The 55,328-nt window shown below is 59.5% G+C and carries 60 protein-coding genes and 3 pseudogenes (1 of these 63 running past the window's edge); 37 read left to right on the top strand and 26 right to left on the bottom strand.

The genetic code is table 11. The annotated features are described in order from the left end of the window. Positions 1 to 21 carry the beginning of a cation-translocating P-type ATPase gene (locus XI09_RS19150; protein ID WP_271568219.1) on the bottom strand. Its footprint begins 2,607 nt before the window's first position, so 21 of the gene's 2,628 nt are visible here — the first part of the coding sequence; its start codon is at positions 19 to 21; the stop codon falls past the left edge of the window. Between the two features lie 370 nt (positions 22 to 391). Here XI09_RS19150 and XI09_RS19145 point away from each other — a divergent pair, with 370 nt between their 5' ends. Beyond that, positions 392 to 760, top strand: coding sequence for a hypothetical protein (locus XI09_RS19145; protein WP_271568215.1), 369 nt, complete (start codon positions 392 to 394; stop codon positions 758 to 760). Positions 761 to 797: 37 nt separating this feature from the next. On the opposite strand, the gene XI09_RS19140 is transcribed toward XI09_RS19145, so the two are convergent. Together XI09_RS19140 and XI09_RS19135 are read right to left on the bottom strand one after the other, a co-directional pair. Then, on the bottom strand, positions 798 to 3,092 hold the full coding sequence (locus XI09_RS19140; protein WP_271568214.1) for a heavy metal translocating P-type ATPase: 2,295 nt from the start codon (positions 3,090 to 3,092) through the stop codon (positions 798 to 800). A 497-nt stretch (positions 3,093 to 3,589) separates the two neighbouring features. Then, positions 3,590 to 3,877 carry a hypothetical protein gene (locus XI09_RS19135; protein WP_271568213.1) on the bottom strand — a complete coding sequence of 96 codons (288 nt, stop codon included), beginning with the start codon at positions 3,875 to 3,877 and terminating at the stop codon, positions 3,590 to 3,592. A gap of 55 nt (positions 3,878 to 3,932) precedes the next feature. Here XI09_RS19135 and XI09_RS19130 point away from each other — a divergent pair, with 55 nt between their 5' ends. After that, entirely contained in the window at positions 3,933 to 4,100 is a 168-nt protein-coding gene (locus tag XI09_RS19130) for a hypothetical protein (protein WP_271568218.1), read from the top strand. Positions 4,101 to 4,224: 124 nt separating this feature from the next. After that, positions 4,225 to 4,530 carry a DUF4010 domain-containing protein gene (locus XI09_RS19125; RefSeq protein ID WP_271568212.1) on the top strand — a complete coding sequence of 102 codons (306 nt, stop codon included), beginning with the start codon at positions 4,225 to 4,227 and terminating at the stop codon, positions 4,528 to 4,530. 41 nt (positions 4,531 to 4,571) lie between these two features. Here XI09_RS19125 and XI09_RS46225 read toward each other — a convergent pair whose 3' ends face one another. Both XI09_RS46225 and XI09_RS19115 read right to left on the bottom strand, forming a co-directional pair. Next, positions 4,572 to 4,826, bottom strand: a complete 255-nt coding sequence (locus XI09_RS46225) for an EF-hand domain-containing protein (protein ID WP_442869607.1) — start codon at positions 4,824 to 4,826, stop codon at positions 4,572 to 4,574. Positions 4,827 to 5,306: 480 nt separating this feature from the next. Next, entirely contained in the window at positions 5,307 to 5,798 is a 492-nt protein-coding gene (locus XI09_RS19115) for an ATP-dependent metallopeptidase FtsH/Yme1/Tma family protein (protein ID WP_271568210.1), read from the bottom strand. A gap of 188 nt (positions 5,799 to 5,986) precedes the next feature. On the opposite strand from XI09_RS19115, the gene groL (XI09_RS19110) reads away from it, so the two are divergent. From groL (XI09_RS19110) to XI09_RS19090, 5 genes are all read left to right on the top strand, one after another. Continuing rightward, on the top strand, positions 5,987 to 7,609 hold the full coding sequence (gene groL / locus XI09_RS19110) for a chaperonin GroEL (RefSeq protein WP_271568209.1): 1,623 nt from the start codon (positions 5,987 to 5,989) through the stop codon (positions 7,607 to 7,609). An 89-nt stretch (positions 7,610 to 7,698) separates the two neighbouring features. Then, the gene (locus tag XI09_RS19105) at positions 7,699 to 7,920 is read left to right on the top strand and encodes a ChaB family protein (protein WP_271568208.1); all 222 of its coding nucleotides are present in this window, start codon (positions 7,699 to 7,701) and stop codon (positions 7,918 to 7,920) included. 252 nt (positions 7,921 to 8,172) lie between these two features. Continuing rightward, positions 8,173 to 8,694, top strand: coding sequence for an Hsp20/alpha crystallin family protein (locus XI09_RS19100; protein ID WP_271568207.1), 522 nt, complete (start codon positions 8,173 to 8,175; stop codon positions 8,692 to 8,694). A gap of 76 nt (positions 8,695 to 8,770) precedes the next feature. After that, the gene (locus XI09_RS19095) at positions 8,771 to 9,493 is read left to right on the top strand and encodes a CBS domain-containing protein (protein ID WP_271568206.1); all 723 of its coding nucleotides are present in this window, start codon (positions 8,771 to 8,773) and stop codon (positions 9,491 to 9,493) included. Positions 9,494 to 9,516: 23 nt separating this feature from the next. Further along, positions 9,517 to 9,696, top strand: coding sequence for a hypothetical protein (locus XI09_RS19090; RefSeq protein WP_271568205.1), 180 nt, complete (start codon positions 9,517 to 9,519; stop codon positions 9,694 to 9,696). A 90-nt stretch (positions 9,697 to 9,786) separates the two neighbouring features. Here XI09_RS19090 and XI09_RS19085 read toward each other — a convergent pair whose 3' ends face one another. After that, positions 9,787 to 10,533, bottom strand: coding sequence for a S1C family serine protease (locus XI09_RS19085; protein WP_271568204.1), 747 nt, complete (start codon positions 10,531 to 10,533; stop codon positions 9,787 to 9,789). 213 nt (positions 10,534 to 10,746) lie between these two features. On the opposite strand from XI09_RS19085, the gene XI09_RS19080 reads away from it, so the two are divergent. After that, a complete protein-coding gene (locus XI09_RS19080; RefSeq protein WP_271568203.1) occupies positions 10,747 to 10,962 on the top strand; it encodes a hypothetical protein in 216 nt (71 codons plus the stop codon). Between the two features lie 424 nt (positions 10,963 to 11,386). Here the strand turns inward: XI09_RS19080 and XI09_RS19075 are convergent, their stop codons facing one another. Further along, entirely contained in the window at positions 11,387 to 12,067 is a 681-nt protein-coding gene (locus tag XI09_RS19075; protein WP_271568202.1) for a CBS domain-containing protein, read from the bottom strand. Positions 12,068 to 12,246: 179 nt separating this feature from the next. On the opposite strand from XI09_RS19075, the gene XI09_RS19070 reads away from it, so the two are divergent. After that, the gene (locus XI09_RS19070) at positions 12,247 to 12,954 is read left to right on the top strand and encodes a c-type cytochrome (RefSeq protein ID WP_271568201.1); all 708 of its coding nucleotides are present in this window, start codon (positions 12,247 to 12,249) and stop codon (positions 12,952 to 12,954) included. A 152-nt stretch (positions 12,955 to 13,106) separates the two neighbouring features. Here XI09_RS19070 and XI09_RS19065 read toward each other — a convergent pair whose 3' ends face one another. The 3 genes from XI09_RS19065 to XI09_RS19055 form a co-directional block, all read right to left on the bottom strand. Next, positions 13,107 to 13,556, bottom strand: a complete 450-nt coding sequence (locus XI09_RS19065) for a CBS domain-containing protein (protein WP_271568200.1) — start codon at positions 13,554 to 13,556, stop codon at positions 13,107 to 13,109. Positions 13,557 to 13,604: 48 nt separating this feature from the next. Further along, on the bottom strand, positions 13,605 to 14,426 hold the full coding sequence (locus XI09_RS19060) for a universal stress protein (protein ID WP_161535417.1): 822 nt from the start codon (positions 14,424 to 14,426) through the stop codon (positions 13,605 to 13,607). Positions 14,427 to 14,564: 138 nt separating this feature from the next. Further along, complete coding sequence (locus tag XI09_RS19055) at positions 14,565 to 15,014, bottom strand: host attachment family protein (RefSeq protein WP_271568199.1); 450 nt, start codon at positions 15,012 to 15,014, stop codon at positions 14,565 to 14,567. Positions 15,015 to 15,144: 130 nt separating this feature from the next. On the opposite strand from XI09_RS19055, the gene XI09_RS19050 reads away from it, so the two are divergent. Both XI09_RS19050 and XI09_RS19045 read left to right on the top strand, forming a co-directional pair. Continuing rightward, positions 15,145 to 15,831 (top strand): CBS domain-containing protein, encoded by a 687-nt coding sequence (locus XI09_RS19050; RefSeq protein ID WP_271568217.1) that lies wholly within the window; start codon positions 15,145 to 15,147, stop codon positions 15,829 to 15,831. 38 nt (positions 15,832 to 15,869) lie between these two features. Then, positions 15,870 to 16,082, top strand: coding sequence for a hypothetical protein (locus XI09_RS19045; protein ID WP_271568198.1), 213 nt, complete (start codon positions 15,870 to 15,872; stop codon positions 16,080 to 16,082). 244 nt (positions 16,083 to 16,326) lie between these two features. Here XI09_RS19045 and XI09_RS19040 read toward each other — a convergent pair whose 3' ends face one another. Together XI09_RS19040 and ppk2 are read right to left on the bottom strand one after the other, a co-directional pair. Beyond that, positions 16,327 to 17,022, bottom strand: coding sequence for a VIT1/CCC1 transporter family protein (locus XI09_RS19040; RefSeq protein WP_271568197.1), 696 nt, complete (start codon positions 17,020 to 17,022; stop codon positions 16,327 to 16,329). A 285-nt stretch (positions 17,023 to 17,307) separates the two neighbouring features. Continuing rightward, a complete protein-coding gene (gene ppk2, locus XI09_RS19035) occupies positions 17,308 to 18,096 on the bottom strand; it encodes a polyphosphate kinase 2 (protein ID WP_271568196.1) in 789 nt (262 codons plus the stop codon). 135 nt (positions 18,097 to 18,231) lie between these two features. Here ppk2 and XI09_RS19030 point away from each other — a divergent pair, with 135 nt between their 5' ends. Beyond that, entirely contained in the window at positions 18,232 to 19,095 is an 864-nt protein-coding gene (locus XI09_RS19030; RefSeq protein ID WP_271568195.1) for a transglutaminase family protein, read from the top strand. 302 nt (positions 19,096 to 19,397) lie between these two features. Here the strand turns inward: XI09_RS19030 and XI09_RS19025 are convergent, their stop codons facing one another. Further along, positions 19,398 to 19,604 carry a hypothetical protein gene (locus tag XI09_RS19025; RefSeq protein ID WP_271568194.1) on the bottom strand — a complete coding sequence of 69 codons (207 nt, stop codon included), beginning with the start codon at positions 19,602 to 19,604 and terminating at the stop codon, positions 19,398 to 19,400. An 86-nt stretch (positions 19,605 to 19,690) separates the two neighbouring features. Here XI09_RS19025 and XI09_RS19020 point away from each other — a divergent pair, with 86 nt between their 5' ends. The 6 genes from XI09_RS19020 to XI09_RS18995 all read left to right on the top strand — a co-directional run bounded on the left by XI09_RS19020 (position 19,691) and on the right by XI09_RS18995 (position 24,144). Further along, on the top strand, positions 19,691 to 21,541 hold the full coding sequence (locus XI09_RS19020; protein WP_271568193.1) for an ABC transporter ATP-binding protein/permease: 1,851 nt from the start codon (positions 19,691 to 19,693) through the stop codon (positions 21,539 to 21,541). A 162-nt stretch (positions 21,542 to 21,703) separates the two neighbouring features. Next, positions 21,704 to 21,868 (top strand): DUF3309 family protein, encoded by a 165-nt coding sequence (locus XI09_RS19015; protein ID WP_065752791.1) that lies wholly within the window; start codon positions 21,704 to 21,706, stop codon positions 21,866 to 21,868. Positions 21,869 to 21,928: 60 nt separating this feature from the next. Next, entirely contained in the window at positions 21,929 to 22,654 is a 726-nt protein-coding gene (locus XI09_RS19010) for an exopolysaccharide biosynthesis protein (RefSeq protein WP_271568192.1), read from the top strand. Between the two features lie 230 nt (positions 22,655 to 22,884). Then, a complete protein-coding gene (locus tag XI09_RS19005) occupies positions 22,885 to 23,403 on the top strand; it encodes an Hsp20/alpha crystallin family protein (protein ID WP_271568191.1) in 519 nt (172 codons plus the stop codon). Positions 23,404 to 23,580: 177 nt separating this feature from the next. Then, positions 23,581 to 23,820 carry a hypothetical protein gene (locus XI09_RS19000; protein WP_271568190.1) on the top strand — a complete coding sequence of 80 codons (240 nt, stop codon included), beginning with the start codon at positions 23,581 to 23,583 and terminating at the stop codon, positions 23,818 to 23,820. A 30-nt stretch (positions 23,821 to 23,850) separates the two neighbouring features. After that, positions 23,851 to 24,144, top strand: a complete 294-nt coding sequence (locus XI09_RS18995; RefSeq protein ID WP_271568189.1) for a hypothetical protein — start codon at positions 23,851 to 23,853, stop codon at positions 24,142 to 24,144. Positions 24,145 to 24,234: 90 nt separating this feature from the next. Here the strand turns inward: XI09_RS18995 and XI09_RS18990 are convergent, their stop codons facing one another. Beyond that, positions 24,235 to 24,459, bottom strand: coding sequence for a hypothetical protein (locus tag XI09_RS18990; protein ID WP_271568188.1), 225 nt, complete (start codon positions 24,457 to 24,459; stop codon positions 24,235 to 24,237). Positions 24,460 to 24,817: 358 nt separating this feature from the next. Here XI09_RS18990 and XI09_RS18985 point away from each other — a divergent pair, with 358 nt between their 5' ends. Further along, positions 24,818 to 24,964: a hypothetical protein gene (locus XI09_RS18985; RefSeq protein ID WP_028154147.1), complete on the top strand. Its 147-nt coding sequence runs from the start codon at positions 24,818 to 24,820 to the stop codon at positions 24,962 to 24,964. 112 nt (positions 24,965 to 25,076) lie between these two features. Next, positions 25,077 to 25,243: pseudogene (locus tag XI09_RS18980) on the top strand (DUF3309 family protein). A 174-nt stretch (positions 25,244 to 25,417) separates the two neighbouring features. On the opposite strand, the gene groL (XI09_RS18975) reads toward XI09_RS18980, so the two are convergent. Both groL (XI09_RS18975) and XI09_RS18970 read right to left on the bottom strand, forming a co-directional pair. Beyond that, on the bottom strand, positions 25,418 to 27,058 hold the full coding sequence (gene groL, locus XI09_RS18975) for a chaperonin GroEL (protein WP_271568216.1): 1,641 nt from the start codon (positions 27,056 to 27,058) through the stop codon (positions 25,418 to 25,420). A 142-nt stretch (positions 27,059 to 27,200) separates the two neighbouring features. Next, positions 27,201 to 27,518, bottom strand: coding sequence for a co-chaperone GroES (locus tag XI09_RS18970; RefSeq protein WP_271568187.1), 318 nt, complete (start codon positions 27,516 to 27,518; stop codon positions 27,201 to 27,203). On the opposite strand from XI09_RS18970, the gene XI09_RS18965 reads away from it, so the two are divergent. Further along, the gene (locus XI09_RS18965; protein WP_271568186.1) at positions 27,517 to 27,744 is read left to right on the top strand and encodes a hypothetical protein; all 228 of its coding nucleotides are present in this window, start codon (positions 27,517 to 27,519) and stop codon (positions 27,742 to 27,744) included. The genes XI09_RS18970 and XI09_RS18965 overlap by 2 nt on opposite strands. A 295-nt stretch (positions 27,745 to 28,039) precedes the next feature. Beyond that, positions 28,040 to 28,468, top strand: a pseudogene (locus XI09_RS18960) (IS701 family transposase); the annotation flags it as partial. 22 nt (positions 28,469 to 28,490) lie between these two features. On the opposite strand, the gene XI09_RS18955 reads toward XI09_RS18960, so the two are convergent. Next, entirely contained in the window at positions 28,491 to 28,808 is a 318-nt protein-coding gene (locus tag XI09_RS18955) for a hypothetical protein (protein WP_271568220.1), read from the bottom strand. A 421-nt stretch (positions 28,809 to 29,229) separates the two neighbouring features. Between XI09_RS18955 and XI09_RS18950 the strand changes: the two genes are divergently transcribed. The 3 genes from XI09_RS18950 (at position 29,230) to XI09_RS18940 (ending at position 32,737) form a co-directional block, all read left to right on the top strand. After that, positions 29,230 to 30,594, top strand: coding sequence for an alpha,alpha-trehalose-phosphate synthase (UDP-forming) (locus XI09_RS18950; protein ID WP_271568185.1), 1,365 nt, complete (start codon positions 29,230 to 29,232; stop codon positions 30,592 to 30,594). A gap of 677 nt (positions 30,595 to 31,271) precedes the next feature. Further along, positions 31,272 to 31,802 (top strand): DUF1003 domain-containing protein, encoded by a 531-nt coding sequence (locus tag XI09_RS18945; protein ID WP_271568184.1) that lies wholly within the window; start codon positions 31,272 to 31,274, stop codon positions 31,800 to 31,802. Between the two features lie 488 nt (positions 31,803 to 32,290). After that, entirely contained in the window at positions 32,291 to 32,737 is a 447-nt protein-coding gene (locus XI09_RS18940) for an Hsp20/alpha crystallin family protein (RefSeq protein ID WP_271568183.1), read from the top strand. An 838-nt stretch (positions 32,738 to 33,575) separates the two neighbouring features. On the opposite strand, the gene XI09_RS18935 is transcribed toward XI09_RS18940, so the two are convergent. The 3 genes from XI09_RS18935 to pstS all read right to left on the bottom strand — a co-directional run bounded on the left by XI09_RS18935 (position 33,576) and on the right by pstS (position 36,133). Beyond that, positions 33,576 to 33,812, bottom strand: a complete 237-nt coding sequence (locus tag XI09_RS18935; RefSeq protein WP_271568182.1) for a hypothetical protein — start codon at positions 33,810 to 33,812, stop codon at positions 33,576 to 33,578. 719 nt (positions 33,813 to 34,531) lie between these two features. Further along, positions 34,532 to 34,741, bottom strand: a complete 210-nt coding sequence (locus tag XI09_RS18930; protein ID WP_271568181.1) for a cold-shock protein — start codon at positions 34,739 to 34,741, stop codon at positions 34,532 to 34,534. Positions 34,742 to 35,122: 381 nt separating this feature from the next. Beyond that, positions 35,123 to 36,133, bottom strand: coding sequence for a phosphate ABC transporter substrate-binding protein PstS (gene pstS / locus XI09_RS18925; RefSeq protein WP_271568180.1), 1,011 nt, complete (start codon positions 36,131 to 36,133; stop codon positions 35,123 to 35,125). A 536-nt stretch (positions 36,134 to 36,669) separates the two neighbouring features. Here pstS and XI09_RS18920 point away from each other — a divergent pair. Next, positions 36,670 to 37,131, top strand: a pseudogene (locus tag XI09_RS18920) (sigma-70 family RNA polymerase sigma factor); the annotation flags it as partial. A gap of 65 nt (positions 37,132 to 37,196) precedes the next feature. Here the strand turns inward: XI09_RS18920 and XI09_RS18915 are convergent. From XI09_RS18915 to XI09_RS18900, 4 genes are all read right to left on the bottom strand, one after another. Next, complete coding sequence (locus XI09_RS18915; RefSeq protein ID WP_271568179.1) at positions 37,197 to 38,267, bottom strand: sensor histidine kinase; 1,071 nt, start codon at positions 38,265 to 38,267, stop codon at positions 37,197 to 37,199. Positions 38,268 to 38,334: 67 nt separating this feature from the next. Beyond that, entirely contained in the window at positions 38,335 to 38,529 is a 195-nt protein-coding gene (locus tag XI09_RS18910; RefSeq protein ID WP_271568178.1) for a hypothetical protein, read from the bottom strand. 164 nt (positions 38,530 to 38,693) lie between these two features. Continuing rightward, positions 38,694 to 39,503, bottom strand: a complete 810-nt coding sequence (locus XI09_RS18905) for a transglutaminase-like domain-containing protein (RefSeq protein ID WP_271568177.1) — start codon at positions 39,501 to 39,503, stop codon at positions 38,694 to 38,696. 351 nt (positions 39,504 to 39,854) lie between these two features. After that, positions 39,855 to 41,894, bottom strand: coding sequence for a protein-L-isoaspartate(D-aspartate) O-methyltransferase (locus tag XI09_RS18900; RefSeq protein WP_271568176.1), 2,040 nt, complete (start codon positions 41,892 to 41,894; stop codon positions 39,855 to 39,857). Positions 41,895 to 42,024: 130 nt separating this feature from the next. On the opposite strand from XI09_RS18900, the gene XI09_RS18895 reads away from it, so the two are divergent. From XI09_RS18895 to ppsA, 6 genes are all read left to right on the top strand, one after another. After that, a complete protein-coding gene (locus XI09_RS18895) occupies positions 42,025 to 42,582 on the top strand; it encodes a nitroreductase (protein ID WP_271568175.1) in 558 nt (185 codons plus the stop codon). A 19-nt stretch (positions 42,583 to 42,601) separates the two neighbouring features. Then, positions 42,602 to 43,519 carry a J domain-containing protein gene (locus XI09_RS18890; protein WP_271568174.1) on the top strand — a complete coding sequence of 306 codons (918 nt, stop codon included), beginning with the start codon at positions 42,602 to 42,604 and terminating at the stop codon, positions 43,517 to 43,519. Beyond that, on the top strand, positions 43,516 to 43,860 hold the full coding sequence (locus XI09_RS18885) for a chaperone modulator CbpM (RefSeq protein ID WP_271568173.1): 345 nt from the start codon (positions 43,516 to 43,518) through the stop codon (positions 43,858 to 43,860). The genes XI09_RS18890 and XI09_RS18885 overlap by 4 nt, the downstream gene beginning before the upstream one ends. Positions 43,861 to 44,193: 333 nt before the next feature. Further along, a complete protein-coding gene (locus XI09_RS18880; protein ID WP_271568172.1) occupies positions 44,194 to 44,706 on the top strand; it encodes a Spy/CpxP family protein refolding chaperone in 513 nt (170 codons plus the stop codon). 86 nt (positions 44,707 to 44,792) lie between these two features. Continuing rightward, a complete protein-coding gene (locus XI09_RS18875) occupies positions 44,793 to 45,179 on the top strand; it encodes a DUF302 domain-containing protein (RefSeq protein ID WP_271568171.1) in 387 nt (128 codons plus the stop codon). A gap of 72 nt (positions 45,180 to 45,251) precedes the next feature. Further along, positions 45,252 to 47,663, top strand: coding sequence for a phosphoenolpyruvate synthase (ppsA, locus tag XI09_RS18870; protein ID WP_271568170.1), 2,412 nt, complete (start codon positions 45,252 to 45,254; stop codon positions 47,661 to 47,663). Positions 47,664 to 47,684: 21 nt separating this feature from the next. On the opposite strand, the gene XI09_RS18865 is transcribed toward ppsA, so the two are convergent. After that, the gene (locus tag XI09_RS18865) at positions 47,685 to 49,025 is read right to left on the bottom strand and encodes an agarase (RefSeq protein ID WP_271568169.1); all 1,341 of its coding nucleotides are present in this window, start codon (positions 49,023 to 49,025) and stop codon (positions 47,685 to 47,687) included. Between the two features lie 185 nt (positions 49,026 to 49,210). Between XI09_RS18865 and XI09_RS18860 the strand changes: the two genes are divergently transcribed. The 4 genes from XI09_RS18860 to XI09_RS18845 are packed head-to-tail and all read left to right on the top strand — an operon-like array spanning position 49,211 to position 53,040. Next, a complete protein-coding gene (locus tag XI09_RS18860) occupies positions 49,211 to 50,545 on the top strand; it encodes a GH1 family beta-glucosidase (RefSeq protein ID WP_271568168.1) in 1,335 nt (444 codons plus the stop codon). Further along, the gene (glk, locus tag XI09_RS18855; protein ID WP_271568167.1) at positions 50,542 to 51,519 is read left to right on the top strand and encodes a glucokinase; all 978 of its coding nucleotides are present in this window, start codon (positions 50,542 to 50,544) and stop codon (positions 51,517 to 51,519) included. The genes XI09_RS18860 and glk overlap by 4 nt, the downstream gene beginning before the upstream one ends. After that, on the top strand, positions 51,512 to 52,474 hold the full coding sequence (locus XI09_RS18850; protein WP_271568166.1) for a 1-phosphofructokinase family hexose kinase: 963 nt from the start codon (positions 51,512 to 51,514) through the stop codon (positions 52,472 to 52,474). The genes glk and XI09_RS18850 overlap by 8 nt, the downstream gene beginning before the upstream one ends. Beyond that, entirely contained in the window at positions 52,405 to 53,040 is a 636-nt protein-coding gene (locus XI09_RS18845; protein WP_333939119.1) for a DUF6647 family protein, read from the top strand. The genes XI09_RS18850 and XI09_RS18845 overlap by 70 nt, the downstream gene beginning before the upstream one ends. Before the next feature lie 474 nt (positions 53,041 to 53,514). Here XI09_RS18845 and XI09_RS18840 read toward each other — a convergent pair whose 3' ends face one another. Beyond that, the gene (locus XI09_RS18840) at positions 53,515 to 54,924 is read right to left on the bottom strand and encodes an alkaline phosphatase family protein (protein ID WP_271568164.1); all 1,410 of its coding nucleotides are present in this window, start codon (positions 54,922 to 54,924) and stop codon (positions 53,515 to 53,517) included. Positions 54,925 to 55,328 lie beyond the last annotated feature (404 nt).

The following is a 55,328-nucleotide window of genomic DNA, read 5'->3' as shown; positions in this document are numbered from 1 at the left end:
AAGCAGCTCAGCAGCAGGCAGAACATGCGGATTTTCCGGCAGCGTTATCTGTTTAGCGACTGCGTGCCTTTCGATGGAGGGCCTCCTTTACGCCGGAAGACAGACCCTTAAGATAGACGAGCCTCGATGACCGATATTGACTTGGAGCAAGCGATGGTCATGAAACTCTGGAGCAATGAAAGCTGATGATTGCCCAAACATCCGAAGAGACAATTGAGCTTCGGATCGACGACAGCTCTTTCATACGCTCGACCCTTTCCCGTTTCGCGAGCGTGACCTCGACAAAGAGGCTGAATAATACATTGTCGGCTGGGCGCGAGAACTCTCGGCCCGGCAAGCGATCCGGAGTCGGATTCATCATCCGAAGTCTGATGCGCAAGCGAAAGCGGCAATGGAGCTTCGCGACGCCTTTGGTCACCATTTTGCGGATCGAGCGAACGCAACTCAAAGAGATATCAACGAGCTGTTCAGAATAGGTCGCTGGTCGCTGGCCATCGGACTCGCCATTCTGATCACGTGTCTGCTCTTTGCGCACGTCGTTGTTGGCGCGCTATTCGTCAACCCCTTGCGGCGTCTCCTGGAGGAGAGTCTCTTGATCCTGGGGTGGGTCGCAAACTGGCGCCCGCTGGAGATCTTTCTATATGACTGGTGGCCACTCGTTCGCCGGCGCGATCTGTACCGACGGATTTCAAAGGCCGCTATCGAAACTCGGGCCGTTGTTCAGAGCGAATCCGGTGCAGCAGCTTGCCAGGACGGATAGTGCCGTTACAAAGGTAAATGGCGCGCGGATCGTCAAGCTAAGCCGCCTGGGCCGCTACGGCTTCGTAAATATCCTCCTCCTGGGCTGTGTGCATGCGCACCAGTGTTTCGATCGCCTCGATCACCCGCTGGGCGTCTCGGACAAGGTAGCGGTCGACCTTCTCTGACGGCAGATCCTCCACGATCCGAGCCAGCAGGCGAGCAAGGTGCAGTATCTCCCGATGGGCACGGCTCATCGCAGAGAGGCCGTGGCGGTCGCGCAGCACCTCCGCAAGCTTCGGGTAGACGCTGTCCTCATCCTTGCGCTCGTGCATCACCACGCTACTCTGAACGATGCGCTGAGCTGCCCTGATCAACACCGCGGCGGACTCGGGCGTCGCATCGTCCAACGCATCGACGATCTTACGCAAGCGGTCGAGGTCCTTGAACAGGGTCTGATGATCGTGATGCAAGATCAGCCCCTGCTCTGCGGTGATGTGCGGGCCAGCCCAGCCGAGGGCCGGGGTGAGCGCGCGCAGCGCGTTCAGGATGACGGCGACATCGATCACCTCCTGCACGATCGCCGCCGGCACGGGATCGAGCCAGCCAACGGTGGCGGCTACCATTGCCGCCAACGACAATCCCATACCGACGAAGATGCTTTGCAGGGCGATACGCCGCGCCCGCTGCGCAATTATGATCGCCTCGCCAACGCGGTCGAGCCGGTCGGCCAGAATCACCACATCCGCGGCCTCGGACGATGCGCTCGCACCGCGCGCTCCGAGCGCGACCCCGATATCGGCAGCGGCCAGTGCCGGGGCGTCGTTGATGCCATCGCCGACCATGATCGTCGGATGCAACCGCTTCTCGGTACGCACCGCCTCGACCTTGTCGGAAGGTACGCGGTCGGCCAGCACGGCATCGAGGTCGAGGGCTGCACCGATGGCCTGTGCCGCTGCGGCGCGATCGCCTGTGACCATCACGATTCGCGCGATGCCAGCATCACGCAGTAGCCGGATCGCTCGCGGCGTATCGGCCCGCAGTTCGTCTGCCAGCAGCAGCGCACCAATCGGACGCCCGTTCACAGCAACAAAGACGATCAGCGCCGAGCGCCACGAAGCGCGGCGGATCGCCCGCAGCTCCCACGGCGACAACTCGGCATGTGAGAGAAGCATCTCTCGCGAGCCCGCGGTGACCTGGCGTCCGTCAATTAGGCCGCTGAGGCCAGAACCCATGGCCTCTTTGACATGTTTCGGCGGTTTCAGCTTGAGGCCGCGATCGACGGCCGCGGCAACGACTGCCTTCGCAAGGACGTGATGCGAAGCCTGCTCAAGCGAGGCCCCAAGCGTGAGGACCTCGTCCGGGTCCTCCCCCGGCGCGACCTCAACCGAAAGCAACCGCGCCCCTCCCACCGTCAGGGTGCCGGTCTTGTCAAACAGCACTGTGTGCGCGCGAGCCAGCGCCTCCAGTGCTCCACCGCCTTTTGCCAAGATGCCGCGGCGGGCCGCTTGCGCCACGCCAGCGATGAAAGCGACGGGCGCGGCCAGAATCAGGGGACAAGGCGTCGCCGCAACCAACACTGCGAGGCTACGGGTCAAATCACCGGAGATCCGCCACGCCACGAAGGCGAGGACGAGCGTGACCGGCAGAAGGATCAGCGCAAAGCGATCGGCCAGCCGTACGAAGGGAGCCTTCGCTGTTTGTGCCGCGGTCACCATCCGCACGATGCCGGCATAGGTGCTCTCGCCAGCCGGCGCGGTCACGGTCAACTCGAAGGTCTCACCGGCATTCAGCGAGCCGGAAAGAACGGCGCTGCCGCGTGTCTTCTCGACTGGAATGGGTTCGCCGGTCACTGCGGACTCGTCAATGGTGGCCGAGGCCGAACCAACGATACCATCGACCGGAACGATCTCGCCGGCCCTGACCAGGAGTTCCTCGCCGACCGAGACTGCCTCGACGGGAACTTCCTCAATCTGCTCGCCAGTCTTGCGATGGGCCTGCCGCGGCGCCCGATCAACCAGGGATCGCAAGTCGCGCTCCGCCCGGGCGATCGCGATCTCCTCCAGCACGTTGCCGCCGGAATACATCAGCGCGACCACGGCGCCGGCCAACGGCTGGCCCAGTGCCAGCGCCGCGCTCATCGACAGCAGCGCAATCGCGTCCACTCCCAGGCGGCCGCCCAAAAAATCCCTGACGATCGAGACCGCCAGTCCTCCGATCACGGGCGCCGTGCCGAGCTCCCATGCGAGATCGGCCAGATCAGACCGGTTTGCCGCTCGCGCCAAAATGCCCGCAGTCAATCCGGCGATCGCAATCACGACCAGGGCCCATCGCAGGATCCGCTCAAACGGCATGATTCGGTTCCACACCTAAACGAACGTCACTATCCTCCGAAACCAGCTTTGTTGTTTGAGAAAAATCAACGCCGACATGATGAACACCAAAGGGTTCCTTCACAGCCAGCCATGACCTGAATCAACGCCTCTCGGAGTCTTAGGCAGATACTTGTTTTAAGGAGGCTATCATGCGTGCTCTAGCTCAACCCCCAGCGGTGATTGTTCTGCTGTCATCTGGCGTGCCATGCTTCGCCAAGGAGATGGGGAAGACCGAACGTTCCTCGTCAGCTCCGACCACGCGGTCGCAGGAGCCTGGCGAGAGTCAGCTAAAGCCGACGAACCAAAGGCTAAAGGATACTCACCGCCTGGACCAAATGATGGACCAGCGAGACTGGGATCACTGCAAAGCAGGCCACGACTGGCGGATGCGAGGCAACAGCGAGAATCTAGGTCAGTGAAGGACCGCAACGCTGAATTTCATTGGCATAGCGCAATGAACGAAACATCGTGCGGTCTCAACGCGATCGTTGTGCGACGCGTACCCCCGGTGCAACTCGGTCGCTGGGATAGACAATCACCTCTTCCCCGGGAGCGAGGCCGGAAGTGATGGCTGCAAGGCGGCCGGACCGGCGTAGGAGCTCGATCTGGCGCAATTCGGCGCGTCCGTTTTTCGCGACATAAACGTTCCAGGCCTCTCCGCGGCGAAACAGCGCCCCGGACGGGACGATCGTCGCATCGTTGCGTGCGAAGACCGTAATCTGCACGTCCGCCAGGCGGGCGCTGAATGGCTTGCCCAACTGCATTTGCGTCGCCGGTACAAGGGGCGGGCTCGCTGTCTCTGGTTTCGCCTCGGCATTTGTGTCCAGTACAGCCACTATCGGCGCGATGGGAGCGCGGGCTTGCAGGACGCCGGAGCTGCTCGGAGTCGCTACCGCCGGCGCAACGCTGTCAATCGTATCGCAACTATCGTTCAGATCTTCGCCGTGCTCGAAGCAACGAGCCTGTCTACGATGCAAAGTCTGCTAGTTCCGCTACTCTGCGCCGGTGGCGCGGCGACGATCTATAGCGCGACCTTCACGATCAAGGGCATGCGGGAAACGGCGGCAGTCGATCTGCAACTCGGACGGGCTTTAACCTGCCCGCGGCTTTGTTGCTGGCGTTGACGCTCTCCGGAGTTCTCGTGCTCTCAGCCGGTTTGCGGGAGGCGTTTGGAGAAATCGGGCTGGTGGTCAGCGCGTCTGCAGCCGGCCTCGCTGATACGCATTCGCCCGCCGTAGCCGCTGCCACGCTCGTCGCCTCAGGCAAGATCAACTCTGCCGACGCCATCGCTCCGGTGCTTGCGGCGCTGTCGACAAATACTCTCAGCAAGATCATCGTTGGCTGGGTCAGCGGCGGCCGTTCCTTCGGTCTGCGGCTGATTCCCGACCTGCAACGGGCGATCCGCTCGCGCCGTTAGTCCTCGGCGCCTGCTCATGAGGACGCAGGGCCTTCAGTCCGCTATTGCTGCGGGACCGGGTTCGTTGTCCCACGCATGAACGCCAGCATCTCCTCCGGAGTGAGCTTCCCATCCTTGTTGCTGTCCATTGCCTTGAAGATTCGTTCGTGCGCAACTTGAAACTCCGGCAATGAGACGGTCCCGTCGCCATCAGCATCCATCAGCGCGAAAATCATGCGGGCCATGATTGGTGGCCCCATCCCGTCCCCGCCCATCATGCCATGCCCTTTCATGCCGCGCCCCATCATTCCCATCATGTCTCCGCCTCGCATCGTACTCTGCCGCTCTGCGGATTGTCCTGCGGGAGAGTCCGTCTGCGTGGACGACGGAACCTGGTCCGGTCCCGGGTGGTGGGCGTTGTGATCAGTCGGCGATTGAGCGAGCGCTGGATAGCTCAGGGTGGCAAACAGAAGCGCTGCGGCAATGGTTCGGCGTGGCATGGGCCTTCTCCGGTGTTGGTGTCGCGTAACAACCGTGTCGTAATTCACCGAAGTCTTATTGAGCCAAGTCAACACGACGAGAGGGAGACGCATGAGCACCTTCAGCGTATCGTAGGCGAAGAAGCTCACGGACTCGCGACTGTTCGGGTCGACGCTCGTCGTTGTGATCACCCATTGAGCGAATGAAATGAGCTGACTATAGACGATCCCCAGGTGAGGAACGCAGCGATTGCCCTCCAACCCGTTTCGCGGTCGATGGACGCGCACCGGGTACATGCTTGGAGATAAAATTGAGATTCATTCGGCGTGCCTTTCCCGGTTTCCGGCAGCAGAAGCGGCCAACCGACAAGCGCGACGTACGACGGCCTCCCGGGAAAGACTTGGCCCGGACCCATCGCGCATCATAAGGACGACGATCGGGAAGATCCAGGACAGCAAGCTTTGCAGCGCTCCGCTCGCCGGAACGCCTCTGACACTCACGCCCTTCTGCGCAAGCTTATCGGCCAGAGCCATATCAACCCGCGCAGTGACGAACGCCGAATTTCCGCTCGGGAGTTGTTCCTTTAGCTTTCCCTGGATCTTATCCGGACCGACGGAAACCTCGGCGATCTTTTCCTGGGCGAGCAGCTGCTCAAACTGACTGTAAGGAACGGTCTCAATCGAACATAAGTGGTGTAGAGGAATTGCAGGACGGCGAGCAGCATGCCGCCCGCGAAGATGATGGCCATCACTATGGTCTGCTTTCGCGAGACTTGATCTGGCTCGACCTGTTTCTCCCATCGACATCATCCGAAATCGAAATGGCAATGGGAGGCGACTGCCTCGGCTTGATTCAGGTCAACAACGTCACCACCCCGCCGCAGAGATCGCGACCTTCGGCGTCGGCGGTACATTGACCAAGATCAATTTACGCGAAGCGCAGTCGTACAGACTGGCTAGAGGAATATCGGCAATGGCCGTACACCCGAGGCATTCCAATGGCACACAAACAAGTCCTGTTCCATTCAGCAGCCCGCGAGAAGATTTTGCGCGGCGCGTCTCTCCTTGCAGACGCGGTGCGCGTGACGCTCGGCCCGAAGTCGAAATCCGTCCTGATCCAGAAGGCATGGGGAACGCCAATCGTCTGCAATGACGGCGTAACCATCGCCAAGGAATTTGACCTGAAGGATGCCGAAGAGAACCTCGGCGCTCAGGTGTTGCGCCAGGCCGCCGAAAAGACTGGCGACGTCGTCGGCGACGGCACCAGTACGTCTACCATCCTTGCACATGCCATCCTGTCGGACGGAGTTCGCAACGTTGTAGCTGGCGCGAGCGCGATCGACCTCAAACGTGGCCTGGATCGCGGGACGCAGGCCGCCATCGCTGCACTGCGCGCCATGGCAAAGCCTGTAAAAGCCAGAGCGGAGAAGGCGCAAGTCGCCGCGATTTCGGCCCACAACGATGCGTCGATCGGCGAACTCGTAGCGGATGCGATCGAAAAGGTCGGCGGCGACGGCGTGATATCGGTCGAGGAGTCCAAGACGACCGAAACCTTTCTGGACGTCGTCGAGGGGATGAAATTCGACCGGGGCTTTCTTTCACCCTATTTCGTCACCGATGCCGACCGGATGGAATCGGTGTTGCAGGATCCCTACGTCCTGCTCTGCGATCACAAGATTGGCGCATTGCGCGATCTGGTTCCCCTTCTCGAGCAGGTCGCCAAAAGCGGCCGGTCCCTTCTGATCATCGCCGAGGACATCGAGGGCGAAGCGCTGGCCACTCTCATCGTCAACCAATTGCGAGGCGTGCTCAAAGCCTGCGCCGTCAAGGCCCCCGGGTTTGGCGACCGGCGCAAAGCCATGCTCGAGGATATCGCGATACTGACAGGTGCTCAGGTGATCTCGGAAGAGATCGGGCTGAAACTGGAGAACACCACCCTGCAACAACTGGGCCGTGCCGCGCGCGTAGTCGCCGACAAGGAGAATACGACGTTGATCGGCAGCGGTGGCAATCGCACCCGCATTGATGCGCGCCTGGCCCAGATCCGGGTCGAAATCGAAAAAACGACCAGTGATTACGATCGCGAGAAGCTCGAAGAGCGCCTCGCCAAGCTGTCGGGCGGCGTCGCGGTGATCCGGGTGGGAGCGCCGACCGAGACTGAAATGAAGGCGAAGAAGGAAGCTTTGGACGATGCGATCAGTTCGACGAAAGCGGCGGTCGCGGAAGGTATTGTGCCCGGTGGTGGGCTGGCCCTTCTCCGCGCAGTCGCGGCCGTCTCCAAGGAGGAAGCAGCGTGTGAGGGCGACGAGCGGACCGGCGTACAGATCCTGAGGCGCGCGCTCGAAGCTCCCGCGCGTCAGATTGCCGAGAATTCCGCGACCGACGGTGGCGTCGTGGTTGCGCGGATGCTCGAAAGTGAAGGCAGCTTTGGCTTCGATGCCGCCCGCAAGGTCTATGTAGATCTCGTCGAGGCCGGCATCGTAGATCCGGTAAAGGTGGTACGGACCGCTCTCGAAAATGCGGTCTCCGTCGCGAGCGTGCTCCTTTTGACCGAAGCGACGATGACGGAGATCCCGGAGCCGAAACGCGAGAGGCTGCCCGAGCCGGACATGGCGATGTAGTAGCGGTCTTTATCACGCCAGAGAGTACCAGCATCCGGCCGCCGCCGATCGATTCAATCGAGGACAGCGCTTGGCCGGGGACACGAACGATGCCCTATCGATCAAACGATGATCTTCCCGCGAGATTGCGACGTCACCTGCCGTCTCACGCCCTCGACATCTACAGGGAGGCGTTCAACCACTCCTTTGCCTCGCATGCCGGAGACATTCGCCAGGAAGAGATAGCACATCGAACGGCTTGGTCCGCCGTCAAGCGCTCATACATGAAACTCGCGGACCGCTGGGTGCCGAAATCGGCGCATAGCGATTGAGCGTCGCGGGGTTCGGAAATTGAAGTACGTCTGCCTCCTTGCCGCATTTTCGCACGGACAAATGCAGGGCAACGAGCTCGCCGCACGCCTTTGTTGGAACTCTGACAGCGCTCCTGGAGAACGGTCGCAGTCTGTCGATTCAAAGAAATTCGTCAGTTCAATTCCGGCTTGAGCAAAATCAAATTTCAGACCGACGCCCGTGGCTAATCTCCTCCGCGACCGAGATGGTCAGACCTCAAAGGAGAAATCATCATGGCAACCGAAACCAAGCTGCCCGTCACGAAATCCCCCACTGCCCCCGCTGTCGCCGGAGAGACTTGGCGGCCCTTTCAGGCCTTGAGAAACGAAATCGACCAGATCTTCGACGATTTCGGTAACGGCTTCTGGAACCGACCGTTCCGTTCGCTCGCGCGGCTCGATCGCGATTTCTCGAAGTCGATCTCTGCGCCGGCCGTGGACGTCGCCGAGAGCGACAAGGCATATGAGATTACGGCCGAGCTTCCGGGTCTCGACGAAAAGAACATCGACGTCAAGGTCGCCAACGGCGGTCTCACGATCAAGGGCGAGAAGCGCGAGGAGACCGAGGAAAAGAAGAAGGACTACTACGTCTCCGAGCGCCGCTACGGCACCTTCGAGCGCTATTTCACCCTGCCGGAGAGCGTCAACGCCGACAAGATCGAGGCTACCTTCAAGAACGGCGTGCTGAAGGTCGTGCTTCCGAAAACCGAAGAGGCGCAGAAGCCGGCCAAGACGATCAACGTGAAGGCGGCTTGACGGCCTGCCAGGGCGAGGCTGCATCGGAGCGTAGCCTCGCCTCAATTTGTAACACTATCGATATTGAGGGCGCACCATGCACGCACTTCATGTGATGACCAGAGACGTTGTTGCCGTAACGCCTCATACGACGATCGAAGAAGCCGCCAAGATCATGCTCCGGATGCACATTAGCGGCCTGCCCGTCATCGACGATGCCGGCAATCTCGTTGGCATCGTCTCGGAAAGCGACTTCCTCCGTCGCAGCGAAATCGGCACCGGTCGCAAGCACGCGGCCTGGCTCAAATTCTTCATGGGACCTCGACGGGCAGCGGCCGAGTTTGTTCACGAAAGCGGCCGAAAGGTGGAAGATGTCATGACGCGGCAGGTTGTCTCAGCTCGGGAAGAGACATCACTGGCCGACTTGGTCGACCTGATGGAAAAGCACGACATCAAACGCGTCCCGGTGATGCGGGACAACGCGACGATCGGGATCGTTACGAGAAGTAATCTGCTGCAGGCGATGGCAAGCCTCGCACACGAGATTCCGGACCCGACAGCCGATGACGAGCATATTCGCGAGCGTATCACGCGTGCCGTCAACACCGCCGACTGGCGTCCGATCGGTTTCAGGGTGGATGCCCGCAAGGGCGTCGTCCATCTGCACGGCCTGATTACGACCGACGAGGCACGGCGGGCGACGATTATCGCTGCCGAAAACACTAGCGGCGTCAAGGAAGTCCATGACCACCTTTGCTTGGTTGATTCATACTCCGGCTATTATGTGGAATCGCCAGAAGACTTGAAGGCCGCGGGCTGAACGCCGGCGACTTGGGAGCGATCATGCTTGGATGGATCGTCCGGATTCTCTTTGCGATAGCAGCGCCGATCACGGCGCTGTTCGTGTCGCGAGACACGTTGAACTTCGGCCTCATTCAAACCGTTGTAACGATGCTCCTCGTCACAGCTATTGTCGGCTTGGTCGCCGCCTACTCCGGGCGCGACCGAGGCATCCCCCACTAAGCAGATACGTCCCGAGGGCTGGCAAAGCCGGGCGATTTTTCGGGCGCTCGCGGTTTCGTTGTTGATGCGCTGATCCCTCGCAGGGGGATCCTACTGGGCAGCCACAAAAAGCTTCCTGACCGCGTCTGCTGGCACTGCAAAAGCAAAGCCACTCCTTCGCGCAACGACGACGCCGACTAGCTTACCTTTCAGATTCACCAGCGCCCCGCCCGAACTCCCTTGGCTGACGAGGACATCCGATTGGATCAGATCGCTGTTCGCAATGCCTGGGCAGGAACGATGCAAAGCTGACACGATGCCAAATGTCACGCTTAGTCCCCAATCTTGTGGATTTCCGATCGCCATCACTGGCTCGCCCACGTCGGGCGTACCTATGTTCTCCAGAGTCAATGCTTGAAGGTTGCCGGGTTCAACACGGAGTAGCGCAACGTCATCTCGCTTGGATCTTACCAGCACGACGGCGTCAAGCGCTCGCCCGTCCTGGGGGAGTGCCTTTACGACCGTCGCGCTTGCAACCAAGTGATTTGCAGTGACGATCAAGCCTGCCAGGGCGTCTACGACGACGCCCGCTCCCTGCCACTCTCGAAGCGTAGGAGGGTCTGGAAAGCCGGCTTCGGGATCGAATATTCGCGGCTCTGATGCCACGCCCCAGCCTCGTATTCCGACCACAGCAGGCGAGATGCGCTTCACAAGAGCGGCAAAGTCCGTCGTCGGGAACAACTCTCCTGGATCTTTATAGTCCTTGGCCCAACAGCCAGTGACACCGAAGACCAGCGCCAGCGCCAGACTGCATACGACGACGCCGATCCGATTTCGGCGCAAAATATTGCGTAGCATGGCCACCTCTCAGGCGATCCAAGTGAAGTTGCCTAAACAGCCTAGTGATTTGGAGCAGGCGCGATTTGAGGATTCGCAAACTCTGCCTCGCCCTTCTCGCGAAACCGGGCCTACGGATACCTACTTAGGTGACGCACCCGAATTTAGGTCTGTCGCCTGATACGGTAGGAAGGGGTCTCCAGCACGGCGTCCGGCTTACCAATGGAGCCCGCAATGAATCACTCGATTTACACCGCGGATAGGGCAACCCACCTGAAGGTGGTGGTCTCTGTGCTGCTCGTCAGCATTGCAATCATGGCGGCAGCGATGACCGTCCGGCTGACTCATCCAGCAACAAGTGTGCAGGTTACAGCGACGCATACCGTCTACAAACCCCACCGAAGCCATGCCCTCACCGAAATGGCACAAATTGGGAAGGACCCGATCTAGCTCGATGGGCCGAGGACATCAAAATGAGCAGCGAACTAATCAAGGTCTTGACGCTATTCACCCTCTATGCGGCATTCGAAGTCGCGCTCTATTCCTCATCCATCGGGAGACTGGTGTCTCGCGCTGTCCGCTCGCCGATACGAAGGGCCAGCCGCAAGTTTGTCGGGCGAACCCAAAGCGAACAGGACGCTCGGTCGGCCGAATAGCATCTGCGCTTAGCTTAGCCCTTGCGTCTCCCGGCTTACGCCATTGGAGCAGCATCGGTCCTCACCGGCGCAAGGCGACTGATACCATAGGGGTAAGGTAACTCCGACTTGCGTGTCGGAGCAGAAGCAGTTGACCGTCATCGAACAATACGTTGGAAATCTACGAGACTGCGAGCTCAACTGACGCCGCCCGCTCTCATAAGCGCTACAGTGGTTCGTCATCGAGCGTGGACGGCTCCATCGGAAGCGAAACGAAATCGCCTCCACCGTAATCGCGGGTCCGGATGGGGGGACTGGACACATAGGCGGTCATCTACTCGACGAACACCAGGAACGTTCTCGCAAGCTACGATAACAGCGCGGTGTGCGCTCTCGCCCCTGATAACACCACGTAGCGAGACCGCGCCGTCCTTTACCCTGACGTTCAGGCCGATCGGCTGCAACGGTGTTTTGGCCAGCGCGGCGAGAACCGCCCGACGGAGCTGATTGTCGCTCCCGGAATAGCCCGAAGCGCCTGTGAGTGGTCCAGCAACAGCGGACAGGAAGTCGGAACGTGTGATGATGCCGACGATACGATCATCGCGCATGACCGGAATGTGATTCAGGTGCCGACGCTCCATCATGTCCGCCACCTCATCGAGAGGTGCCTGCTCGTTGGTGGTCACAGGCTGACGGGTCATCACCTGCTCGACCTTGCGACCGTGTTCCTTCGCGAACTCGCTGGCGACTCGCTCAGCCCCGAGCAAGAGCGAAAGCAATCGATTACGCTCATGCTCGGTTCCGATCTCGCTCCGCCTGAGAAAATCGCTCTCGCATATAATGCCGACGAGATTATCGGCCGAATCCACGACAGGCAGCCCGCTGATATGATGCGCAAGCATCACTTTGATCGCGTCCATGATCGGAGCCTCGGGCCGTATCGACACCACCTGCCGTGACATTATCTGATGCGCACGCATGTCCTTCACTCCGGAACGGGCCAAGAGGTATTTGCTGCATCAATTGACGTCTTGATCGAGATCAACGCCTCGACGGGCGGAGATGGCAACTTGACGACCAATACCGGAAGCCTTCGATCATGCGCCTGAAAACGCTTCTGTCGGTCGTGATTCTTGTAACGCTGTCGGCGTCCAGCGCCGGGACGCCGGTCGACCCGTCTGCAACACTGTCCGATCTCATGACCAGACTTCAGCTTCAGCACGCAAAGCTATGGTTTGCGGGCAAGCTGAGCAATTGGGGCCTGGCCGACTACGAGCTTCAACAAATCGACGCCAATCTTGAAGCCACGGGCAAGTTGCAGGCTGACCCGTCGCAAGCCAATCGTGCCAAGCGACAACTTGATACAGTACGCCAGGCAATCCATTCGAGGGACTTACCCAGGTTCATGACGTCGTATGCCGCCATGACAAACGAATGCAACTCCTGTCACCGGGGTAGCGGGTATGCCTCGATCGCGATCCAGATTCCGCTCACCTTGCCGGTGCCCAACCAATTGTTCGTCGACCAGGTGACTGAGGGGCGATCCCTAGCCCATTCATCTTGCGGGACATGCCATGTCGTCGCCGGCGTTGTAAGGGAAGCGCCTGCACTCCGCCCATCGCCACCTGGCTTCCTGGAGATAGTCAACCGGCCGTCGTTCTCCGCTGACGAACTCCGACGATTTTTGGCATCAAGCCATCGTCGTCTTGGACCAGATCAGTCAATGCCAAATCCGAGGCTCTCGGAATACCAGATTGAGGCCATCGTGGCCTACCTCGAGACGTTGAGAGCGGGCCAATCTCGCTGAGACGAGCCACCGGGCAGGCGGTCACCGCCGCACTTTTGATTTATAAAATCTGCGCTGAACCGGGAGCAGTGACAAGGAGCGTCGCTAAGCGTCCATCTTGGGCAAAAACGGGCTCCTCGCCGAGCTCGACTTCGCGCCTGTTCTAAATGTCCCTATTTTCTCAGGCGCGGCTCGAGCGCCACGAGCATCTCCGTGCGCCCCACTATACCCGCAAGCTTTTTGTCCCGGAGGACTAGCACCTGGGAGATCTGACAAATGTCCATCTGCTTGACGACCTCCTCGATTGGGGCGCTTTCATCGACGCAGACGGGATGTCGGCTCATGACGGCATCCACGCGCAAGCCACTGGTTCTCTCACGAGCGAGCTGCCCCTCGTCTTTACCTAGCAGCCACTCGAGCCAAAACCCTTCGGGATAGTCTACGCCTAATTCGCGCCTGTGAAGAAAATCACCTTCCGAAATGATGCCGACCAGCACCCCTTCACCGTCAACGACCGGGAGGCCGCGCTGATTGGTCTCGAGCAGCAGATGGATGGCATCGAGCAGCGAAGCACTCGGCTTCACCGTTGCAAACCAGGTTCGCATGATATCTGCTGCCTTCATTGCTGCCTCCATCGAACCTGCCCTGCCAGCAATGCGCTCTGCTCTGCGCTAGTGAGACATCAGCACGCACACTTTGGCCTCCTGCAGGAGGCTGCGTGTCATGCCGCCGAAGATCCATTCTCCCAACCGGCTATGTCCATAACCGCCAGTGACGATGAGGTCCGCGCCGAGCTCGGACGCCAGCCGAATAAGGTAGCCTCCGTCCGGCTCCGATGTATGGACACGTATCTCGTGCTGGCACTGCACCCCATGCCGCTGAAGATAGCCGGCCACGTCGCGAACCCGCTTGCGAGCCGCATCCTGTTCGCTCGACGCGCAGATTTCCGCGATTGTGACCTGCGACGCCCTGGTCAGAAACGGCATTGCATCCCGAACGGCGAGGCGCGCCTCCCTTGTGTCCTTCCAACCGACCACGATGCGGTCACCGGACAACTCCGTCACGCGCTCCGGCACAGATAGCGTGGGGCGCCCCATCCGCAGCATGGCTCCGGCCGGATCGAGGAAGTGGGAGTGGCTGGCCGCCTGCGACCTGCGCTTGACGATCACAAGGTCTGCCGCGCGGGCCTGCTCGACCAGAAAGTCGGTCGGATCATCGAGGGCCCAGCGCCATTCGACCGTCTCGCTTGGCAGGCCGACCACCCTCTTGAACCAAGCCTCTTTCGCCGAAAGCGTTGCCTTTATGCGCTTGATGTCTTCCTCGGTGGTCTGCTCGATGATGACACCTTCGGCGACAAAGGGAGGCTCCACCGCCACCGCAGAAACACCCAGGATGGCCGCCCCGAACGTCCTCGCGACGCCTTCCGCAACGGCAACTTGCCCTGCTTCCTGCTGCTCGGAATCGACGTAGACCATGACGCTTGCGACAGACATGATGACGCTCCGAAATAGTGTGCGATGGCTCTTTATCGGCTTAAGATCAGCGAGACGCTTGACCGAAATCAAACGAGCCGGCCTTGCCTGCCGATGGGACAGGTGACGGGGACTGGTGCCCCGCAGGCGATCCTCTCCTCATCCCGCGTCGAGCAGATGTTTTTCGATGTCGCTGACGGGGTGCTTGGTGAGGTCCTTGTCGAGTTCGCCAACGATCCGACGCCTCACGTCGTCATGAAAGACCGAGCGAAGCTCCGCCAGCGTACGGGGCGGCGCGACGACAATGAGAGAGGTCGCATGTTCGCTGCGAAGGAGGCGTTCCGCGGCAGCTGCGACCTGTCTCGCAAACCGCCCCTCCTCGAGCTCATGCCAATCGGTCATCGCTACTGCACTTCGCTGCCCCGAATGCGAGCCCTTGCTGACCCGACCGGGTCGATCGCTACCTTGGGAATGGGCAGGCGGATTCTCTTCCTCGAACACCGCCTCGATCTTCAGATTGGGGGACCTCTCGTTGCCCTCGTTGCGAAGGAACAGCGCCTTCCGTCCGTCGCCGACGAACACGATTGCACGATGTGGTATCCTGATCATTTTCGGCCTCCTCGCTGCACACGTTCAATTCCTATCGCCGAGAAGTCTGCGCTGCTTGATCCCGATCAAACCGGGCAACTCACGATCGGGCAGGATTGTCCGAAATCGAAAGGCGATATGGAGGTTTGCCATGCAAGCACGAGACGTGATGGTGTCACCGGTGGTTACGGTCGGACCGACCGCAACCGTCCGCCAAGTCGCGCAAATGCTGCTGGAGCATCGGATCAGCGCTGTACCGGTCGTCGATGCCGACAACAAGGTTCTCGGAATCGTGAGCGAAGGCGATCTGCTGCACAGGGCCGAGAGCGGGACCGAACGCTCTTCCTCCTGGTGGTTGCGCCTGCTGACAGGCGACGCCCAGCTCGCGACTGATTACGTCAAGTCGCACTCAATCAAGGTGCAGGACGTCATGACGCAGGAGGTCGCGACCGCTGCACCCGAGACGCCCTTGCACGAGATCGCCATGCTTCTCGAAGAGCGCCAGATCAAACGCGTTCCTATCGTCAACAAGGAACGCCAACTCGTCGGGATCGTCAGCCGGGCCAACCTGCTCCAGACCATCGCGAGCGCCAGACCAAAGCTCGAGATTTCGCTTCCCGATTCAGTCATCAGGAAGAGGTTCTTCGAGGAGCTCAGGAAGCAGCCCTGGGCTCATACGTTCAATGTGAACGCGACTGTGCAGAATGGCGTGGTCGACATCTGGGGTTTCGCGCCATCGCTCGCCGAACGCACGGCCATTCGCGTTGCCGCGGAAGCGATACCCGGCGTGGTGACCGTGAATGATCACCTGCTGGAAACTCCAGCCTTCGTCTACTAACCCGCATACCGGCATGCCCCATAACGAACGAGGTATCCATGGCCCACTTCACGGTCCGTTTCCTCAAGAACGTTATCGGCGACCAGGGGAAATCCTGCGAAATCTGCCAGCGCATCGTCGACGTCGATGCACGTGATGCAACCGAGGCGACCTTACTGGCTCAACAGCAATTCTGCGAGTTTCGGGAGATTGGAGACTGGTCGCTGCACGCCGATCGCATCGACGTGCAGCCGGTCGATTTCCCCTCGTGACGCAGCGGCGCGCTTGCACCGGAGACAGTTGCATTGGGACAAACCTCAACGACCTTATGACCCTGAAGACCCGCGCCCGAAAAACAGATAGCCAAGACCCCGAAAGGCCCGGCAGCAGCTTCGGTGGCTGAGACCGGCCGCATCGCGCACCGTCGCCGTTCGTATAGAGGCAGATTTTCCAAGCAACAACCAACTCCGCGGATGCCGGCACAGCATGCATATTGCTGCGCGGCCATCGCTGCGCTCACACAACCTTGCCAACAACTGCGCCAATTCCGGCCGTCAGTCCCATCGCACAGGCCCCCCAAAATGTCACTCGTATGGTTGGCTTCAGTAGGCCGGCGCCTCCTGCCTTGGCGCCGATCGCGCCGAGCAGCGACAGGAAGAGCAGAGAACCTGCAGCGACGGCCGGAATCAAGATATTGGAGGGCGAGACCAGGACAAGCGCAAGCGGCGCTACCGCTCCGACGGAGAAGGTCGCGGCCGATGCCAACGCTGCCTGCACCGGACGAGCGGTACTGATTTCCGAAATGCCAAGCTCGTCCCGGGCGTGCGCGCTCAAGGCGTCCTTTGCCATCAATTGCTTCGAAACCTCGCGAGCGAGGCCGGCATCGACGCCCCGCGCGACATAAATCTGGGCGAGTTCTTCCCTCTCAAACACCGCGTCGTCTGCCAGTTCGCGCTTCTCACGCGCGAGGTCGGCATGCTCCGTATCCGACTGCGAACTGACTGAAACATATTCGCCGGCCGCCATGGACATGGCGCCGGCAACCAGCCCGGCGATCCCGGTCAAGAGAACATCGCTTCGCGAGACGGCAGCCGACGCCACTCCCAGGATAAGACTTGCGGTTGATATGATCCCATCATTGGCGCCGAGCACGGCCGCTCTCAACCAGCCGATGCGCGCAACGAGGTGGGTCTCTTTGTGGAGGCGGCTCATCTGTCAATCACTCTCTCAACCGCCCTTTCCCGCCCTGCGGAGGCCGGGTGAAGAGCTTGCGACCGGTAAACAGCCGATGTGACACTCTTTCACATCTCGTGATTTTCGATCACGATCACCGCTCTGGGAGCCAACCGTAATGATCTAAATCAACAGGAAGCTGGACAACGGCGGTTCTGAGCGCACCCGTCGATACGGCGTATTTTTTGACAGCTGGTGAGCAGAAGCCGCTCGGAGCGTGCCCAACTGCTAACACCTTGCTATTTTCTGATGACAGCAGTCCGTCTAAACCTCGATCAGGCCGTGCTCATGGCAGGCTTTATTGTAGGGAAATACCACCGCCGGATCCGGCCTATGGAGGCGACGGTGCTTTCCCGGATAATTCAGCCGCCACAGCACATCGCGAATAACGTTGAGTCGCGCATGTTCCTTGTCATCGGCTCGGACCAAGGTCCAGGGCGAGGTGACGGTGTGCGTCCGGTCCAGCATCTTGTCCCGTGCTTCGGAATAGGCCTTCCAATACTTCTGCGCCTTGGCATCGATGGGGCTCAACTTCCATTGCTTCAGGGGATCCCTTTGGCGGTCAGCGAGCCGTCGCTTCTGTTCCTGTTTCGAAATATCCAGGTAGTACTTGAGCAGGGTGATACCTGAACGCTCGATCATTGCCTCGAACGCCGGCACGGTCTCGAGGAATTCCTCGGTTTCCTCCTTGGTGCAAAAGCCCATGACACGCTCAACTCCGGCCCGGTTGTACCAACTGCGATTGAACAGCACGATCTCTCCTGCCGCGGGCAAGTGCGAAACGTGACGCTGGAAGTACCATGAACACTGTTCCCGATTGCTTGGCGGCCCCAGCGCTACGACGCGGGTATCGCGCGGGCTTAGATGTTCGACAATCGACTTGATGGTGCCATCCTTGCCGGCGGCGTCACGACCTTCGACGATGACAAGGATACGCTGGCCGCGCTCAATCACACTGCGCTGCAGCTTGACGAGCTCGATCTGCAGACGGACCAGTAGCGTGTGATATCTATGGCGGCTCAAATGTTTCGGAAGCGGTGGCCGGTTCTTCATGGTGTGTTCCTCCTGGGCGCCTCAGGTTTCAGTCATCTGGAGCGACATTTGCATGGGCTCGTCAACTCGGCCACACTTCCCGAAGGGGACCGCCGGATAAGGGCATGGCCAGAGGCTGACCGATCGGAGCTTTCGTTGATTACGCTGAAGGTTCTTCACACGACGACTTATCGATTCAACGAACACGTGCACCTGTTGCCGCACCGCTTGATGCTTCGTCCGCGCGAAAGCCGCGAGCTTCGTTTGATTTCGTGCAACGTCACGGTGACGCCCCCTGCGGCGTTGACCTGGGCGCACGATGTGTTTGGCAATGCGATCGCGACGGCCACGTTTCAGATGACAGCCTCCAACCTGGTGATCGCCAGCGTCACGGAGCTTCAGCTCGACGCGGTTGCATGGCCGGTGTTCGACATCGCTGTTTCGGCCATATCTTACCCATTCCGCTATTCCGATGACGATTGGACCGATCTCGGCGCCCTGGCCGTCCCCCAGTTCTCGGACGCGGCGGGGGTCCTGCGAAACTGGGCACAAATGTTCGTTCTAGGAAGTCGGTCCGACACGTTGTCGCTGCTAAAGGACCTCAGCGTCGGCGTTTCCGAAGCTATCCGGTATCAGAGCCGGGAGGATGAGGGCACCCAAACGCCGGTAGAGACCCTGAATCGTGGCTGGGGGTCATGCCGGGATTTCGCGGTGCTGTTCACCGAAGCAGCGCGCATGCTCGGGTTCGGAGCCAGAATCGTCTCCGGCTATCTCTACAATCCGGAACAACGGAGCGTCGGATCGAGCGGTGCAGGTTCAACCCATGCGTGGGCGGAGGTCTTCGTACCGGGCGCCGGCTGGATCACCTTCGACCCGACGAATCGCAGCCTCGGCGGCTTCAATCTGATCCCGGTCGCGGTTGCGCGCGACATCCGGCAGACGATCCCGGTGTCCGGCAGCTTCGTCGGTCGTATCGGAGCCTTCGCCGGGATGTCCGTAGAAGTTCTTGTCACGTCTTAGAGAGTGCCGCATCCCTCACGCAGCAGATTGGGGGCGAGTTGCGGGTCGGCTATAGCCAATCGATCCCCGCCAGCGGCAACAGCCGTTGAAGGATCGCGGCCAGGCAGACCAGCCCCACCAACAATTTGAGAAGACCCGCCAGGCGGGATTCATTGACATACTTGTCGATGACCCAGAAACAAATTGCCCCGACGAGCGGCAACGACGAACGGGCCGAGGTCCTTCCGAAACCCCTCGACTGCGGCCTCGGCACCCTTTTGCCGGTCAGATTTTTTCGTTATGTCCGACATGTCCCCGGTCGATCAATGCGCTTTGCAGGCAATGCTTTGACGGTGCTGCGGGCTTCTTCCTGAACCGAGCGCTTCCATGATAGCATAGTAGGCATGTTGCCGCGGCAAATCATTACGGCGGGTCAAAATCCAGATCGCCCGGGGATGCTTGCCAATCCGGCGAATCGACGGACGAACAGGGGGAGAGACGCGGGCGAATGAAGGCGGACGTTGCATCATCTGCGACTCCCCAGGCCACTGCCGTCCTCCCAACGGCGGAGGCAGATCCGAAGCTGCCGCGGGCCGCACCCCCTCTAATACCGATCATGCCGGACGTGGTGGCCAGGCCCCCTCTCGCGGAGCCGTTCATCAAGGCGGCACCAGCACGCGGTTTCAATCTTGCCCGGGACCTGAATTTGTTCGCGCGCGTGCTTCGGCAGGCCGAAGGCGGACGGCGCGTGATGGTGATCTTCGTTGCCTCGACTGTCGTCACCATTGCCAACATGTTTGGACAAGTCCAACTCAATGACTGGAACGGCCGGTTCTTCGACGCCGTCGGCCGTAAGGACCTGTCGGGCTTCGTCCATGATCTCCAGACGTTCGTCGTCATTATCGCCATTTTGCTGGCGCTCACGGTCGCGAACACCTATCTCCAGGAGCGCCTGAAATTTCGACTGCGCGAATGGATCACCCGTCACCTCCTGGCCGAGTGGCTCAAGCCATTGCGCGTCTATCAGCTCAGCTTTGCCGGCGAGTATGGTCACAACCCGGACCAGCGCATCCAGGAGGATACGCGCCTGCTGGGCGACTACACTGCCGACCTCGGCTGCGGCATCGTCTATTCCTTGCTCCAACTCATCGCTTTCGTCGGCATGCTTTGGACGCTCTCGGCGCAGGTCACCTTCCAGGTCGCGGGCTATGACATCGCCATTCCCGGTTACATGGTCTGGTGCGCGCTCGCTTATGCCTCGATCGGCTCCGCTCTGACCTGGATGGTGGGACGGCCGCTGATTGCCCTGAACGGCGAGCGATATGCGCGAGAGGCGGAATTCCGCTTCGCGCTTGTTCGAGTCAACGAATCCGGCGAGAGCATCGCACTGCATGGCGGGGAGACCGACGAACGACGGCATCTCGAGGCTGGGCTCGCGACCGTCGTGGACACGATGCGGCGGATATCCACTTCGCTCGCCCACCTGACCTGGATCACATCGGGCATTGGCTGGCTGTCGCTGGTCGTTCCGATACTGGTGGCCGCACCGGCCTATTTCGGCGGCAACCTGACGCTGGGCGGCCTGATCATGGTGGCGGGCGCGTTCACCCAGGTCCAATTGGCGTTGCGATGGTTCGTCGACAATTTTTCACGGCTCGCCGACTGGCGCGCAGCGGTCCACCGCGTCGCGCGGTTTCGCGAGGCGCTCGACAACCTGCCTGCGATCGAACAGGGCGCTGAGGAAATCAAACGCGCGCTACACCCGGAGGGGCATCTCGCTTTCGAAGCCGTGCGCGTCCTCTTGCCGGACGGACATATCGTTATCGATGACGCGACGGTCAGCATCACCCCGGGCGAGCGCGTCCTGATTGTCGGCGACACCGGAAGAGGAAAATCGACACTGTTCCGCGCCGTGGCCGGTCTATGGCCATGGGGTTCAGGGACAATCCTCACGCCTCCACCCGAGGCCATGGCGTTCCTGCCGCAACGCCCTTACCTACCGCTGGGGACGCTACGTAACGCCCTGAGCTATCCGAGCCCGCCCGACGCCTTCCTGGACGCGGATGTCCGACGGGCCCTGGAGCGGTGCGATCTCGGCAATCTCATTCCCAAGCTCGACACGACCGAGCGCTGGGACAAGGAGCTTTCGCTTGGCGAACAGGAGCGCCTCGCTTTTGCGCGCCTTCTCCTGCACAAGCCGGCATGGGTCTTTCTGGACGAAGCGACAGCCGCGCTCGACGAAGACAGCCAGCGCCGCGTCATGGCTCTGTTCGACGATGAGCTGAAGCAGACCACCGTGTTGAGCATTGGTCATCGGCCGGATCTTGCCGTCTATCACACCCGAACGCTTCAGCTCGTTCATGGGCGTGACGGTGACCGCCTCAAGCTCAAGCCACCCCCTGCCCCGCCGCCGCCCCGGCGCTGGCTGCAGCGGCTGGACGACTGGCTGCTGACTATCCGACCATAATGGGGGCCGCTTCGAAGCGCCTGCATCTTTGATTTGAGTCAACCAGGCCTAGCTACTTCGCGACAAGATCGGTTCCTTACTGGGAACTGAATGGGATCGGCCGCTGGCTGCGCAAGTGCGAGACAGTGACGTCGCGACCAAACCGCAAAGGGAGATATCGAAATGTCAATCGGGACGATCATTCTGATCATTCTAATCATCGCGCTGCTGGGCGGCTTCAGTGGGATCGGTGGCGGTCCGTTCTACGGTACTGGCTACTACGGCGGTGGAGGTCTTGGTCTTGTGATTGTCATTCTGCTGATCTTGCTTTTGCTCGGCAAACTTTGACAGGCGGTGGCCGGCGAGCCGGTGATGAGCCGGCTTGAAATGCCGCTCATTCCATAGGTTTTGAGACTGCTTCGGCCGCGTCTGTCCGCCATTGCGCATTCGAGTTCGTTGATTTTATCCATTGCGCTCGACCGAGACGCCAACGAAGAGAGGAGGCCGAACCTGAAGCTGACGCTACCCGCCGACACCACTGCGTTCGTCCCCGCCTCCGTCTTGTTGCAGCGGCTGCACGACGAGGCGCCGGCGGATCACTTTACCCTCGGCTGGCTGATGAGCCGCATGCACAAGCGCTCCTTCGGCCTCATCATGCTGCTGCTCGCTGTGGTTGCTGTTGCACCGGGTGTCTCGATAGTTGCGGGCCTACTGCTCATGATCCCCGCGTTCCAGATGATCCTGGGCCAGAACATGCCGGTGTTCCCGCGCCGCATCGCCGCCCGTCCATTGCCGACGCGGCACCTTGCCGCTCTGGTGCAGCGCGCCGTGCCCGTGTTGAGGTCTCTCGAGAAGCTTTTTCATCCCCGCTGGCCGACTCCGTTCGATGCGACCAAGCGTCTCGTCGGCGCCGTCGTCGTGCTACTGAACATCACCCTGCTCTTCACACCGGTCCCTTTGAGTAACGTCGTTCCCGCCCTGGTGATCGCGCTGATCTCGCTGGCATACCTCGAAGAGGACGGACTCCTGCTCTCGATCGCGCTGCTGGCCAGCGTCGTTGTGCTGGCAGTCGAATTGGCGGCGGTCTGGGAGACCGTCCTCGGCGCGAAATGGATCTTTGGCCTCTGGTATTAGCCCGGCTACGACTGAATGCGCTCGGCCTGCCCGCTTGCAGTGCACCGATGCAAGCTCGTTGAGTGTCATTAGGTCAACTTAGTTGACGCACTCTCTTGCTTACGGGCGTCATCATCATTGCCAGCCCATGAGCTTCGAAATGACCGGCCGATTTTGCGTTAAATCAAGGCCGCCGCCAGCGCGAGGAGCAGGCTTGCATTTGATATTTCTTCAACCTGTGGAGAAACCAGATGAGCCTTCCGAGATTGTGGACCACCAGCCTGGAGCCTGCATTCGACCCGATCAGAGCGATGCGGCGTGAAATGGAAAACGCATTTCGCGCTTTCGATCAGGGTTCGCCGTCTCCCAGCATTGGGGCGGGCGCACCGGCAATCAATGTAGCGGAAACCAAGGATGCCTTCGAGGTGACAGCCGAACTTCCCGGCGTGGACGACAAAGATATCAAGGTCAGCCTGGACGGCAACCAGCTGGTTATCTCCGGCGAGAAGAAGGCGGAGAGCACGAAAGATGAAAAGGACTGGCACGTCGAGGAGCGCAGCTACGGCTCATTCTATCGATCGATGTCTCTGCCTTTCGAACCGGAAGACGGAGCCGTCGAAGCTCATTTCGACAAGGGCGTGCTGCATCTCGCCATCAGGAAGCCCGCCAAAGCCGTGAAGACCACCAAGACGATCGATATCAAGACAGGCGCTCCCCCCAGCGCGAGCCCCGTACCGAACAAGGCCGCTGCACCTGGCAAAGCTGCTTAGCCCTGTGCGGTCGTCGTCGAAAGCCGGAGACCCGAACCAGACAAGCTGGTCGCGGTCTCCGGATTTTGTCATTTGTCTTCTCCGATGCCGCGATCGAATGAGACCTCGCAGCTTGATTGGCCTATTTGGTCTCAGCAAGGCCCCCTGTCACGCTTGTGAGACACGATGGGAGTTCCGATGAAAAAGCCAGTTCGCTCAATTGACGAGCCTGAGCCTGAGCAGAAGGCGCCACGTGCCGACAGGCCGCCGTCGGAAGGATTTGTGGTCGTTGTCGACGGACACTTCAAGTCGGAGTTTGAGACGGCCGAAGCGGCTGAATCATCGGGTCGTACACTGAAATCGACTTATCCGATGCTCAAGATCGAAATCTATGACGCCGCTACAAGGGTCCGAACCTTGTTGGACCAAGACACTTAGCTATCGCACGGTCCTTATCGGGAGCGGAAAATGGCCTTCCTAAAAAGAGAACTGTATCGTCAGGTGAAAGGCCCCGAGATCACACACGCGGATCGTTGTTTCCTTGTCTTCGATACAGACACCAAGAGCTTGTATGTCGAGCGAGAGGTGGCGCACTTGGAGACTGGCACCGGGGGGACGATCGAATACCAAACAGCGACAATGGATATTGCGGACTATCTGACGCAGGGTGGTCAAACTGCTGGTCACCGCGAACTTTGGCGTTTGCTGAGAGCGCTCTTCAATGAGGACCGCGACGGTGCTGGCTCCTCTTGTGAGATATGACTTCGCCGCACCTCTTCACAGCCATCATCCACTGAACGGCGCGCCCAAGCCGACTGACCGGCGCCGCGCGCACGACGACTTGCGGCGGCGTCATGTCAGGCCTTGCTTCTCTTTTACAATTTGCGCTAACAGCCTACGTACTCGCTCATCGTGAAATGCCATTCCGAAAAGGGCCAGAACGACCTGGCCCGGCGGAAGCTCCTCGTCTCCCTTTGCCTGCCGGATGAACATTTCCATCTCGCCATTTTCACGAACGACGATAGCCGCGTCGTTGGAACGGAGATCAATCCGAGTTGGTCGTTTCAGCCCGAACATTCTCAACTCCTGTTTGCGCTTTCCGTCAGATGACAATCTGCAACCCGCGGATAGAATACCAGAGAAGCCAATCTCGGGGCTAGACTGCTGGGCCCTTGAGTCTTCTTCGGCTCGCCGTATCAAGCCTACTTCAACCCGCTGCCGCTCGATCAACACTGATTGAGGTAGCACGTCATTCTTGTTTTATTCAGTTTTCTCTCTTGCTTCATGGCGGAGGGGGGCTCTTTCGGACTGCAACAGAGGTCTCGTTTGGGTCCGTTGATTTGCATCAAAATGATTTGGTGACTGCCTCGTAAGCTTCGATTGGCCAAATCCTGACACATCGAAAGCCAAGCACGCCAATCAGGATTCCCGGACAATGTCTCGCAATATGCTCTACCTCGTCATCGGCGCACTCGCCGTCGTCGCGGTGACACTAGGCTACCAAGTCTACCGGGAGCGACAGAAAACCACTGGCGTCGAGATCAGCATCGGCGAGCGTGGCATTTCGATCGAAAAGAAGTAGCATAGCTCTTCCCTGCCGGCGACTGCCTCTGCCGGACGCTTGAAGATCGCGCACTCAGCTCGGACTGCCAAGAGACCCGAATCCCACAAGGTCCCATCAAAGGAGTCGGACAATGTCGATCGGACTTATCCTCATCATCCTCCTCGTCATCTTTCTGCTTGGCGCGGCTTCAGCGGCCGCTTTGGCGGCTACGGCTACGGTTACGGCCACGGCGGAATTGGTGTCATCGGTATCATCCTGATCGTCCTCGTCGTGTTGCTCCTTTTGGGTCGAATTTGATTCTGTCGGTGCCGCTGCGTGACCGGGCGTCCTCCAAAAGATCCTGTGGTTTGACCAAGCGGCTCGGCGTGGACGCTAACTTGAAGGCAGGAGCGTCCGCTTGAGCTGATTCCTGCAAAAAAGCCCGGCATTTTTGTCGGGCCTTCGCTATTGTCGAGCTCTGAACGAGTTGGACTAAAAATCCATCCCACCCATACCGCCACCTTGAGGCATGCCGCCACCGCCGGCGTTCTTCTTTGGCAATTCGGCCACCATGGCTTCGGTAGTGATCAGCAGCGCCGCAACAGAAGCCGCATTCTGAATCGCCACACGAACGACCTTCGTCGGGTCGATGATGCCCTTGCTGACCAGGTTGCCGTACTCGCCGGACTGGGAGTCAAAGCCGTAGCCATACTGATCCTTCTCCAGGATCTTGCCGACGATGACGGAGCCGTCCTCGCCAGCGTTGATCGCGATCTGGCGCGCCGGATAGGATAGCGCCTTGCGCACGATCTCGACGCCGGTCTTCTGGTCGTCGTTCTTGGTGCGCAGCCCCTTGAGATGCTCGGAAGCACGCAGCAGGGCGACGCCGCCGCCCGGCAGGATGCCTTCCTCGACGGCCGCGCGGGTCGCATGCATCGCGTCATCAACGCGATCCTTGCGCTCCTTCACCTCGACCTCGGTCGCGCCGCCGACGCGGATCACCGCGACGCCGCCTGCGAGCTTGGCGAGACGCTCTTGCAGCTTCTCACGGTCGTAGTCCGAGGTGGTTTCCTCGATCTGCGCCTTGATCTGGTGGACGCGTGCCTCGATGTCGGCCTTCTTGCCGGCGCCGCTGACGATGGTGGTGTTCTCCTTGTCGATCATCACCTTCTTGGCGCGACCGAGCATGGCGAGCGTAACGTTCTCCAGTTTGATGCCGAGATCTTCCGAGATCGCCTGGCCGCCGGTCAGGATCGCGATGTCCTGGAGCATGGCCTTGCGGCGATCGCCGAAGCCGGGAGCTTTGACGGCCGCGACCTTCAGACCGCCGCGGAGGCGGTTCACGACCAGGGTCGCGAGCGCTTCGCCCTCGACGTCTTCCGCGATAATCACAAGCGGCTTGCCACTCTGGACGACGGCTTCCAGCAGCGGAAGCAGTTCATTCAACTGAGATAGCTTCTTTTCGTGGATGAGGACGTAGGCGTCTTCCATTTCGGCGCGCATTTTGTCGGCGTTGGTGACGAAGTACGGCGAGATGTAGCCGCGATCGAATTGCATCCCTTCGACGACCTCGAGTTCGGTCTCGAGTGACTTGGCTTCCTCGACGGTGATGACACCCTCGTTGCCGACCTTCTTCATGGCGTCGGAGAGGAACTTGCCGATCTCCGCGTCGCCGTTGGCCGAAATGGTCCCAACCTGGGCGATCTCTTCGTTCGAGGTGACCTTCTTGGAGTTCTTCACGAGATCGGCGACCACGGCTTCCACCGCGAGGTCGATACCGCGCTTCAGGTCCATCGGGTTCATACCGGCGGCAACCGCCTTCGCACCTTCACGGACGATCGCAGCCGCGAGCACGGTCGCGGTGGTGGTGCCGTCGCCAGCCGCATCTGCCGACTTGGAGGCGACTTCTCGCACCATCTGGGCGCCCATGTTCTCGAACTTGTCGTCAAGCTCGATCTCCTTGGCGACGGTGACGCCGTCCTTGGTGATGCGGGGAGCGCCGAACGACTTGTCGAGCACGACGTTGCGGCCCTTAGGGCCGAGCGTCACTTTGACCGCATTGTTGAGAATTTCGACACCGCGCAACATCCTGTCGCGGGCGTCGACGCCGAATTTGACTTCTTTGGCCGACATCATGATCTCCGTTTCAACTGGTCAGATCCCAAGGACCGCGCGACTGCGCGAACTCTTAAGTGACGAGATTGGTACTTACAGGCCTCATCCTTCGAGACGCCGGCTGCGCCGACTGCTCAGGATAAAGAAAACTGACTAGCGCTTACGCGACCTTCTTCCTGGCGGATGGCAAATCGGAGAGAACGCCCATAATGTCGCTTTCCTTCATGATCAGAAGGTCCTGACCATCAAGCTTGACCTCGGTGCCTGACCACTTGCCGAACAGCACGCGGTCGCCAACCTTGAGATCGATGGGAATCAGCTTGCCTGCTTCGTCGCGGCCACCAGGACCGACCGCCGTGATTTCGCCCTGCGAGGGTTTTTCCTTGGCGCTGTCCGGAATGATGATTCCGCCAGTGGTCTTCTCTTCGGCTTCAATACGCTTGACCACAACGCGGTCGTGAAGCGGACGGAATTTCATGCTGTCCTCCTATTTTCAGATTGTTGTTGCTTTGGACGAAATAGCAGTCGTGGCCAACGAGTGCCAATCAGCACATAAGCGGCCGCAGGAGGACGAACAAGACCGTCCCGAAATGATATTCTGCTCAGAGCGTCACGAAATACCTGCCAAGGCAGCGGCGGCTAAGGATCCGGTCAAGACCAGCTGCGTGGCGCTAAGTCGTTGGACGCAGGGTCATCAAATTTAAGAAAGCCACCCAGCGCGCAAGGCTTTTGCGTTGTTCTCGACGTGCGCCAGAATAGGCCGAACATCGGTCGCTTCTTGTGCAGCCATTCAGCGGTGCTTGTCGAGATCGAGTGGCTCGTCACTCGTGAGGCGCGTCGGCATCAATGCGCTGCGCGTCAGCCAAATCAACCGGGCTGATGGAAATCATCTCCATCGTTGAAGTGCGCTGCGGCGCCGCCGGCACCATGATCATAGTGGCAACCCGGCGAAACGACGCAAATACAGATGGCTGCGAAGTCACCAAATACAAGGCAATACACATCCCGGATTAGTTGTTGATGCCGGCCGACGAGATGCTTGCTGATGCTAAATGGAAAAATGCGTTGGCGATCGGCGGGCATTGGGAAGCAGAAATGTTATCTCGCAAATCTACCAGCCGAGAGGACTGCGGCGGTTGGCAGCAAGGCGCGATTGATCTGCGAGCAAGCGCATCAACAGCTAAAAGAGGAATTCGGTCTCGATCACTTCGAGGGATGATTGACACAGTCTTTATCGTCACGCTCTTATGACGATGATTGCTACGCCTTCTCGCCGCATTGCCAAAACGGGGCGCAAAAATGAATCGACGGGCCACCACCTCGGCCCAGCCTGCCGGCCGTGCGTCCCGCCATCGTCGCGCTCATTGTTCGGGCATCAGATCCGCGATACCTATACTGCAGAAGACGGGTCAGCGAAAAGCAACGGCGTGGACAATCTGCCAAGGTCGTGTCAGCGCACACGCGAGGCGCCTTTATGATCGTGCAGGAAACGGGCGATCCGCGTCTTCAATACGATGGCGTCGTGCGATTTTCCCGAGGCCGCGTACTCGAAGAGCCTGCGTTGGACGTCAGTAGGCAGATCATTCCATTCGCTGACAAGGGCGGCACCCAGACATTCCAGGACTCTGCGCTCCACATCCCGCAAATCGCTCGCTTTGTAGGGTAAAGGCCACGCCAGCTCCTGCGCTCCGCCTTCCTCGTCCCAACGGTCGAGAGCGGTTGCCATTTCTTCTTCCGGCGCTGTCCTTCGGCCTTTCTTTTTGACCATGCTATATAATCACACATATCGCAGGTAAGCGCCATTCGGTCGATCGCGGGTCGATCCGCGGCGCCAATCCTTCCAGTACCGAGAATGCCGCGACTGCGAAGATCGGTTTTAGACGGCGCCCAACAGCTCAGCTGATCGGCAGAGTATCCTGTATTTTCTGCGAGAAGATCTATATGTTTTACAGGTAACGCCTTGATCTTGCCGCTCGATATCCATGCGTCGCGCCCGACCTCAAGCGCGAGATTGCCTGATGACGGAACCGTCGGTTCGGTGGAAGGACTTGTGGATCTTCGCGTGGGGAGCGAGGTGAATGTGGGCGCCGGCGGATGTGTCACCGGTCGATCGTTTGCGTTGCCGTGTTCGCCGAGATCTTTTGGCGGCCTCGGCTTGACGCAGCCCTGACAGCGCGGAGAGGACCCGCTTGAACCGTTTGGTCATCGTCTCCAACCGTGTCGCCTTGCCGGGAGAAGCTGCGCAGCGCAGCGGCGGGCTTGTGACCGGCCTCGTCGACGCTCTGAATCAGGCTGGAGGGTTGTGGTTCGGATGGAGTGGCAAGCTTGGAGAAACAACACCAGAGCCGAACGTTTTTGAGACCGAGGGAGTGACGTACGCTACCGTCGATCTTACCCGCGCGGACCATGACGGTTACTACAGCGGCTTCTCCAACGCGGCACTGTGGCCCTTATTCCACTATCGTCTTGACCTCATTAACTTTACCCGCCGGGACTTGGCCGCCTATCGGCGGGTGAACGCCCTACTCGCCGACGCCCTCGCGCCCCTGCTCAGGCCGAGTGACCTCGTCTGGGTCCATGACTATCATCTGATCCCGATGGCCGAGGAACTTCGCCGCGCCGGGGCCACACAACGGATCGGATTCTTCTTGCATACGCCGTTTCCGTCTTTGGGGGTGCTGGCGACCCTTCCCCGCTACGGCGACCTGCTGAAATCACTGTGCGCTTACGATCTCGTCGGCTTCCAAACGGTGGAGGATCTGACCGCCTTCCATGACGCCATCGTTCGCCGCGCAGGAGGCAAGGTTTCGTCCGATGGCCAGATTCAGGCTTTCGATCGCGTTCTTCGCGCCGGCACCTTCCCGATCGGGATCGATACTGAAGCCATTGCCCAAATGGCCAGTCGCGCTGTGACGTCTCGAACGGCACGCCGGCTGCATGAGAGCCTGCGGGGGCGCCAGCTCATCATTGGGGTGGACCGGCTGGACTACAGTAAGGGCCTCGAGCACCGGTTCAAAGCGTTCGCCGGCTTTCTCGAGGGCTATCCCGCGTACCGCAATCACGTCCGCTTGCTGCAGATCGCCACCGCAACGCGCAGCGACGTCCCTGAATACCGTGCACTACGGCAGAGGCTCGGTGCACTGGCAGGCGACGTGGCCGGTCGCTTCGCGGAACTCGATTGGGCACCGATCCAGTACTTGAACCGGAGCTTTTCACAGCGCTCGCTCGCAGGCTTCTTCCGGCTCAGCCACGCCGCTCTTGTCACTCCGTTGCGCGACGGCATGAACCTGGTGGCAAAGGAGTATGTCGCTGCACAGAACCCCGACGACCCCGGCGTGCTCATTCTCTCGCCCTTCGCGGGTGCGGCCTATGAACTCGACGCTGCCCTGATCGCCAATCCGTATGACCCCGACGCCGTCGCCGAAGCATTGCAGAATGCGCTGGCGATGCCACTTGAGGAGCGCCGCGAGCGTTGGCGAGACATGATGGCGGTGCTGCGTCGCAATAGCATTACGGCATGGCGCGAGAATTTCCTCGAGGCACTTGGCCGCTAAATGGGGATGCCGTTTGGAACGTGGCATCAACACAGCAGGTTGCGATCATCCCTTTCGTCAACCAGGTTGCCCCAGTCCTCGGATAAGGCGTTCCTTCGAAATCATCTCCGGGGCGGAAATGATCCACGGGTGACGGGACTACCTGCCTCCGCTTGATCGTCCCGCCGAACCAGATAGACCCAGGGCAAGTCGCCTGCAGCATTCTCCGTTTTCGCGTCAACGTAGTACACTTCTTCTGCTGGCTTGGCGCGACGCACCCTGATCGGGGACTTCCCATTCCAAAGCGGCATGTGTCCGATCATCTCCTTCGCTTCAAGTCCTCTTGCAGCCAGTCCACCTTGCCGAGTTCTCGGGCCTGACGAATCGTCGCGGCCCTGAACGCCAGGATTGGCTGACCGGTCGATCTCCAAAACGAAGACGGTCGGCGGTAGCGCCTCGGCTTTCGCTGGTATAAGTCATCCGGATCACTTCCTCCTCTGCTGGCCGACGCGGCCTTGCGAACCCGTCGCGGCCAGCGCAGGAGGCCTCGTCGGCTTTGTAGCTACCGACTTTGCCACAAGAGCCCGCCCGATTCACGTTCACGGATTTTCGGCAACAGAGATCAGGCAACAGCTGTCGATGGTAGTACTAGCTTCCTCTCGTGGCCGGTAGACCCCTCTCAACTGAGGATGCAACAAATGACCAATGACCAAACCCACAAAGTCCACCTCAGTCCAGAAGACCAGGAGCGGCTGCGAGAACTCCGGGCGCAAAAGCCAGCCCGTAACTTACCCAAGCTCGCACTGACGCCGGGCGCGATGCTTGCCGACCGGGTCGCTGAAACAGTTGGTTCTTGGCGCTTCATCATCATCCAAAGCGTCCTTCTTGGCATTTGGATCATGCTGAACATGATAGCATTCATCAAACATTGGGACCCTTATCCCTTCATTTTGCTGAACTTGGTTCTTTCCTTCCAGGCGGCCTACGCAGCGCCCATCATTATGATGAGCCAGAACCGCCAATCTGAGATTGACCGCAGGCATGCGGAACACGACTACCGGATAAATGTGAAAGCTGAACTCGAGATCGAATTGCTGCACAACAAGATTGACGCCTTACGTGAGCAGGAAATCCTGCAGCTACTCAACATCATTCAGCGCTTGTCCGCGCACCTTGCGCCCGAGCTTGTCGCGGCCATCGAGGCCGAGGCGGTACCGGATAGGACCTAGGTGGTGACGATCTTGCTTGTCGTGGAGCAGACGGGAAGCCGGGGGAGTACTGATGTTTATCGAGCCCGAGATTTTCATTCCGCTCCATCGTCGAGGTTGTCAATCGTCGCCCGTCCGCAGCCGCTCTTACCGAGATTGGGATCGGCAAACCGTAGCGGTTGAATATGCATCTACACTCTCTCGCACAAACATTGTGATCGTGGATTTGTCTGCCCGACCCACCGGCTTCGGCGCAGAGCGATGCAAGCTCACCGCGTATGCTCTGCTCATTAGGTCAGCCACGCTGACGCGCACTATTGCCTGGTTGCGGGCTTCCTCATCACGATCCGCCTCCAAATAACCCAGCCATTTTGCGCTACATCAAGGCCGTCGTGAGCGGGCGCAGAAACATTACTTCAACCCGTGGGAGAGAGCAGATGAGCCTTCCGAGATTGTGAACCACCAGCCAGGAACCTGCATTCGACCCATTCAGGGCCATGCGACGCGAAGTGGAAGACGCGCTTCGCGCTTTCAATCAGGGTTTGCCCTCTCGCAGTATCGGGGCGGGCGTGCCGGCAATCAATGTGGCTGAAACCAAGGATGCCTTCGAAGTGACCGCCGAACTTCCCGGGGTGGACGAGAAAGACATCAAGGTCAGCCTGGACGGCAACCAGTTGGTCATCTCCGGTGAGAAAAAAGCGGAGAGCACGAAAGATGAAAAGGAGTGGCATGTCGAGGAGCGCAGCTATGGTTCTTTCTATCGATCGATGTCTCTTCCTTTCGAGCCGGAAGACGGAGCCGTCGAAGCTCATTTCGACAAGGGCGTGCTGCATCTCGCTATCAAGAAGCCCGCCAAGGCCGTGAAGACCACCAAGACAATCGATATCAAGACAGGCGCTCCGCCGAGCGCGAGCCCAGTATCGGATAAGGCCACGGCGCCCGGCAAGGCTGCATAGTCCTGTAGTCTTCGCAACAAGCCGGAGAGCCGGACCAGACAAGCTGGTTGCGGTTTCCGGGTTTTGTCATTCCCGTTCTTTCGATGCCGTGATGAGATTCCGCGGCCGATTGCACTGTCGGTTTGAAAGAGCCGCCTGTTGCGCTTCTGCGATACGCACACATGAGAGCTCCCATGAAAAAACCAGTTCACTCGGTTGACGAGCCCGAGCAGAGGCCGCCCCGTGCTGACAGCCGCCGACGGAAGGATTTGTGGTCCTTGTCGACGGGCACTTCAAGTCGGAGTTCGACACAGCCGAAGCTGCCGAAGCATCGGGTCGCAAACTCAAATCGACTTATCCAATGCTCAAGATCGAAATTTATGACGCCGTTACAAGGGCCCGAACCTTATTGAACTAAGAGAGACTCAACTATCGCACCATCCTTGTTGAGAGCGGCAAATGGCCTTCCTAAAAAGAGAACTGGATAGTCAAGTAAACGGCCCCGAGATCACTCACGAGGATTGTTCTACCCTCGTCTTCGATACCGACACCAAACGCCTGTATGTCGAGCGAGAGGTGGCGCATTTAGAGACACGCAGCGGGGGTAGAATCGAATACCAAACAGCGACGATGGATATCGCAGACTATTTGATCCAAAGGCGGTCAAACCGCCGGCCACCGCGCGCTGTGGCGCCTGCTGAGGGCGCTCTTCAATGAGGCCAGCGACAATGCCGCTCCTCCGGCGAAGGGCCCTAACTCAGATCATCATTGAAAAGCAGCTTGAATCTGGGCAACGCGGCTGGCTGCGCGGCTTGCCTCGCGGCCACGAGCACATCGTCGTGGCTTCGATTAAAGCCGCTCAGTTCACTATGAGTGTGATCAAGCCGTCTTCTACGCTCCCCGCCGCGAGAGCGTTGCGTGCCATCGTTTCAATAGCCGGCCAATTCGCAAGAAGGTACTTCTGCGCCTGCACTTTCGTTGGGAGAGCGGTTTGCAATACGCAGGCCTGACGCGCATTCCCGTTCGCGATCTGAAAGGACACTTTTTGAGGCCCCTCGTTGATCTCTTGTTCGGTGGGCTTGGGAAACTTGCGCATCCTGCTCCTTCACGAATTTTGAAAGACGTCGCTCGTTATGAATTGAACAGACCGTTACGGTGACTGCGGTACTCTAGTCCACGCAAGCAGCCGCCCGATCTACAATGCCGCTGCGTTTCACTAGAGGCTTTGGCCGCAAGCCTGAACTGGGCGTATTGCGAACTGCCTCGGTCAGCATCTGACGAAGTTCAGCCTTCGTTTTGTGAGGTTGCCGCGCGCTCGATTTTTGCCATTTTGCCATTTATCTTATATGGGGACGCTCGCATCAAATGCCACTTTTTTGCTCACGCTCGAGGGGTACGACGACCACGAGAAGGTGGAACGACTAAAAGACTGCTACCGATCCATTTGATCGCCAACGCGATGCTTTCCTGATTGAACCCACCAACGAACTGGTCGGCCGTTCGATTTACTTGTGAACATGATACCCGGCAGTGATCGCGAACATGCGCAATCAATACAATACAACGCACATCGCAATCACCGGAAGCTGCGGGTAGATGATGCCGTCGTGTTCCTGACCTGGATCAACGTCGGCAGACGCTCTTGCGACCGCATTGCTCTGGTCCGCGGACTGCCGCACTCAGGCGCCGGTTGGGCCGCGCTTATCGAGGCGCAGCAAAATCAACCCCGCGGCCGGTAAACCGGTCGCGGGGTTGCGAAACCAGAGGCTCTGCCATTACATCCGTGGTCAAAGCAGCATGGCACCGATTGCGAGCTTAGGCGGCGCGCAGGTTTTCTGCGGCGGACTTGCCGGTCCGGCGGTCAGCAACGACGTCGAAAGAAACCTTCTGTCCCTCATCAAGGGTGCTCATGCCGGCACGTTCGACCGCGCTGATATGAACGAAGACATCTTGGCTTCCTTGGTCTGGCTGAATGAAGCCGAAGCCTTTTTGGCCGTTAAACCACTTTACAGTTCCCGTATTCATGGGTGATCGTCCTTTAAGATAGGTGTTTGAAGCCGCGCACTGGCGCAGCATGTTAATTCGAGATCTGGAGGGAGGGTCGTCAGTCAGGCGCGCTTTAAGCGGCGAGGCCAAGTCGTTCGGCCGAAACTCGATAACTTCTATATGGTGATTGCTCGTTCGTTCCGCAAGTGGCTATGGCAAACGGCAGCTCCGCGATCCAACTGACTATCGACGCCACCGCAGTGATGCCATCGCGTAATCGGCCCTTTGTATCTGCCAGATTGTCCTCAACAAGAGGCGCGTCGCCACGGTACTCCATCGATCGGCGGGTTCGGATCGCGTTCAATTCGGACTTGATCAGTGGATAGTATTTGACGCGTTTGGGGCCGAAGACGATTCCACTCAACTCTTGATATCGGCCGACCAGGTCTTCTCAATCAGCTTTACCACGTTGTCAGGCATCGGAATGTAGTCGAGTTCTTCGGCCATCTTGGAGCCCTTCGCGAACGCCCATTTAAAGAACTCGATGGCTTCCGCGGAAGCGGCTTTGTCAGACGGCTCCCTGTGCATCAGGATGAAGGTCGATGCGGTGACGGGCCACGATTTCTCGCCAGGCTGATCGGTGAGGACTAGGTAGTACCCTGGGGCCTTGGCCCAGTCGGCATTTGAGGCGGCAGCTTGGAAGGACTCCATGTTCGGCTGCACGATAGCGCCAGCCCTATTGACCATCGCGGTGTAGGTCATCCCAATCTGCTTGGCATAGGCGTACTCCACGTAGCCGATCGAATTCCTGGTCTGGCCGACGTTCCCGGAGACGCCTTCGTTACCCTTAGCGCCGACGCCGATTGGCCACTCAACGGCGGCGCCCTCGCCGACCTTGGACTTCCAGTCCGCGCTGACCTTGGACAGGTAGTTGGTGAAATTGAAGGTCGTGCCTGAACCATCAGAACGATGCACCACCGCGATCGCTTCGTTCGGCAGCTTCACATTAGGATTGAGCTTTTTGATCGCCAAATCGTTCCACTTCGTGATTTTGCCGAGATAGATGTCGGCCAGCGCCTCGCCGTCAAATACCAGCTCTCCAGGCTTTACAGACTCGAGATTGACCACGGGAACGATCGCCCCCATCACCATCGGCCACTGCGTCAACCCATCCTTCTCGAGCCGCTCGGCCTTTAGTGGCATGTCGGTGGCACCAAATGTAACGGTCTTGGCCTGGACCTGCTTGATACCACCGCCAGACCCGATCGACTGGTAGTTCAGATTGTTTCCGGTCTCCTTGTGATAGGCGTCAGCCCATTTGGAATACAGCGGAAACGGAAACGTCGCGCCTGCACCGGTAACATTGGCCGCGAGCGCTGACGTTACTGCGGCAACGAAACCGGCACCGAGCAGAATTTTCACGAAATTCACCACCGGGCTCCATCTCTGACAGCCGCGGACTTGGTCCGCTTCGAAGCATCGAGATCAGATCGGAAATTTGAAAGCGCAATATTGATTTGGGTCAACCAGTTCTGGATATGAAACTCGCGGGTACCGTTTGAACTGGGCGGTCAAAGCGGCTGCCGACGCTGCAATCGACCTCGACCGAATTGAACGTGCCGATGTGGCGTTAGCTCGACCTAGTCACCGGTTAGGACTGTCGAGCGGTCACACCGAATATCTACCGACGCACCTGAACTCATGCATGGCTATTTAGGGTCGGCGTACCCATATCAGAACTCAATCCACTACCTGCCAAAAGGCGCGGTGCCCGCCGGATAAGGACACCTGGAGTATATTTGATGATTGCCGTTCGTTCGACCGGTTCTGCGGAGTTGCCCGCAATCGGCATCGTCGCAATTCAACCAGCACCCGCCTTGTCTATCCCGCGGCCGGTTTCCTTGGTTCAGCAGATCGACCAGCGAGACATTATCCTTCCAAGTCCAGTGTCTGCATCCCGCGATTTAATGCTGGCTGCCGTCCCAAGTCTTCGCGCTTTCGCAATTTCATTGTGCCGAAATGCCGACCGCGCCGATGATTTGGTGCAGGAGACCCTGCTGCGCGCGCTATCTAACATTGACTCGTTTCAGCCGGGCACCAACATGTCGGCGTGGCTTTTCACGATTTTAAGGAACCATTTCAGGTCTGAGTACCGTAAAGGACGGCGCGAGGTGGAAGACGTGGACGGCCGCGCTGCCGAAAAACTGGAGTCGCAACCCGATCAGATCAGCCATCTTGAATTCCAGGAACTCCGTGAGGCGCTCGCAAAGCTCCCGATTGATCAGCGCGAAGCGCTCACTCTGGTTGGGGTATCCGGATTTTCATATCAAGAAGCAGCAAACGTTTGTCACTGCGCAGTCGGGACAATAAAGAGTCGCGTAAACCGTGCCCGCTCCCGGCTTTCGCAGCTCTTGTTACTCGACAACGCTCCACTTCGCACCCACGAAAGAGCGCAAGAAATAGCCGCGTTCTGTCACGCAAAGCCGTCGCCGAATCATCGCGGCGGCTTTAACTCGCCTGCCAGCCAGCCGACAGCATCTGTTTTCATTGGATCCACTGCGAAAGACACAACTTCCGTGCGTTCGCAGGTCGAGCATTCAAATGTACGCTCCTCAAAGCCGCGCTTGCCAGGAGAGACGCGTGCCAATGCCATCCGATGCTTACACACCGGACACATCGGTCGTGTGCTTAGAGATGCAGGCATCCGCTGACCACCCAAGCCAGATAATTCGATTTTCGGGGCAGAACTCTCTGCAACAGAATCGGATCGCTTATCGAGCGTGAACCGCACCGTGAAACGCGCGCCCTGCCCCGTAGGATTTGCGCCGAAGATCGCTTGGCCGCCGATTTGATTGACCAAAGATGAAACTATCTTCATCCCGAGACCGCTCGACTTCGTTGGATCAAATCCTTTTGGAAAGCCGGGGCCGTCGTCAGAGACCGAGAGTTCGTAGCCTCCCGCACTCATGCCCAATCTTATTGTGATTTTTCCGTCGGCATGTTTGGCGGAGTTCGTAACAAGCTCACTGACAATGTATCCCAACGGCACTCCGATCGTGGTCGGCACTTCCAACGCAATCCCTTCAACTGCAAGATTCCGATGCTCGCCCGGAAGGATCTCCCTCAGGTCGTAGCAGAGGTTCTCAAGATAATTCTTGAGCTCGACACGTCCGACGTGATCAAGAGCGTGATGACGTTTGTGTACGCTACCTATTGTGGCGACGCGATTTGCAGCGATTTTCAGTTGATCGGCTGCCTTAGCGTTCGGCGCCTCCCGGCTTTGCAGTGAAAGCAAGCTTGCAACCGTCTGAAGGCCGTTCATCAGTCTATGGTCAGACTCACGGTTCATCAGATCTTTGTGCCTAATCAATTCGTCTTTCTGATCTAGCAGCACTTGTTCACGCGCGAGAGCGTCTCGCAATTGGGCTTCCGTGTGCTTTAGCCTTTCGACTTCCTTTTGCCCCGCCTCAATCGCAACGCAAAATGCGCGGGGGCAATCCTCGGGCTGTCGAAATGGCTCCGGTCGAACGGGCTCTTGTCCTGGAGGCGTGAACGCATTGCTCATGGCTTACTCCAATACCAACGATAACAAGTTTGGTATTCCAGTAACCACCGTTCCTAGTTGCGGAGAACTACTCCGGCGGCTTAAGACCCGGTGAGCGCAGCCAATTGCTGATCTGCAAGCCAATTTCAGCCTGCCGGGCCTTGCGTATCAGTTTCTCGCGCTCGAGGCCTGCAGGAAGCAATTTTGCTTGCTGACGCAATCGCTCTGCCTCTTCGCCAAGGCGCTGTTCCAGAGCTTTCGTCTGCTTGACACGACGCCGCATCTGATGTCCCACGCTTGGGCAATTGAATTCTGCTTGAGACGCGAAAAGAACGCTTGATGCAGATCAAGAGCTCATAGACGCCTGTAGCGGCCTATTGCAGCCACAAAACTGACCAAGGCCGACACAAAGACCTCGTATCGTCAGGCGGCACCTGCTCGCGATTGCTAAGACTTGATCTCATCGGTCCACACCTTGAAACTGACCAAGGTATTGGGCCCAAACGTATGGGTAATCGGGACGTCAGCAGCGTCACGTCCTTGAGCAATCAATATACGTCCAATACGTGGGACGTTGTTACGCGGATCAAACGTGTACCAACGCCCGCCAATGTAGGCTTCGAACCATCCAGCGAAATCGCCTGGAGCATATGGCGGTGACATGCCGATGTCGCCTAGATAGCCGGTGCAGTATCTTGCCGGAATGTTCATGCAGCGGCAGAATGTGATGGCGAGATGCGCGTAGTCGCGACAAACGCCCTTGCCCTCATTAAATACTTGCCATGACGTTTTGGTTGCGCGCGCATATTCGTAGCCAAATTGAATGTGATTGTGAACGAAATCGCAGATCGCCTGAACGCGCGCCCATCCAGGTGGCTCCTTCTCAAAAAGCTTCCACGCGACATCGGACAGCAGGTCGGTTTCGCAATAGCGACTTCCAAGAAGATATACGATCGTCTCAGCCGGCAAGTCTTCGATCGCGTGTTGCGAAGCCGTGGGCACAACGACGTCCGGCAAGCCTGTGTCGCGAATGATGCCGTCAGCCGCCAGGCGCAACCGGCCGCCTGGGGCAACGATGCGGCTGCACCAATTGCCGAAGCCGTCACGATATGGGACGATCGCAACTGAGGGGTTCGTCGTCAGATAGTCGGGCACAATCACATCTGAGGCCCGAGTGAAATGAACGCCCAGCACCATGATCATGGGCGTATGCTGCGGAAAGTCGTAGATCATCTCATAGCCGACCCGTATCTTCACCTCAACGTCCTCCAAGTTGGTCGGCTTGACTGCTTCCGTCTGTGATGCTCACGCTATGCTGACGCGTAACGCTGCATGCTACACGCAGGCTACGGGCGCTTGCCCCGGTGATGCAGTCTAACTGCCTCTCTCACGTCATCGTCCTCAAGGGCATCCTTGATAGCCCGATCGGCCTGCTTCCTCTCCAGGACGCCCGCGCCCCGGTCCGGTGCGGGCACCTTCGGCTCGTGCTTCGCTAAGTGCTCCTGCGCCCTCTGATCATTCTTGCTCATTCACTTTCTCTCGTCGAACTGCTCCACGGTCCGAAACGACCCCGCCGACTCGATCGCCCTCTGACTGCTCATAGCGAGATCACACCCCGAACGGATAAGTGTCCGGAAGCCCAGCGATCTCGGCCGTACTCAGCGGAGTTACCGCCCGGGTATCGTCAAACCAGATGTACTCGTCGAACTGCTGCGGCAAACTGGCTTGGAAGTAGTGGCTCGCAAGCTCGGTATCGGGCCTGTAGATCACGCCGATGGCCCGCTCAAGCCGTTCCTTGCCAAGACCCTTTGGACCGCAGAGATCGCCGCGACCGCGCAGGCCGAGCATGAAGCGCGGAAGGCCCGTTGCGTGACACAGCCGTTCATAGCTGTTGGGAAGCGACGGGCGGACGACCTTGACCTCCATCGGGCCGCCCCAATCGGACGCCGCGGCAACCGTGCCACTGTGGGTGCCGAAGCCAACCAGATACGCCTGGGCGCCAAACTCCTTACGGCAGTGCTGGCCGATATTGTGCTCGCCGCGGGCGACCATCTCGGTCGCCGCGGCGTTGCCGACATGCGAGTTGTGCGCCCACACCACCGCCTTGCTGTCCGGCCCATGGAATGCCAGCAGGTTCTTGAGGGTGTCGAACATGTGACTGTCGCGCAGGTTCCACGACGCGCGCGAGCCGTAGTACATGATGCGGTAATAGCGCTCGGCGTTGGCCACCAGACGTGCATTCTGCTCGGCATCGAGGAAGCGCTCGCCATCGTGCTCGGCATACGCCCGGCGCTTCGCCAGGAGATCGGTGAGTGCGTGCGCCACGTCGGATTCGCAGGTCGGATAGGAACCGGTCAGCGCCGCATGGCCGTACGTGGCGGGATCGCGCTGCCACGGCGTCAGGCAACCATAGCGCTCGCGGGCTACACGCGCCGAGGCTGGATCGACTTCGTCGAGATAGTTCAGGACCGAACGGATTGAATCGTAGAGGCTGTAGAGATCGAGACCGTGAAACGCGACACGCTTAGTCTTCTCCACCGTACCGTTGTGCTTGCGCAACCAGCTGACGAAATCGCGTACCTCGGTGTTCCGCCACATCCAGGTCGGAAACCGTGCAAAGGCGGTCCACTCCGACGGCGGATACTGGAAATGCCGCACATAGTGATCGACCCGGGCGGCATCCGGCCAGTCCGCCTCGATCGCCACGAAGCGAAACCCCTTCTTGACGATCAGATCGCGGGTGATGCGTTCGCGCATCCGGTAGAACTCGGAGGTGCCATGGGTCGCCTCGCCGAGCAGCACGACGCGCGCCGACCCGATACGCTCCATCATCGGGCTGAGATCAGCGCCCTCGATGGATGGGAACGATTCGGCAGCATCGGCGAGATTGCGGACTAGCGCTTCCTGGTCTGGAGCAACAGGCCGCAGCGCCCGGCGCACGGGCGTGGTCTCGCCCTTTGCGGTCGCCCACCCCTCCTCTCCGATCAATGGAACGAAGCGGACGTCGGCAATGTCTTCGCTGCGATATTCGTCCTTCGAAAAGCGGACGACCCGTACCAATTCCTGGGTACGCTGATCGGCGCCGACAGGAATAACCAGCCTGCCGCCGATCTTCAGCTGCTCCTTGAGCGCCTCCGGAACCTGCGGACCGCTGGCGGCTACGACGATAGCATCGTAGGGCGCATGTTCGGGCCAGCCTTTGGTGCCGTCACCATGCAGCACATGGACGTTATCGTAACCGAGTTCGGCAAGGGTGACCGCCGCCTTTTCCGCGAGCGGACCGAGGCGTTCGACCGTGTACACATCGGCCGCGATCTCCGACAGCACCGCGGCGGCGTAACCGGAGCCCGCTCCGATCTCCAGCACCTTCTCGCCGCCCTTGAGCATCAGCGCCTCCGCCATGAAAGCGACGATGTAGGGCTGAGAAATGGTCTGCTCCCCGGCGATCGGGAGCGGCGAATCTTCGTAGGCAAATTCGCGAAGCTTCGCTGGCAGGAACAGCTCACGCGGCACCTCGCCCATTGCCTTGAGCACGAGCTCGTCACGCACACCGCGCGCGGCGATATTGTCCTTGACCATCTGCGCCCGCAGCGCGGGAAACGACTTCACCTCATCGGAGCGATCCGGATCCAACGCTAACGATCCCATGATGGCGTCTCCTGCATCTCAGATCGAAATTCAGCCTAGGACCACTGCGCATCCATCGATTTGATCGACATCAAACTGGGAAATGACCAGCACGTCAGGATTGATTCATTGGATGCCAATGGAGACGGCCATGGATCTCAAGGAAGCCATCTATAGGCGGCGCGCCGTACGGGAATTCACCTCGCAACCGGTGGACGAGGAAGTGTTGAGGCAACTCATTGATGCTGCCATTCAGGCGCCTAGCGCCGTCAATCAGCAGCCATGGCTGTTTACGGTTGTGCGGGACAAAGCTTTACTCGCGCGCATTTCGCGCGAGGCGAAGGCCCATATGCTCAAAACCTCGGCCGCGGCGATGGCATCGCATCACTTCCAAAGCATCCTCGAAAATCCCGATTTCGACATATTCTATCACGCTCCAGCATTGGTCGTGATCTCGGCACCCGAGGGCCCATGGGTCGTTGAGGATTGTGCCCTCGCGGCAGAGACTTTGATGTTGGCGGCCTGCGCCGTCGGATTGGGAACATGCTGGATCGGCTTTGCGCAGGGCTGGCTTGGAACGTCGGAGGGGAAGTCGTCGCTCCAGCTTTCCGGCACGACCGTGCCAGTCGCCCCCATTATCGTAGGATATCCCAAAACAGCGGTGGCGCCGGTTCCCAGAAAGGCCGCGAAGATTGACTGGATTTCGTAGACCTTCGGGGATCAGGTGAATGAAAGACCCTTACGAGACGCTCGGCATAACCCGATCTGCGACCGACAAGGAAATCAAGACCGCCTTCAAAAAACTTGCGCGCAAATTTCATCCTGACCTCCATCCGAGCGACAAGGAGGCGGAGGCCAAGTTCAAGGCCATCTCGGCTGCCAACGATCTGCTCAAAGACAAAGAGAAGCGGCGGCGGTTTGACGCGGGTGAGATCGACGTCAGCGGCGCAGAGCGACCGCAGGAACGATTCTTTCGCGACTTCGCCGACGGACCTGCCTACACCTCGCACGCCGCGCGGGATGGGTTTGACAGCAATGAAGATCTGGAAGAATTCCTGGCAAAAGCGTTTGCCGGCAGAGGGCAACGATCAGAGCGGGCATTCCGGGCGCGCGGTCAGGATGTGAGCTATGTGCTGCCGGTGGCCTTCGTGGACGCCGCCAGCGGCGCCACCCGCACCATTACGCTGCCGGACGGCAAGACCCTGGAGGTAACTGTGCCCGAGGGCGCCGAGGACCGACAGATGCTGCGGCTGAAAGACCAGGGAATGCCCGGTTATGGCGGCGGGCCGCCAGGCGATGCCTATGTCGAGTTGCACATCCAGCCGCATCCGTTCTTTCACCGCAAGGATGACAACATCCATGTCGAGATACCCGTGACCCTGAGGGAGGCAGTGCTGGGAGGCAGGATCGAGGTGCCGACAATCACTCAACCGGTGGCGGTGACAGTGCCGAAGGGTTCGAATTCCGGCACTACGCTGCGGCTGCGCGAAAGAGGTATCCGCAACCGAAAAACCGGGCAGCGCGGACATCAATTGATCACGCTGAGGGTAATCCTTCCTACGGCCGAAGAACCCGAACTGGTAGAATTCCTGCAAGCATGGCGGCCGAAAAACCCTCAGGATCCACGCAAGGATATGTTGCCATGATGGACGTCGATGATCTTTTGGCGACCATCTCCGCGCTCCAGAGCAGCGATCTCGAACGCTGGATCAGCGAAGAACTGGTCGCGCCGCAACAGAACGGAGGGTCGCTGATGTTCTCGGACATGGAATGCGCGCGAATCCGTCTCATTTGTACGCTGACCTATGAGCTCGATGTTGATGACAACGCGCTACCGGTGGTGCTGTCGCTGCTTGATCAGCTTTACGACACCCGCCAACGGCTGCTTTCCCTGACCCGAGCCATCAAGACGCAGGACGAAACCGTTCAACTCGCTATCGCAGCCGCGACCTCGCGGGAGGGCAAGCTCCAGGAGGGCGATCATTAGCCGGAGCAGTCAGTATTGTTCGGTACCGGAAATCAATGAGCCCTTGGGCGACCTGCCGCGTTGCGCCGATTGTGTTCAAAAAGTCCCTTTGCGCTCCTGACTGAAACTTCTCAGGACCACCGGTGCCTCTCCCTCGCCTCAAGGTGAGAGACCACATCAATTATCGCAAAAGCGATCCTTGGTGCTCGTACCGATTCTACGACACGTCGCAGCAGCTGAAATCTCTCAACGCGTTACAATTTGATCCATCTCAACGGCTTGTCGAGGATTGCCTCATAAGGTGGGACGTTTCGGATCTCGACCGAGAGATTGATAGCAATGGAGGACCATACCATGCTCAAATTCAATCAACTCGTTGCAGCCGCTTCGGTATCGCTCACCATCGCAATGTCTTCCATAGGCGCCAACGCGCAGCCTTACGGACCTGGAGCGCATGGATGGGGACGAGACATGATGGGGTCCGGCATGATGATGGGGCCGGGATTCATGGACCGAGGTGGATTCCGAGGCACATGCAGCCCTGCTGCCGCCGGCTTCTCCGGATGGCGTATCGACCGGCTCGAACAGGTCATCAAACCAACAGATGCTCAACGTCCCAAGTTCGATGAATTGAAGGCGGCATCCGACAAAGCCTCCGAGGCCCTGCGCCTCGCCTGTCCGACTGAAGTGCCGCCCACCGCGGTCGGTCGAATGGAGTTCATGGAGAAGCGCATGGAGGCGATGCTGCAGTCCGTGAAGACCATGCGTCCCGCTTTTGAGGCCTTCTACGCCACGCTCAGCGACGAGCAGAAGAGCCGGCTGGATTCGCCTTCGGACCGGGGTCGCTTTTGGCGGCACCTTTGGTAGGACGTCAGCGCTCTTGAAAACGAGAGTTCGGATTGTTTCCTGTTCACGGTCGAGCCTGATGCCAGCTCACCAGGAGGGATTTCAAAATGGGCTATTACTTCAGCAAGACCTTGCAGGTCGGGTTCGACGAAGCCGTGCGACGCACTACCGAAGCTCTCAAGCAAGGCGGCTTCGGCATCATCACGGAAATCGACGTCAGGCGAACGTTCAAGGACAAGCTCGGTGTCGATTTCCGAAACTATCGTATCCTTGGGGCATGCAATCCACAACTTGCCTACGAAGCACTCCAGCTTGAGGACAAGGTCGGCACCATGCTGCCCTGCAACGTCGTCGTTCAGGAGATCGCTCACGATCGCACCGAAATCGCTGCCATTGATCCCGTCGCGTCGATGCAGGCAATTGAAAATCCTGACCTCAAGGCATCGGCTGAGCGTGTCCAGACCTTGCTCCGGAACGTGATCGACTGCTTGTAGGGAGACACGTAAATCCATCGAAAGGTTGACCTGCCTCAAGGCCGGGCAGGCTCGGCGTGATCTGCTGCTTGCATGTTCGGATATATCAGATCTTTCCTCGAAATCGGATTGGGCGACGTCGGGCTGGTCGGCGGCAAGACCGCTTCGCTCGGCGAATTGTATTCAGCTCTCGCATCCCAAGGGGTTGCCGTCCCCAATGGCTTCGCCATCACGGCAGACGCCTATCGCGAAGCGCTATTGCGGGGCGGTGTCGCGGACGAGCTTCACCGGCTTCTCGATGGGATCGACAAGAGCAAGATCAAGCACCTCACGAGCAAAGCCGCTAAGGCCCGCGAGATCATATACAAGGCGATGGATACGCCGCTGCTGCGCGAACAGATCGCGGAAGCCTATCGGCAGCTTGAACGCGAGGCCGGGACCGGGGTCGCTGTCGCCGTACGGAGCTCTGCGACCGCGGAGGATTTGCCGACAGCGAGTTTTGCAGGCCAGCACGAAAGTTTTCTCAATGTGCGCGGGCCCAAAGACTTGTTCGAAGCTTGCCGGCGCTGCTTTGCGTCCATTTTCACCGATCGCGCGATCTCCTATCGCATCGACAACGGCTTCGATCATTTCAAGGTCGCGCTCTCCGTCGCCGTGATGAAAATGGTCCGTTCGGATCGGGCGGCAAGCGGCGTCATCTTCACGCTCGATACCGAATCCGGCTTTCGGGACGTGGTCTTCATCACAGGCTGCTACGGCCTCGGCGAGACCATCGTGCAAGGCCAGGTCGATCCAGACGAATTCTACGTTCACAAGCGGACGCTGAGCCAGGGCTTTCGCAGGGTGCTGCGGCGCCGGCTCGGAGCCAAGCAGATCCGCATGATCTACGGCAAGCGTGGGGGCAACCATGCGACACTCACCCGCAATGTGCCTGACGCCGAACGACAAAAATTCTGTATTTCCGATCGGGAGGTCCTGAGCCTCGCCGAAATCGCAGTCCGGATCGAAGCCCACTATTCGAAACATGCCGGCGTTTCGATGCCGATGGATATTGAATGGGCGAAAGACGGCGTCGATGGGAAGCTTTACATCATTCAGGCCCGGCCCGAGACCGTTGCCTCGCAGCGTTCGACGGACGTCTACGAGACCTACAATCTCAAAGGACACGGCTCGGTCATCGTTAACGGCCGCGCGGTCGGAGAGAAGATTGCATCCGGTCGTACACGCCGCATCTCGACCGCGCGCGATCTTGCAGCCTTCAGGCCGGGTGAAATCCTGGTGGCGCCGGCCACCAGTCCTGATTGGGAACCGGTCATGAAGATCGCAGCCGGCATTATCACCGACAAGGGCGGTCGCACCTGCCATGCCGCCATCGTGGCGCGAGAGCTGGGCATCCCCGCCGTGGTGGGGGCCACACACGCGACCGAGAAGATCAAGAGCGGGACCGACGTCACGATCTGCTGTGCGGAGGGCGATATCGGCAGCGTATATCAGGGGGCGGTTGCCTTCGACATTACCAAGACGCCAGTGAGCGAACTCCGGCAGCCGCGCACGGCCATCATGGTAAATGTCGGAACCCCGGAAATGGCATTCCGCGCCGCCATGCAGCCGCAGGCCGGGGTTGGCCTCGCCCGCATGGAGTTCATCATCAGCGAACACATCGGCGTTCACCCGATGGCGCGGCTCAAGCCGGACAAAATCAAGTCGACCAAGGCGCGGGCCGCAATCGCACGCCTGACGAAGGGCTTCAAAAGCCCGGCCGACTTCTTTGTTCAACGACTGGCGGAAGGCGTCGGCACCATCGCCGCGGCATTCTATCCGAAGCCGGTGATCGTACGGCTTTCCGATTTCAAGACCAACGAATACGCCAGCCTGATTGCCGGGGAAGGCTTCGAGCCCGGGGAAGAGAATCCGATGCTGGGATTCCGGGGTGCCTCCCGCTACAGTCATCCCGCCTACACCGAAGGATTTGCGCTGGAGTGCGCGGCGCTTCGCCTGGTGCGAAAGGAGATGGGTCTCTCCAATCTGCGCGTCATGGTGCCGTTCTGCCGAACCGTGGAGGAAGGCCGTCGCGTGATCGCCACGATGGCGGCCAACGGACTGAGGCGCGGCGAAGACAGTCTCGAAATTTACGTCATGTGCGAGATCCCGAATAACGTCATCCAGATCGACGCGTTTTCTCAGTTATTCGATGGGTTTTCGATCGGTTCCAACGATCTCACCCAGCTCACGCTGGGGGTCGACCGGGATTCCGATATCGTAGCCTTCGACTTCGACGAACGCGACCCGGGAATGCTGGAGATGTTCCGGCAGGCGGTGGTCGGCGCAAAGCGCAACGGTCGCCATATCGGCATCTGCGGCGAAGCGCCTGCGAACTATCCGGAGATCGCGCGATATTTGACGGGACTCGGAATCGATTCGATCAGCGTCAATCCCTCAAGCGTGTTTCGCACTATGGCCGTGGTGTCCGACGCCGAAACCAATCAGTCAAAATCCGAGACGTGAAACCTTCCCTCGCTGTAACGATCAGATCACAGCCGGGACGGCAGCGGCATGAATGCGTTCTGCCGCGGCGTTGACCCTGGTCATCGTCTTCGTCAGCTCGTCATAGACCCGGTCGTCAATGGTCACCGTGCCGAAATTCGAATCTTCACCGTCAAAACGCCCCTGCGCTGGCTGATCGGCATGCTCGAACCAGTGATAGCCGACTACATTCGGCTTGCTGAGGGCTGCCGCAACGTAGCCCTCGAAAGCTCGGGCGCGGTCGAGCTGAGTAGCCAGCCGTGGCCCCGCCCCTTTGGTATTCGGCAAGCCTGCGTCGTCGCCTCGGAATGAGAATTCGGAGATCAGGCATGGCTTACCGGTGGTAGCATAAGCGTCAATGATCGGACCGGGGTCGAACTCGTAGCAATTGAAGGAGATCACATCGAGATGGCGGCCGGCCGCTGCAATGACGCCTGCCAGCGGCTGATAGCCGAACCGGGATCCGAGCACGAGATGATTGGGATCGGCCGTCTTGATCGCCGAGACGCACTGTTCGAAATACCTGTCAGCCACGACGGCCACGAAGGCATCGCAATCTGCTGAGAACGCCTCGCGGGCGGGATCTGCCAGGTTGGCCTTGGTCTCGAGCGCGTCGTTCAAGATGCCGGGCCGGAGTCTGACGAATGGTGCCACGACATGGTCGATCCTGCCGAGCTCTTCCCAGGATCGCGCCGGTGTGCGCCATACCGCATTGAATTGAGCAAAATCCCGATAATGCGCCTGCAGACCCGAGAGAGCGGCGACCCTGCCTGGACGATGAGACGGCAGGTTCAGAAACAGCGTCAGAAGCTCGTCGGCACCGCGCCAGTCGGGTGACCAGTACAGTTCGTTGTCGATGAAAGTACCGAGCAAGCCGGGATCATTGCGCCGATGCCTGCAACGTTGATCGGCACTTGCGCGGATATGCGCCGAGAATTCGGGATCGAAGACATCGGGAAAGATCTGGTCGCGGCGATGAAGACGGAAGGACGCGCCGAGCTCCGCGGTCGGCGCGGTCGCCAGCAATTGCGATCCCGAGCTGGCGACGAGTTCGTCTGACCAGCAGCCGACCGTGTTGAATTTCCAGCTTGCCAGCCGGTCAGACACAGCGGTGCGCCAGATCTGCAGGCTGCCGTACTTGGTGCGGCAAGCCTCGGCGTATGGCACGCGTTCGGTGCGGCCGATGCGGTCCTGATCGAAGCGGATCGTATTGACCCCCTTCGAGAGAAATCTGCCACCATCGGGATCGACGAGCCAGAATACGCCATTACGCTCGGCAACGCGGAAGAAGCTGCCTCCTCTGAGGTCGTCGTCGACGACCCCTCCCCATTTCGTTCTTTGCAAGCGCGGACCCCGGCAACATTCTAAGGATATCAATCCATCGCACGGCCGGCTCGGGGCTTCTTGACCTGTCTCAATACCACTCGGAACCGGCATGGCTACCAATGTCGCAGGGAGATGCCTGAGATCAGCGGCTGGCCGCGCAACAGCATACCGGTCGCCGATGAGCAGGACCAAGCAGGTCGTCCATGCCGACAACGCAACTGCCAAATACCGCCAGCCTGCGCCCCGATTTCATTTGGGGTGTTTCCACCTCCAGCTTCCAGATCGAAGGGGCAACTCAGGAGGACGGGCGCGGATTGAGCGTCTGGGACATCTATTGTTGGACCGGTGAAATCAAGAATCACGATACCGGCGACGTCGCCTGTGACCATTATCATCGCTACCGCGAAGATGTCGGTCTCATGAAGGCGCTGGGCGTGCAGGCGTACCGGTTCTCGGTCGCCTGGCCGCGCGTCCTGCCACTCGGGCGCGGATCTGCCAACGAGGCCGGCCTTTCATTCTATGACCGGCTGATCGACGAGCTCTTGGCCGCAGGTATCGAACCGTGGCTGTGCCTGTATCATTGGGACCTTCCGCAGGCCCTGGAGGAGCGCGGTGGCTGGCTCAATCGGGAATCGGCCGTGTGGTTCGCCGACTATGCGAGTTTGATCGCCGCGCGCTTTGGCGACCGGGTCAAGCGCTTTGCGACATTCAACGAACCGTCGATGTTCAGCCTGTTCAGCCGTTCGCTCGGCAAGCGCGACAGCAGCAGCGAGGACAAGCTCCACCGCATGATCCACAACGTCAATCTCGCCCACGGGGCGGCGGTGGATGTGCTCCGCGCTAACGTGATCAACGCCTCGATCGGCTGTATCCATAATCGACAGCCATGCCGGCCTTCCAGCGCACGCGAGGCCGATGCAGCGGCTGCGGCACGCCTGGATGTGTACTGGAATGCGGCCTTTCCGGATCCGCAATGCCGCGGCGAGTATCCTCTATCGATGCGCGTGGCGATCGAACCGCATATGCAGCCGGGCGACCTGACGCGGATTTGCCGTCCGCTCGATTGGTTCGGAATGAACCACTATAGCCCGGTCTACGTGAAGGCCCGGGCGGATTCGATGCTGGGCTACGACTTCGGTGACAAGCCGGCCAGCCTGCCCTTGACCCCGATCGGATGGCCGATCGATCCCGACGCTTTCAGTCAAACACTGCAGGATGTGCACGCACGGTATGGCCTCCCCATCTACGTGCTCGAGAATGGCTATGGCGATTCCGGCCAGCCCGACCAGACCGATGCGGTAATCGACCCGGGCCGGATAGAGTTCTTGAAGGCCTATATCAACGCGCTTAACGAAGCCGCTTCCAGCGGCGTCGATGTTCGTGGCTATTTCGTTTGGTCGCTGCTCGACAATTTCGAATGGGACTCCGGATACAGCATCAGGTTCGGCCTGACATACGTCGATTATGCTTCGCTGCGGCGAATTCCGAAATCGTCTTTCGGCTGGTATGCCGGGCTGATCAGGGCGGTGCGGCGATGATCGGGGCGACGCCGGAAAGACGAGCCGCGCTGCTTGCAGATGTTGGAGGGACCAACGCGCGCTTCGCACTGCTGACTGACGGCAAGCTCGGCGCGATCACACATATGGTCGTCAATGACTACGCCACCTTTCAGGACGCGCTCGCTGCCTATCTCGGCGCTTCGGCCAGGGCCGAAAGGGCTGCTTATGCAATCCTTGCCGCTTCCGGCGCGGTTCAGAATGGCCGCTGCGCGCTCACGAACAATTCCTGGATCGTCGACGCAGAGGAGTTGCGCGGGACCTATGGGTTCTCGGCGGTCCGCTTGATCAACGACTTTGAAGCCGTCGCATGGGCCCTGCCCCGCCTTGGCCCCGGCAGCTTGCTACGGCTCGGCGGGCGGCAGCAGGTGTCGGGAGCACCCCTCGCCGCGATCGGTCCCGGCACCGGCTTGGGAATGGCGGTGAGCATACCACACCCCGGCGGGCAGATCGTTCTCGCCAGCGAGGGAGGCCATGCCACACTGGCAGGTGGTTCACTGCGCGAGGATGCGGTGATTGAGCATTTGCGGCGACGCTTCGGACATGTGTCGGCCGAACGCATTCTGTCGGGTGCGGGGCTCGAGAACCTGTATGACGCCCTCGCCTCCATCGACGGCGCGACGCCGCCTAAACGCCGCGCGGCCGACATTACGCGGGCCGGAATTGAGGGGACGTGTCCGACTAGCCGCGCCACCATCGACATGTTTTGCGCGATGCTGGGGTCTGTCGCGGGCAACCTCGCGCTCGCGCTGAATGCGAGAGGCGGGATATTCATCGGCGGCGGCATTTTGCGCCACATGCCAGACTATCTTGCCGCCTCCCAGTTTCGCCAGCGCTTCGAGGAGAAGGGGCGGCTCCGAAAATTCCTCGAGCCGATACCGGCCTATCTGATCCTGGACGACGACGTCGCATTCGTCGGCCTCCGTAACCTGATGGAGGTCGAAGGCATTGGCTGAGATACCGCAACTCGACATCGTCACCCTGACCATCAACCCGGCTGTCGATATCTCGACCTCGGTCAGCAAGATGGTGCCCTACACGAAAATGCGCTGCGCCGAGCCTCAGCGCGATCCCGGCGGTGGCGGAATCAATGTGGCCCGTGTCCTGAAACGGCTCGGCCTCGAAGCGACCGCGGTCTATCCGGCCGGCGGCGCAACCGGGCAAACCCTGACGGCGCTGGTTGAACGCGAGGCCGTGCGCAGCATCGTGATCCCGATATCGAACGATACCCGCGAAGACATCACCATTTTCGACGAGACCAGCCGGGAGCAATTTCGACTCGTGTTTCCGGGCGCCTTCCTCAGCGAATTTGAATGGCAGCAATGCCTCGACGCAATTGCGCGTCTCAGTCCGCAGGCTGCCTTTGTCATCGCAAGCGGCAGCCTGCCGCCGGGAGCGCCGGCCGATTTCTACGGCAGGGTGGTCCGCGCATCGACGGGGGCGGCCAAGGTCATCGTTGATACGTCCGGCGCCTCGCTCAAAGCCGCGCTGGAAGCGGGCGTCTATCTCATCAAGCCCAACCTTCGGGAGTTTCAGGAGCTGGCCGGGATCGGTGGCGCCGACGAGTCCTCGCTCCTGGAGGCGGGCCGCCGCCTGATCGATCGTTATCGCATCGAGATCATTGCCCTCTCGATGGGCCCCGGCGGGGCCCTGCTCCTGACGCGCGACATCGCCTTGCGTGCGAATGGCCTTGCTATGGAGCCTGTCAGCGTTTCCGGCGCAGGCGACAGCTTCCTGGGGGCGATGGTGTCGCGCCTCGCCAATGGCGACAAGCTCGATAGCGCCCTGCGTTATGGCGTTGCCGGCGGTTCGGCGGCGCTGCTCAGTCCCGGCACCGGACTTTGCCTCGGTGCGGACGTTCATCGCCTCGCATCCAGCGCGAAGGTCACAATCATAGCCTCGCGGTCATAGTCTCTCTTACGTTAGCGGCTTCGTCTCAAGCCCATTGTCGTGATGGGTCGGAGCCCACTGCGCCCACCGATTCGCCTTCGGTTCCGTCGCGTGCCGACGCAACGCGAGCCGCGGAAGACTTGTTGGATGAAATTGTGACTTGGCTCGCTTCGAATTTCGATCTGCCGGCCATCAAGGAACGTCCCGCCATCGAATTTGCGTCGAAGATGAAACTCGCGACGATGCGGTTCGGAGATGGTGCCCTTTCGGAGAGTTTCACGGAGAACGACGCATTCGATGAACTGGCTCAGCGTCAGGTCGTCGCCCTCTATAACAACAGGTCAAAAACGATCCTGCTCCCTGATGACTGGACTGGGACTTCACCAGCCGACCAATCGATCCTGGTCCACGAAATGGTCCATCACCTCCAGAACCTGGCCAAGCTCACGTTCGAATGCCCGAGGGCGCGAGAGAAGTTGGCATATTTGGCTCAGGACAAGTGGCTTGGGCGGTTCGGAATGAGCTTGGAGCGCGAGTTTGACGTCGACATGTTCACGGTGCTGATTTCCTCAGCATGCATGTTTTGACCCTGAGTTGAACGATTGCTTTTCCAAACATGTCCAAAGTCCAGGTCTCGTCCGTACGAACGCAATTCCAGCAGGTCTGAATTTGATGGTCAGATTCTTGGCGGTCGTTGCAATCATATTGGCGCTCTTGGCGATGGTACGGGGCAGCAGCATCAGTTTGTGCCGCTGCCAACGGGACCAATGCCGGCGGCGCTTATCCCCTAGGTGGGCCGAAGCAGCCAATCGACTCGAGACGCTGCGACCCAATGTCCGTTCGGGGTCAAAAGCGCCGTTTTGATCCTCTGCCAGCCACTTCCGGTCTGCCCCTAACAGCGGACCTCGTCAGACCAGCCCGGCATGTCTCAAAGGGGCCAACAGCCGACAGCAACCGTGGCCTTGTACAAAGTACCGACTCTGACAGCGTCTCCCCGCTATACCACTCCTCCTCCGCCCGGCTCTCCTCGGCGAGTCTCGATCAGCTTGGCCCTCCGAGTATCAAGGAGTCTGCGAGAAGTCGAAGGCGTTCACCAGGTTGTTCGCAGCAGCGTCTCGGCTGCCCAGAGGCGCCAAGTCCCAGCGGGTTTCGATGAACTTCAAGATCGAAGTGGTCTCATACGTCGTGTTATCGACGAAGCGGCGTTTGGCATAGGGCGAGATGATGATCGCCGGAACGCGAACCCCCGGACCCCAACGATCGCCCCGCGGCGGCGGCACGTGATCCCAACGCCCGCCGGCTTCGTCGTACGTGATGATGATCACGCTGTCCTTCCAAACGGCACTGCCTTGCACCGCCTTGACCAGATCTGCCACGTACTGCTGACCTCGCAGCAAGTCCGTATAACCCATGTGTTCGTTGTAAGCGCCGATTGGCTTGACGAAGGCCACGGCCGGCAGGTTGCCTGTCCGCAGCGCGGCAAGGAACTCCTCGATGTCCTTCAGGTGCTCGGCTCGTGCGTCCGTACCTTCCGCGTACGGGGCGAAGTAGTTGAATGGTTGATGATGAAATTGAAAGAGCACGTCGGGATGGCCGGCAACCGCGTCATTCCAGCCGCCTGAGTACCAGGCCCAGGAAATCCCCTTCGCGCTCAGCCGATCGCCGATCGTCGGCATCGTCAGCAGCGGCATCAGCTGGGCGGGATCCTTGATGCTCGCGGGATACGGTCGGTTCGTTGAATAGACCGTATGGACCACGTAGCCGTCCGGAGTGACCGACCCATTCTTCACCACGACGCCCTTCGCGTCGAGTTGGATCACCAAATTCGCCGGTGCGTTCGGCCAGACCGGGGTGCAGGCGCAGACCAACCAAAAATGGTTGAACAGCGAGCCGTCAAACGCCGAGTGGAAGAAATGATCAGCCAAAACATATTGCTGAGCCAGGCGGCCAACGGGCAAGTCGGTCGCGTCATAATAGCTCATCGCCAACCCGCCGTTCTCGCTCCAGGCTACGAACCCGTCCATTCGGCCGCCGTTGATTTGATGCTCCTGCTGGAGGGCGCGATTCACGATGTCGCCGGTCTTCTGGTCAGGTGGAACGTACCGGGCGGCATCATACGGCGCGACTGGCAGGTCTGGCGGAAACCGGGGATCGAGGATGGGCGGATTCTTCGACGTGTCGAGCGGCTGTGGAAGTGTTGTGTACGGCGTTCCGTCCTTCTTCATCTGCCTGATTCGCTCACCCGCGTTGGCGATGCCATCCGCGCCAGGAAACCTGCCGTACAGACCGTCGAAGCTCCAATTCTCCTGATAGATCACGATGACGTGCTGGATTTTCTCAAGTTCAGCCGGTTGGGCAACCACTCCGGCGCCAGGCAACGTGATCGAGATTGCACACAGAAGCGGAGCTGCGAAGCGGACGGCCAATGCCCGATGCGGCGAACTGGCGAGCGCGAAATTCTGGATGAGCATGTCGAGTCTCCATGGCTGAAACTGACGTTGTTGCGGTGCTTGCCTCCACCCTATGATGCCCATATTGGGCGGCATTCCCGAGATAACTCCCGAACTGGCCTGAATAATAGCGTTTTTGCATTCCTTGGGAGCTGCGACGGCCAGAGTGACTCCAGGTCAGTGTCAGCAGAGTCAGTGCAGATCAACACTGATCGACGGCTATTCCGCTACGGCTAAGGATGTCCCTTCAGGGTCACAAGCTGCCTATAGCAGACTGCTTCACCTTGGTCGGCTCATCTCCCGGAAGCAGACGTTGCGGCTCTCCGAGCGAAGGTCAGCAACGGGCCCAGGCTGTGTGATAACCCCTTTGTCGACTGACAGGTCGAGAGGCCCGGGATCGGGCTTCGGGTCTGGAGTTGGCTCCA

This window comes from Bradyrhizobium sp. CCBAU 11386 (assembly GCF_028128955.1).
Lineage (GTDB): Bacteria > Pseudomonadota > Alphaproteobacteria > Rhizobiales > Xanthobacteraceae > Bradyrhizobium.
This window is presented reverse-complemented; position numbering and strand designations above follow the sequence as displayed.

Excerpts from the sequence above, each read along its gene's own strand:
- XI09_RS19145 (WP_271568215.1), top strand. The coding sequence starts at position 392 with ATGGAGCTTCGCGACGCCTTTGGTCACCATTTTGCGGATCGAGCGAAC.
- XI09_RS19140 (WP_271568214.1), bottom strand. The coding sequence starts at position 3,092 with ATGCCGTTTGAGCGGATCCTGCGATGGGCCCTGGTCGTGATTGCGATC.
- XI09_RS19135 (WP_271568213.1), bottom strand. The coding sequence starts at position 3,877 with ATGCAGTTGGGCAAGCCATTCAGCGCCCGCCTGGCGGACGTGCAGATT.
- XI09_RS46225 (WP_442869607.1), bottom strand. The coding sequence starts at position 4,826 with ATGATGGGAATGATGGGGCGCGGCATGAAAGGGCATGGCATGATGGGC.
- XI09_RS19115 (WP_271568210.1), bottom strand. The coding sequence starts at position 5,798 with ATGATGTCGATGGGAGAAACAGGTCGAGCCAGATCAAGTCTCGCGAAA.
- groL (WP_271568209.1), top strand. The coding sequence starts at position 5,987 with ATGGCACACAAACAAGTCCTGTTCCATTCAGCAGCCCGCGAGAAGATT.
- XI09_RS19105 (WP_271568208.1), top strand. The coding sequence starts at position 7,699 with ATGCCCTATCGATCAAACGATGATCTTCCCGCGAGATTGCGACGTCAC.
- XI09_RS19100 (WP_271568207.1), top strand. The coding sequence starts at position 8,173 with ATGGCAACCGAAACCAAGCTGCCCGTCACGAAATCCCCCACTGCCCCC.
- XI09_RS19095 (WP_271568206.1), top strand. The coding sequence starts at position 8,771 with ATGCACGCACTTCATGTGATGACCAGAGACGTTGTTGCCGTAACGCCT.
- XI09_RS19090 (WP_271568205.1), top strand. The coding sequence starts at position 9,517 with ATGCTTGGATGGATCGTCCGGATTCTCTTTGCGATAGCAGCGCCGATC.
- XI09_RS19085 (WP_271568204.1), bottom strand. The coding sequence starts at position 10,533 with ATGCTACGCAATATTTTGCGCCGAAATCGGATCGGCGTCGTCGTATGC.
- XI09_RS19080 (WP_271568203.1), top strand. The coding sequence starts at position 10,747 with ATGAATCACTCGATTTACACCGCGGATAGGGCAACCCACCTGAAGGTG.
- XI09_RS19075 (WP_271568202.1), bottom strand. The coding sequence starts at position 12,067 with ATGGACGCGATCAAAGTGATGCTTGCGCATCATATCAGCGGGCTGCCT.
- XI09_RS19070 (WP_271568201.1), top strand. The coding sequence starts at position 12,247 with ATGCGCCTGAAAACGCTTCTGTCGGTCGTGATTCTTGTAACGCTGTCG.
- XI09_RS19065 (WP_271568200.1), bottom strand. The coding sequence starts at position 13,556 with ATGAAGGCAGCAGATATCATGCGAACCTGGTTTGCAACGGTGAAGCCG.
- XI09_RS19060 (WP_161535417.1), bottom strand. The coding sequence starts at position 14,426 with ATGTCTGTCGCAAGCGTCATGGTCTACGTCGATTCCGAGCAGCAGGAA.
- XI09_RS19055 (WP_271568199.1), bottom strand. The coding sequence starts at position 15,014 with ATGATCAGGATACCACATCGTGCAATCGTGTTCGTCGGCGACGGACGG.
- XI09_RS19050 (WP_271568217.1), top strand. The coding sequence starts at position 15,145 with ATGCAAGCACGAGACGTGATGGTGTCACCGGTGGTTACGGTCGGACCG.
- XI09_RS19045 (WP_271568198.1), top strand. The coding sequence starts at position 15,870 with ATGGCCCACTTCACGGTCCGTTTCCTCAAGAACGTTATCGGCGACCAG.
- XI09_RS19040 (WP_271568197.1), bottom strand. The coding sequence starts at position 17,022 with ATGAGCCGCCTCCACAAAGAGACCCACCTCGTTGCGCGCATCGGCTGG.
- ppk2 (WP_271568196.1), bottom strand. The coding sequence starts at position 18,096 with ATGAAGAACCGGCCACCGCTTCCGAAACATTTGAGCCGCCATAGATAT.
- XI09_RS19025 (WP_271568194.1), bottom strand. The coding sequence starts at position 19,604 with ATGATGCAACGTCCGCCTTCATTCGCCCGCGTCTCTCCCCCTGTTCGT.
- XI09_RS19020 (WP_271568193.1), top strand. The coding sequence starts at position 19,691 with ATGCCGGACGTGGTGGCCAGGCCCCCTCTCGCGGAGCCGTTCATCAAG.
- XI09_RS19015 (WP_065752791.1), top strand. The coding sequence starts at position 21,704 with ATGTCAATCGGGACGATCATTCTGATCATTCTAATCATCGCGCTGCTG.
- XI09_RS19005 (WP_271568191.1), top strand. The coding sequence starts at position 22,885 with ATGAGCCTTCCGAGATTGTGGACCACCAGCCTGGAGCCTGCATTCGAC.
- XI09_RS19000 (WP_271568190.1), top strand. The coding sequence starts at position 23,581 with ATGAAAAAGCCAGTTCGCTCAATTGACGAGCCTGAGCCTGAGCAGAAG.
- XI09_RS18995 (WP_271568189.1), top strand. The coding sequence starts at position 23,851 with ATGGCCTTCCTAAAAAGAGAACTGTATCGTCAGGTGAAAGGCCCCGAG.
- XI09_RS18990 (WP_271568188.1), bottom strand. The coding sequence starts at position 24,459 with ATGTTCGGGCTGAAACGACCAACTCGGATTGATCTCCGTTCCAACGAC.
- XI09_RS18985 (WP_028154147.1), top strand. The coding sequence starts at position 24,818 with ATGTCTCGCAATATGCTCTACCTCGTCATCGGCGCACTCGCCGTCGTC.
- groL (WP_271568216.1), bottom strand. The coding sequence starts at position 27,058 with ATGTCGGCCAAAGAAGTCAAATTCGGCGTCGACGCCCGCGACAGGATG.
- XI09_RS18965 (WP_271568186.1), top strand. The coding sequence starts at position 27,517 with ATGCTGTCCTCCTATTTTCAGATTGTTGTTGCTTTGGACGAAATAGCA.
- XI09_RS18970 (WP_271568187.1), bottom strand. The coding sequence starts at position 27,518 with ATGAAATTCCGTCCGCTTCACGACCGCGTTGTGGTCAAGCGTATTGAA.
- XI09_RS18955 (WP_271568220.1), bottom strand. The coding sequence starts at position 28,808 with ATGGTCAAAAAGAAAGGCCGAAGGACAGCGCCGGAAGAAGAAATGGCA.
- XI09_RS18945 (WP_271568184.1), top strand. The coding sequence starts at position 31,272 with ATGACCAATGACCAAACCCACAAAGTCCACCTCAGTCCAGAAGACCAG.
- XI09_RS18935 (WP_271568182.1), bottom strand. The coding sequence starts at position 33,812 with ATGCGCAAGTTTCCCAAGCCCACCGAACAAGAGATCAACGAGGGGCCT.
- XI09_RS18930 (WP_271568181.1), bottom strand. The coding sequence starts at position 34,741 with ATGAATACGGGAACTGTAAAGTGGTTTAACGGCCAAAAAGGCTTCGGC.
- XI09_RS18915 (WP_271568179.1), bottom strand. The coding sequence starts at position 38,267 with ATGAGCAATGCGTTCACGCCTCCAGGACAAGAGCCCGTTCGACCGGAG.
- XI09_RS18910 (WP_271568178.1), bottom strand. The coding sequence starts at position 38,529 with ATGCGGCGTCGTGTCAAGCAGACGAAAGCTCTGGAACAGCGCCTTGGC.
- XI09_RS18900 (WP_271568176.1), bottom strand. The coding sequence starts at position 41,894 with ATGGGATCGTTAGCGTTGGATCCGGATCGCTCCGATGAGGTGAAGTCG.
- XI09_RS18895 (WP_271568175.1), top strand. The coding sequence starts at position 42,025 with ATGGATCTCAAGGAAGCCATCTATAGGCGGCGCGCCGTACGGGAATTC.
- XI09_RS18890 (WP_271568174.1), top strand. The coding sequence starts at position 42,602 with ATGAAAGACCCTTACGAGACGCTCGGCATAACCCGATCTGCGACCGAC.
- XI09_RS18885 (WP_271568173.1), top strand. The coding sequence starts at position 43,516 with ATGATGGACGTCGATGATCTTTTGGCGACCATCTCCGCGCTCCAGAGC.
- XI09_RS18880 (WP_271568172.1), top strand. The coding sequence starts at position 44,194 with ATGCTCAAATTCAATCAACTCGTTGCAGCCGCTTCGGTATCGCTCACC.
- XI09_RS18875 (WP_271568171.1), top strand. The coding sequence starts at position 44,793 with ATGGGCTATTACTTCAGCAAGACCTTGCAGGTCGGGTTCGACGAAGCC.
- ppsA (WP_271568170.1), top strand. The coding sequence starts at position 45,252 with ATGTTCGGATATATCAGATCTTTCCTCGAAATCGGATTGGGCGACGTC.
- XI09_RS18860 (WP_271568168.1), top strand. The coding sequence starts at position 49,211 with ATGCCGACAACGCAACTGCCAAATACCGCCAGCCTGCGCCCCGATTTC.
- glk (WP_271568167.1), top strand. The coding sequence starts at position 50,542 with ATGATCGGGGCGACGCCGGAAAGACGAGCCGCGCTGCTTGCAGATGTT.
- XI09_RS18840 (WP_271568164.1), bottom strand. The coding sequence starts at position 54,924 with ATGCTCATCCAGAATTTCGCGCTCGCCAGTTCGCCGCATCGGGCATTG.